Here is a 57,671-nt window from a genome sequence, read left to right as displayed (position 1 = left end):
AAAGCTGGGAGCTGATGATATTGAAGTTTACAGAAATAGGGAAATTGAACTGAAAGAAGTAGCCAAGTACGATAAGATCTTATTGTCGCCAGGACCAGGTATTCCTGATGAAGCTGGCATTCTGAAAGACTTGATTAAAGAGTATGCTGCTACAAAATCCATTTTAGGAGTTTGCTTGGGAGAACAAGCTATTGCAGAGGTATTTGGTGGTAGCATTGAGAATTTGAATAAGGTTTATCATGGGGTAGCAACTTCGGTATTCAGAACTGCATCTGATCAAGGAGTTTTAAAAGGAATTGATCAGGAATTTAAAGCAGCCAGATATCACTCGTGGAATGTGGTTGAAAAGGGTTTGCCTGATTGTCTGGAAATTACTTGTCGTGATTCGGAAGGTGCAATCATGGGAATTCGTCACAAAGAGTACGATGTAGAAGGTGTTCAGTTTCATCCTGAATCGGTTCTAACGCCTGAAGGAATGAAAATGATTGAGAATTGGCTGGCAAAATAAGCTTCAAGTTACAAGCTTCAAGCTCCAAGATCAGGTTTTATAAACTTGAAACTTGTGACTTGAGACTTGAAGCTGGATCAAAAGAGAACAGAGAATAAGATTTAAATCAAAGATAAATAATTGAAAATGCGCAATATACTACAACACCTATTCGAACACAAGAGTCTGAAAAGGGAAGAAGCCAAGGAGGTTCTGATTCAGATTACCAAAGGGGAATTCAATGAATTTCAAATCACCTCTTTTCTAACGGTTTTCATGATGCGTAGCATTACCGTAGAAGAGCTGACCGGTTTTCGTGAGGCATTACTAGAGCTTGGAATTCCTGTTGATTTGTCGGAATACAATGGAGTTGATTTGTGTGGAACAGGTGGCGATGGCAAGAATACCTTTAATATATCAACCTTAGCATCATTTGTTGTGGCAGGAGCAGGCGAAATGGTTACCAAACACGGGAACTACGGCGTTTCTTCATTAAGTGGCTCTTCAAATGTGATGGAAGAATTAGGCTACCAGTTTAAAAGCAAGGAAGAAGATCTGAAAAGAGATTTGGGCAAAGCGGGTATTTGTTTTTTGCATGCGCCAATATTCAATCCTGCCATGAAGAATATTGCTCCAATTCGTCGTAACTTGGGAGTACGAACTTTCTTTAACATGCTGGGACCCTTGGTGAATCCATCTCGACCTAAGCATCAAATTGTAGGAGTGTTCGATTTGGAGTTGGCACGTTTGTACCAGTATCTATTACAACAAACCGATTCAAAATACACCATCATTCATGGTATTGATGGATACGATGAGGTTTCATTAACCGATAAGGTAAAACTGATTGGAAATGGAATGGAAGAGTTGTTGGAGCCAGAAGATTTGGGCTATAGAAAATTAGATCCTACTGAATTGCATGGTGGAGAAAGTGTAGCACAGGCAGCTAAGATATTTACAGATATTCTAAAAGGAGAAGGAACCGATGCGCAGAATGCCGTGGTTACTCGAAATGCAGGATTGGCAATTCACTGTCTGCATCCTGAAATTAGCAGGGGAGATGCAATGGCAAGAGCGACTGAGTCTTTAGAATCTGGAAAGGCATATGAGGTGTTGAAGAAATTAACGAAGTAGAAGATGAGTGCAAAACCAAATATATTAGATCGAATCGTTGAGAAGAAATTGTCTGAAGTTGCTGTTCAAAAGATGAAGCAGCCTATTTACCAGGTGATGAGCGAGGAGAATTTCAAACGCAAATGCTATTCTGCTAAGGAATCAATCACGAAAGCAGGTGCTTCAGGTGTGATTGCTGAATTCAAGCGTCAATCTCCTTCAAAGGGTGTGATCAATGGAAATGCTACTCCTGATGAGGTGGTTGGAAAGTACCAACTAGCTGGTGCATCAATGGTTTCGGTACTGACGGATGAGAGTTTCTTTGGCGCAAAGACCGAAGACTTTGACACTGCAAGAAAAACATTACAGATTCCACTTCTGCGCAAAGAGTTCATTGTTGATCCTTACCAGATTTACCAATCGAAAGCAATGGGAGCAGATGTAATTCTTCTGATTGCAGCCATTCTAACGCCACAGCGTTGTAAGGATTTTGCTTTTCTGGCAAAGGAGTTGGGTATGGAAGTATTGTTGGAACTACACGATGAATCAGAACTTGCTCATGTAAACAAGTTTGTCGATTTGGTAGGAATTAACAACCGAAATCTAAAGACATTTGCTGTTGATACCGATAAATCCATTCAACTGGCCAGCAAGTTACCTGAAGATATGATTCGCGTGGCAGAGAGTGGCTTAAGTAACTCAGATATCGTAAAAGAAATGAGAGATAAAGGATTTCAAGCATTCCTGATGGGCGAATACTTTATGAAACAAGATTCTCCTGGCGACGCCTGCAAGGAGCTAATCAGAGAGATTAGCAATTAATAAAATATCTCCCGAAGGGAGAAAACATGAATAACCACGAGTGAAACTCGTGGGATGAAATAATATCACTTAATCGTCGCAACTGATGAATTTGTTAGTAGAAGAAATTTAAATGCGACGAAATAAGAGAATGTTTTATTAAATGAGTTAATAACAATTGAATCTCTATTGCCAAAATGAAAATCAAAGTTTGTGGATTAAAATATAGCAAGAACATCAAGGAGTTGGTAAAGCTGCCAATCGATTATGCAGGCTTTATCTTCTACCCAAAATCACCAAGATATGTAGGAGATGAGTTCGATCCTGCTATTCCTGCCATCTTTCCTGAAAGCACACGCAAAGTTGGTGTATTTGTGAATGAAGAATTGGATGCCTTATTGGCAAAAGGAAAGAAATACAAGCTGGATGCCATGCAGTTGCATGGTGGTGAATCAGCTGAATACTGCAAAAAGGTAAAAGCGGCAGGTTTTGAGGTGATTAAAGCCTTTCAAATGAATGATAGCTTTCAATTTAATACCTTAAATGAATACGAAAATGCTTGTGATTTCTTCCTGTTCGATACCAAAACTGAAAACTATGGAGGTAGCGGCAGAAAATTCAACTGGAAGGTATTGGAAAACTATAAAGGAACTACACCATTTTTCTTGAGTGGAGGAATCGGAGTTCAAGATGCTGAGCAAATCAAAGAATTACAACACGACAAGCTTTATGCTTTAGATCTGAACTCGGGATTTGAATTACAACCAGCTAGGAAAAATGCAGATCAATTGGAGATCTTCCTAAACAAATTAGAATTGAATACAATGAACAAAGATAAATATGCAGTTAACGAAAGAGGTTACTATGGAGAGTTCGGTGGAGCTTACATTCCTGAATTGCTTCGTAAGAATGTTGATGAACTGCAAGAGAATTACCTTAAGATATTAGCTTCCGAGCAATTCAAGAAAGACTATGCTCGTTTGTTGGATAACTATGTTGGTCGTCCAACACCATTGACCAAAGCAGGAAATCTTTCAAAACGATATGGAACCAATATCTACCTGAAACGTGAAGATTTAACTCACACCGGAGCACATAAAATCAACAATACCATTGGACAGATTCTATTGGCCAAGTACATGGGCAAGAAGAGAATCATTGCCGAGACGGGAGCAGGTCAGCATGGGGTGGCAACTGCTACGGTTTGTGCCTTGTTTGGTTTGGAATGTGTGGTGTATATGGGCGCGCTTGATGTAGAAAGACAAGCACCCAATGTGGCACGTATGAAAATGTTGGGAGCGAAGGTAGTTCCTGCAATCTCTGGAAATCAAACCTTGAAAGATGCTACCAATGAAGCCATTCGTGATTGGATTGCAAACCCGGAATCATTCTACCTGATTGGATCGGTGGTTGGACCACATCCTTATCCTGATTTGGTAACCCGCTTACAATCGATTATTTCGGAAGAAATTCGTGAGCAGTTGGAAAAAGAGACAGGAAATCCAAATCCGAACTATGTAATTGCATGTGTTGGTGGAGGAAGTAATGCTGCCGGAGCATTTTACCATTACCTGAACGAGAAAGATGTGAATCTGTTAGCCGTTGAAGCCTCTGGTTTGGGAGTAGATAGTGGTGAAACTGCCGCAACCATTACCATTGGCGATATCGGCTTTATCCACGGAAGTAAAACCATGCTAATGCAGGATGATGACGGACAAATTACCGAGCCTTACTCAATTTCTGCAGGATTAGATTACCCAGGAGTTGGCCCATTGCATGCACACCTAGCAGTTTCGGGAAGAGCACAATTCTTATCAGCTACCGATGAAGAGGCCCTAAACGCCGCTAAAGTATTGGCAGAATCAGAAGGAATTATTCCTGCACTAGAATCGGCACACGCACTGGCTGCACTGGAGAAAATGCAGTTCAAAAAAGACGATGTGGTTGTGCTTAATCTTTCAGGACGTGGGGATAAGGATATGGAAACATACATGAAACGCTTTGCTTAATTATGAGTTATGAATTATTAATTCTGAATTATAAACAAATACTAAAAGTTATAATGAAGATTAATATTTGAGTTCATTCATAATTCATCATTTATAATTAATAATTAGATATGAATCGAATAGATCAATTATTTCAAAATAAACAAAAGGATATCTTATCCATCTATTTCCCTGCGGGATATCCTAAACTGGAAGATACACTTCCAACATTACAGCTCTTGCAGGATAAAGGTGTTGACCTGGTAGAAATTGGTATCCCTTTTTCCGATCCTTTGGCGGATGGACCAGTAATTCAAACAGCGGCCAAACAGGCCTTAGATAATGGCATGACCTTACAGCTTTTGTTTGATCAATTGCAGGATGCACGAAAAAGCATAACCATGCCTTTAATATTAATGGGCTACTGGAATACCGTTTACAAATTTGGCATTGATGCTTTTCTTGCAGAATGCCAAAAGGTAGGAATTGATGGCGTAATCTTACCCGATTTGCCTTTGGAAGAGTACAAAGCAAAATTCGAGGCAGCAGGGGTGCACAATGTCTTGTTGGTAACACCGCAGACTACCGATAAGAGATTGGGGACAATTGAGAAAGCTGCAAGTGGATTTCTATATATGGTTTCTACAGCTTCTACAACTGGTGGGGCATTGCAAGCCAGCAAAGAGCGTGAGGATTACTTCAAGAAAATAGCAGCCCTTGATATTCCATCTCTTATCGGTTTCGGAATTCACGATAAAGCAAGCTTCCAACATGCAGCAAGCTTTTCAAATGGTGCCATAATCGGAACCGCATTTATCAAAGCATTGGAAAACGGAAACGCAAGCGAGTTTCTGGAATCCTTACAATAAAGCCAAGGTAATCCCTTGACTCTAACTATCAACCATTTTATAAGTTTACCGCACGAGTTTTCTCGTGCGGTATATTATTGAGATAAATTTAATCCAATCCAAGTTGCTGATATACATCAATCAACTCGCTGTGTAGTTTCTCGTTTGTATACTTAAGACCATCACCTCTTCTTGGGTCATCAATTAACTCAACCCAATTCTCACCGAACTTTTTGACTTCCTCATCAGAACAAGCATCAGCATTAAACATATAGAGAGGTTGAGCGTAATTCATTTTAGCCAGGTTAGCAGTTAGTTGCATAGGCTTCAGTAATTCAGGCACACTTGCAAACATGTGAAAACCGTTGTAGTTTTTAGCCTGTCCACCAACGGAGGTAATAATTTGCATATCCTTGCCTTTCAGTTTATCTCCCTTATTTCCATATGCAAATTGATATTGAAGTACATCATCAAACCATTTTTTTAGAAGAGGAGTAACTGACCACCAGTACATGGGAAACTGTATTATAATTCTGTCGTGTTCCAGTAAAAATTGTTGTTCCTTTTCAATATCAATCTGGAAGTCCGGATACTCTAAGTATATATCTCTTGATGTAGTTATTTTTCCACTTTCCTCAAGTTGTTCCTTCCAGATTCTATTGACTCTTGATTCTTTTAAATCAGGATGAAAAACCAAATGTAATATTTTCATTGATAGAAATTTATTAATTAATCAAATCAAAATGTTCCAATGCCTTCTGGGCAATAATTTCTCCATCTGCTTCCTGCACAAAGTGTCCGCCTTCAGTAATTTCAAGAGGCTCAGGACAGTCATTTATTAATTCTTTCATATATGCCATTACCGGTGGACCTAACATAGGATCTTTCATGCCAACAGCCATGAATGTTTCTCCCTTCCATTCTTTATTCCAATAGTCTGCAGCCTTTAAAGATGTTTCAACTCCATCCATATCAGGTTTTTCTGCTACCAAATGTGGGAATTTTCTTACCCCAGCTTTGTAAGTTGCATCTGGGAAAGGAGCTTCATACGCTTCAGCTTCATCATCACGTATTCCGGGTGCGTGTTTTTTGAAAAGCTTCACCAAATCAACATTTTTCTGAGAAGTTATTTCGTGTTTCCATTCAGCAAATACCGGACCTGCAGGTTGTCCATTAATTAATGCCGTATTCATAATCAGAAGTCGCTTGAAGCGTTCCGGCATATCCATAGGCAGTGTTAAACCTAGAAGTCCGCCCCAATCTTGACATACCAATGTAATATTTTTTAAATCCAATCTTTCGATAAGGCGGATTAGAAAATTACGATGAAAGTCAAAGGTGTACGTGTCTTCATCTATAGGCTTGTCAGACTTTCCAAAACCAAACAAATCAGGAGCAATGGCTCGATATCCATTTTTTGTAACCACAGGAATCATCTTCCTGTAAAGGTAACTCCAGCTGGGTTCTCCGTGAAGGAATAAAAAGGTTTCATTGGAATTGCCATTCCCTTCATCTAAATAATGAGCTCTCAAACCTTCATAACTTTCCAGATTTTCAATATAATTGGCTTTGAAATTGTAATCGGGAAGATTGCTAAATCTATCTTCTGGTGTTCTTAATTTTTCAATCATGATTTATCTCTTTTTAGTTCGTAATTTGTAACAGCTTTTAGCTCGCCAATTCTTTTGTCAATTCATTCGCGAGCATATTGGCTTCTTCCTGAAATGCTGTAACATCTTGGTTGGCCTGACCATTTAATCCTGTAGCACGAATCACATGTAATTGTAGGCCATAAATGTCCATGAACATCTGAAAGCGCTCTACCAAATCCTTGTGTACATCTTCTGAATTACCCTGACCAAGAATAACAACTGCATGTTTTCCTTTTGGAATGCGTGAAGTATATGGATTTTCATTCTCGTAGTTCACATCCACGTGCGACCATGTTCTGTCAAGGAAAGATTTGAACTGACCAGTAGTATCTCCGTAGTAAACCGGACTCGAAAACACAATTACATCTGCTTCACGCATCTCATCCAATAACTCTTCCGCATCATCTTTCAATACACACTTGTCTAGTTTTGAATGACAAGCTTCACATCCCTGGCAACCTTTATAGTTCAATCCATTCAGGTAATAAGACTTTACACTTGCTCCATTTTCTTCCGATGTTTCCACAAACGACTTTGCGATTCTTGCACTAGTTCCGTTCTTTCTCGGACTTCCAATAATGTTTAATATTTGCATGTTATTTATGTTGGTGTGCACATTAATGCACGTAAAAAATTAAAAAATATCAATGAAACGATTTCGTCTCTTCCAATCTCAATTGCTTGCCCAGTTCATAAACTTCTTTCAAGGCTATCTTATTATTCTTTACAGGAGAATCATAGTATTCTTTGCTGGAAGTACCAACCATATATTTTTGCTTAAATTGAGCCCCAAAGAAATCAGCGAATCTTTCAATAATAGAAATCGCGCTATTTATTCCAGCCTCTTCAATGGTTTTTCCAGCATAGCTCGTTAATAGAACGATCTGTTTGTTGGGGTGCATGTTATTGAAATCTGATCCATAAAGTCTATCAATAAAAACCTTGGTTTGCCCACTTACATCGTACCAATAAATAGGGGATGCAATTACGAAAACATCAGCTTCTTCAAAGTCTTGATATAAATCGTAAATATCATCTTTAAATACACAGCGCTTACTCTTTCCTGATTTACAAGCCTGACAACCTCTACAATAACCAATGTTTCGATTCTGTAAGAATACCTCTTGTATTTCGGCTTCAGGATGAATTTCTCTAACGCCCTTCAAATAATTCTCTAATAAATGAGCTGTACTGCCTTTTTTGTTGGGACTTCCCTGGATTGCGAAAATCTTCATGTTTTTAATGTTAGCGTGCACATTCATGCACATAAAAGTTTAAAAAATATTTGTTGATTTTGTTTTCTTCCTTATTTATTGTGTTTGTGTGCGCAAATATGCACGCAAGAACCTAAATTTTTTAATCGTTAGATGTACATGTATTCATCAATTTTCTTAATTCAGCCGAAGTATTCTCAAACATCTTTGTGACGTATTCACAATTCAACTGATAATAAATAAACTTCGATCTTTTCTCCTTAATAAGAATGTTTTGTTGATACATTTGATCCAAATGGCGCGAAATAACCGATCTATCCTGTGGAAAGTTCTCCGCTATCTCACCGATATTCAACCACTCGTAGCTCGACAGAAAATTTACCAATTCGAAACGAACAGGATCGAAAAAGGTGATAAAGAATTTCGAATTAATAGTCTGATCAATTCCCTGATATAACTTCTCTGGCATGCTTTATTAATTTGTTTACGTGTGCAAATATATGCACGCATGATTGTATTTCCAAAAAAAGATTTGTTAAAAATATGTGAATGATGAGTGGATCGGGCAGAGAAGCTGTCAATACCTTTAGTAGTTTTAGAATCTGATACTGATTATATTTAAAATGAAAAGCCAAGATATTGTCTTGGCTCTTTCTAAATATTTTCATTTGTACTTAAAGATCGGTTGTGAGTAATAGTCTTTTTTAGGGGATAACAAGAGTCTTAAAAACACGTTTATTCAAATACTTGAACTCCTCTTGTTGTGTAAGAAAGACCTTGTTGACCAGAGGTAGAAATCATTACAGCTTCAAATAGTGGGGGATTTTTATCATTGTTCATGGCCCAGTCAAAAATAAAGTTCGCACCAGAACCTCCCTCAGTATCTTGCTCTTCGATGATAATTTCCAAAGTTTCCAATGGCTTTAAATAAATTGGATTTTTTAGGTATTGCCTGATATTTTCACCAATTGTATTGTAATAATTTGCTTTTAATAGAAAAACTGAATCGCTAACCGATACATTGCGGATGCTTACCGTTGTGGTAAGATCAAATGTTCTGTGTTCGTGATGATGATAGATGTGAGAATAAACCGGCAGGTACGTTTTTCCATGAAAATACTTCTCTATACTGTCGATCTTGATTTCTTTGCTTTCCCAATTTGCTTGCTTAATAGGATATTTATTTGACTTGTCACTACAAGCCATTACAACCAGGAGTAGAATCAGTATTTCAATTGTTTTTCTCATGTTCTCAATTATTTATTGACTGGTAAGTAATTCCAATTTTGAAGATACTGATTTTTTTCAATCGCAATATTCTTACACAAAAGAAGTTTAAAGAAATATATGCTATTGGATTTACCTCCAAATCTCAAAATACTTCAATACCTGTTCTATTTGATTTTCTTTGTTAAGGTAAAAATCGGGAGCAATTCCATGTTTGTCAATTTGGTTTACAGGTAAACCACTAAATTTTGTGGTTGGTGCTTGTATGTAAATTTTATCTTTTATCACCTTGAAGTGTCTACAATTGCTGTAATCTATTGTTCCACCTGTGTTTTCGCCAAATACTTTCACCTTAAAACTTTGTTTTGCACAGAATAAGAATTGTTCACCAGCACTTCCAACTTCTCTATCTACCAATACAGCCACATTTTTGGGGAATTCATTTACACCATTTATTTCGTCGTTACCTTTTACCAAGAACTTCCTGCTTGATATCCAAGGAGCAGGTATCATCTGATCATCATATTCCTCTTTCCATTTTCCAATATCCAATACAGAATTAACAAACTCCCAGTTGGCTTTTGTAGCCAAAAATTCAATATTTCTAATATACATATCGTTTGTTGCGATAATTGGGAGTATACTGGAAAATGAATCATCTCCACCACCACCATTGCCTCTAATGTCAATGATTAAATTCTTTTTACTGGATATAGAGTCGATTGAATGGTTAATTAAACTATCTACTCTGCTTTTGTACATGAAGTGAGGAATTTTAAGATAACATGTATTATCATCCAGCATTTTGAAATTAAACGCTTTGATTTTGTATTGTTTTTTCGCCACATACTTTTCGGCATCAAATTCGTAAAGCTTTAAGTGATTGTCATCGAAAAAAGAAATGTAGGTTTTTAATCTCTTTTTTAAGGTTGATAAACCTCTAATGGAATCTTTCTCTAATTCCGCTTTAAAGTATTCGTAATAATCTTCTTTTTCTGCCGTTTTATCCTTAAAGCCAGCATAGTTCTTTTCAATGGATGCTATTGCCTCTCTATACTTTGAATGATAATCTACTTGAGCGTACAAAGCTTGAAATAAGAATAAAATAAGTAGAGTAAGGGTAGTGTGTTTCATATAAGGATGTTAGTTGTTTCTTTTTGTTATATAATGGTTCTTCAAACATTTAATGAATCCTTCTGATTCTTTTCTAAAAATCCCACTCCTTCTGAATATAGCTCAGGCGAAGACGAAGTAATTCATTGTTTTTGGCACCTTCATGCATCAATTTGTTGATGTGCTTTTTGTAGAAAAAAAAGCTGTATGCAAGCAAGCTAAGACCAATGGCAAAAACAATTCCCATTGATTCCCAATCCTTTTCTGCTTGCGTTACATTCACAACGATTTCTATTGACATGAAAAGCAAAAACATTACCAACCAGCTTAGCAGTTTTCTAAAAACTTCTTGTTGGCTTTTCTTGAACAATAGGCCAGGGGTTTCGCCTTCTTTTAAATCAGCTTGCAATTCTTCAATGCATAGCTGCTTCTCTTCTTGAAGGATTTGTCTGTCGAAACCTCTTTCTTTTAAGAGTTTACCTGCGATTATTTTCTTTTCAAAATTGTAGGCACCATCGTGTCTGAAATAAAAGAACAATTCATCTGTGCTTTCTTGTTCCAGTGATTTTTTTAGTGTTGTGTTCATGTGATTGGCTTTGTATGCTTATAATTTCCTCAAATAGGAGAGTTTAATTTTCGATTACCTTATACTGTTTTGATTCTATCTGTTCGAGTGAATAAATTGGTTCAACGATTTCATTCCCATTTTTATCAACAAAGCCATAAGCATCGACTATAGATTTAACCAATGCTAATCCTTCTTCAATTTCATTAAATCTTCCAATTTTTGAATAATCCGCAGGGATCACTTCCTTACCACTTTTATTAATCATTCCATATTCACCAGTAATTGATTTCACCAATGCTAAATTCCCATTATCTCTGGTGAACTTTTCTATTTTCTTATAAACTGCAGGAATAACTTCTTTTCCTCTTCGGTCTATCATTCCATAAGTACCAGTAATCGATTTGACCAATGCCAATCCTTCTTCAACTTCATTAAATCTCCCGATTTTTGAATAATTCGCAGGGATCACTTCCTTACCACTTTTATTGATCATTCCATATTCACCGGTAATTGATTTCACCAATGCTAAATTCCCATTATCTCTGGTGAATTTTTCTATTTTCTTATAAACCGCAGGAACAACTTCTTTTCCACTTCGGTCTATCATTCCATAAGTACCAGTAATCGATTTTACTTTTGCCCAATCCTCTTGGTATTCCCCATACTCATATATTTTTCTGTAGTCTGCCTGAGAATAAGCTGCAATTGAGCTTAATACCAATAATACAAGATTCAATAATGTTTTCATTACCTATTTTCATTTAAAAATTCCAATTCCTCGCAGGTTTTGCTCGGAACAAATTCAGTCACTTCATAATTTGCCAAATTGTTCTGTTTGAAAGGATCTTTTTCGATAATTGCTTCCAATTCCGATTTCGAAGCAACATTCGATAGAATGATTCCTCCGGTTCTTGGTATTTTTCGTCCCGATGCCAGAAAATTTCCCAACTCGTATTGCTCATTTAAAAACTCAATGTGAGCATTCAAAAATTGGTCAATTTGATCCAGTTTGCTTTTGTATGTTAGATTTACGATGAACATTTTTTCTTTTTTTGTGATTTGATCTCTTTTGTATGTTCTTTTTTCGTTATAAATGATTAGCTAAATGCTTGCGTTAATTTTTACAATCTCAAGTTTTAGTTGTTCTCTCATAAATTTCTCTATGCCATTAAGCAATTCTTCTATTGTGTTACTTCTTAATCCGGCATCAATAAGATCGAATGTTTTTTGATAAGAAAAATCCTTTAAGAAGAGTTTATCATTATCGGAAAATTCGAAATAGTTCCACCAGTCAATTTTTCTTTCGTGAATCATACCCAATTTGCCCAGATCTGTTAGTTTAGAAGAATACGAACTGTCTATTTCTTCTTTTTCAAATCCCCAAAACAAGTATTCATTTTTTTCATGCCACACGTATGCAACTAATCCTGGCAATATGCGAAACCGAACTCCACCGTCTTCATATTTTTTGTTTTCAGAATAATGGGCAATGTAAGTAATTGCTTCTTCATCCATTTGTTCAATAATTTCATAACCTCTGTTTTCTATATTGTTTTCTAATTCTTCCCAAAATTCATATATGGTATGCCACTTTACATGCTTGAAATTATCTATCAAGTATTTGGTTGCATCCATTGTTTCCTTTGATAAGGCAATAGTGTCTTTTATTTTTTTTCTTTCTTCTAATTCAGTTTCGTTATTACACATTTTATTTAAAATTTTTTTGTACTGAAGAATCGATTCTCTAATAAATGGTTTATTTGATACCTCTTTAATACAGATGTCTAACCATTTGATAACTTCATTCTCATAAGAGATGCAATTCCCATTTATATTCTCCAAGCATTCAAATTCACCTAAGCTTTCCCCTGATGGTAGATGTCCATCAAGAGTAAGATAGAAGACATTTATATTCTCTTGCGGAATTCCTTCTGCATCTCGAACATGTTTAAAATACCTTTCTAATTGACCACCTGATGAATTGTTGCTATCGCCTGCATATATTTTATTTTCAATTATTATAGCGTGCCTAGATTTTCGATCAATTACTAAAATATCGATATTGTTGTTTTCCTTCTTGTTCCATTCTTCAGGATAGACTTGTGCGTCAGAAAAATTGCCTGATTTTATCTGGGGAAACAATCTAATGAACTCTTGTAAGAATAGATCTTTTAATTCATGGGATCCAAAAGGATCTAGTAATGCTGCAATAAAACGAGAGTGTAATCTTCTTTCATCATGTTCTTTATGAAGAACAGAAAAGATATTAAACTTTTCTTCTTTTTCTCTAACTACATCAAACCTTTCCTTCAACAGGTCGAGCTTTTGTAACATGTAATTTAATTTATCAATCATATTGAATTTTTTCTTCTTTTAGAGTTTCGTATTCTTCAAATTTTAAGATCTTAGCTTCCTTTCCTTCATCAATATTTTTTTTCATTTTCGCTAATTTCGAAGGACCAACATTCTCACCCGTTATTAAAAAGTTAGTCCTTTTAGTAACGCCTGAGTCGATATCTGCACCTAATAATTTAAGTTCGGTTGCAATTTCCTTTTTTTGGGGTGTCGAGAAACCTGTAATAACGACTTTCTTCATAAAGAAAGGATTTGATTTATTTGTGGCATTTTCAAAATCTGGTTTAAAGATGTCTCCTTTTAATCTTTCTTTCTGATAATAGTTGTGTGTAGATTTTTTTTTCTGCTGGCAACATTCTTTATTGATTGCTTCTATTGGTAGTTTCTTACTTTTAAAAAGCTCATATATTATTCCACAAGCCTTGGCATCCGAGAGTGCCTCATGATGATTTAATTGGATATCGCAAACTTTAGCTACAGTATTAAGCTTTGCTTTTGTTATTGCGTAAGTGCACTGCCAATTAATTCCTAAGTTTTCATTTATTTCATTAAACTCCATAGCCTGTTCTAAACAAGCTTTATCCGTACTAAAAGCGTTATGTGCCACTACAGTACAATCTTTAATTCTTTTTCTTATTTCCGGATATACTTCTATAAAACTTGGGGCATTTTTGGTGCAATCTGGTGTTATACCATGCACCTTTATAGTAAATGGACTATATTCATTGTTTGGAGGTTGAACTAGAGTTGAAAATTCATCAACAATATTGCCATTATGGAATGAAACAATCCCTACAGAACAGATACTGCCTTTAAATGGTACGGCATGCTCAAAATCAATGGCTACAAAATCTATTTTTTTCATGATTATTTCAATTTGTTTATAAGGTTCAAAGTGACTGTATCGTTAATTTCTTTACATCGATTCTCCACAAACCTTAGAAAAGATTCTTCGCTTATAATCTGAAGATTTTTATACTTATAATTTCTAATTTTCTTTTTTTCTGCGGCAGAATAGACATTAAGTACATTATTTAAATTTTCAATAATCGGATGCAGAGGATTACTTTTTATCTCATTCATTAAAGTATTTGAAATTATATAATAGTCAGTTTCAATTGTTAACTCACTGTCATCAGCCCATCCTCCGAAGTTTCCGATTATTTGAAATTCAGAGTACTTATTACCTTTTAATTTTTTACTGAAAAGCACATTTTTATCGTAAAATGGGTTGCTATTGTTAGTATTCTCAAATATTTTATTTTGCTCTTTAAAGTAATCGACATTTACGATGACTTCAGGTTCACTTTTATTCAGCTTTTCCTTTTGGTTGTCACATTGAGTGTTGGTAAAAAGATCCATAAAATTGGTTGTTTAATAATTATGCAGATTTTGACTTTATATTAAGAATTTGCCATGCTGCAGGATTCATTCGGCAGCGTGGGGAATTTCCCATAATTGTTGAATTAGTTATTTTAATTAAAGTGTTTGGTTTTAAATTTATATTTACTACATCCCGAATTTACACATCTTACTTTATCATTCCAAATAAACCATTATTGTATAGTATTTTTAAAGTGAGATTTTTAAATCTTATAAATTATGAAATGTATTTTGTGCATTGTAAAATAATTTGTGAATTGTGGCAAATGTTGCCTGTTATTTGGAATTTGTTTGGTTGGGAAAATCCTATGTTTCCTTTATTTTTTAATGACTAAGAATATTATTGATTTTCTCATAAAATTTAGGGTTTATTGAAGTGGTGTTTTGTAAGTAATTGAAAAAGAAGTTCAGAAAAATTAACCTTTCAAAAATAAATTTTGCATAAAAAATTAAATATTTCAAATTGACTTAAACAGGCATGAGCAGTGGGATAGAAGCTTTAATTGAACATAGAAAATGGATAGGTACAAATAAAAAATCAATAAAAAAGTTTTTTTAGTAATAAAATTATTCATAGCTTCGTTAGTATTATAGTAAAATTGAGAATTGACTCATCTCAGTTGTTTAAATTTATCTTTTTTGGAGAAGGATTTGTGGAGAAGGATAATATTAATCTTTTAAATGTATTATTATGTCTGATCAACAAAATTTACTGGATCACCTGGAAGAAATTAAAGCAGTACCCGAAGAAAATATCAAGTATTGCGACATTCCCTATTGGATTTTTATTGGAGAGGCCGAATCGTTACATTCTCGTGCTACGCAAGATTTACCGATGCTACAGGCCTTTAATTTTGATGCTACCAAGCTCGAACGTTTGTTAAGCCTTACTGGTGCCACGCGAACAGCACAGGCCAATTGGGAATCTAAACAAACATTAAAGCAAGTGGCCATTGAAAACTGGAGAAAAGAGGCTCCAATCATGTATGAGCTTCATAACGAACTGATCGACTTTATGGAATTTGCTTTTCGAAATCGTGAGGACTTGCTAAAGCGTCTGTCGGCCATTAAGGAAGGAGATTCGAAAGCAGATACCATTCAGGATATGGCAAGCCTATCGGTATTGGGCAAAGACAATTTGGAATTGCTAACGGCCGTTAATTTTGAGATTGAAAAATTGGATAAAGCAGCCGAAATTGCCGATAGAATGGGAACCTTATTGGGTGAGGTGAATGGTAAAATGTATTTCAAGGATGAGATTAAGCTGACTCGAGATAGAAGCTATACACTTTTGCGTGAGGTAGTGGATGAGGTTCGAGATTACGGCAAGTTTGTATTCCGAAATAATCACGAAAAGCGCCAGGGCTACATTAGCAAATACAATCGTGAGCGCATGGTAGCTTATCGCAAGGCGAAAGCTGAAGAGGCTAGCTTATAGATCATTTAAGTATGAAATAGTTTTGCAATTTTTTTTATTAATAATTTGCAGTTATAGTTGTAATATGGAGAGTAGTAGTACTCTCCATTTTTGTTTGCATTGGAGGGAAGTGCTTCCGCACGCGAAGAAACTTGTTCCGCACGGCCGGGTACCCCTTCCGCACACTTGGGAAGTGTTTCCGCACGCAAGTTTTCTTGTTCCGCACGCCGAGGTACCCCTTCCGCACGAACAGGAAGTGCTTCCGCACGCAAAGGTAGCCTTTCCGCACGCAGGGGAAAGTCTTCCGTACACTAAAAGAGGTGTTATCGCTTAGTGCGGAAGTATGCAAATTGGGTGCGGAACTACTGGCTTTGCGTGCACAAATGAAATTTCGGTTTTCGGAAGTTATGAATTTAATCACGGAAAGTATATCATATGATGCGGAAAAGCTTTTTTCTGTAGCAGAAGTACTTCGCAGAATTCTGACATCAGTTCATTCCATCTTTTGGGCATGTAAATACTCCATTTCAACTAATAGGTGATTCTAGCTCCAAAAAAACCATTAAATTAGGGTAAACATCAAAAAAAGAAAGAATATGATTTTAGGAGTATCAGAGTGGCTCAGCGGGAAATTAGGCTGGGATGTAACAATTATTAGAGTTGCCTTTGTGGTATCGGTATTGGTTTTTGGATTTGGAATAGGACTGTATTTGATTTTGTGGTTGGTGAAAATGTTCTCGAATTAGTTTAGATAAAATGATCTGCCAATTCTTATACATGGCACCTCAGTAGACACTGTTTATCAGTGTCTTTTTTTTGTGTATGAATTATAAATATGAAGAGAAATTGCGCTATTTGAACAATAGTAAAGCCAAGGCATTGCCTTGGCTCTTTTTAAATTATCTGAAAATTAATATTTTCTATTCATAGACCTTTTAGTTGGAATACATTTTCTACAAAGGCTATCGAGTTCTTTCAAAGCTTATTTTATCGCCTTCCTCAATTTTAAATTTTTCGCAGAACCCACCAATTACCTCAACTACATATTTTGCCTTTTTAATGGATGGGATATTTTGCTCCGATAAAGGCACAGCGCGCTCATGAATTCTTACAATTTCCATATTACTGTTTACGAAAATCAAGTCCAGAGAAATATAGGTTTCTTTCATCCAGAAATCCTGTGTTTTTTCAATATCCATAATAAATAACATTCCTTGTTGATCACTCATGGAATATCGGTACATTAAACCTTGCGCAGTTTCGGCTAAACCTTCTGCAATTTCAATATCTATGATTTTGATTGTTGAGTTGTTCTGCTTACTAATAAAAGATAATTCACCTTCTTTTGTGAAAGGAATTTCCAATTTCTTACTGTCTTTATTAGCAGATCTTTTGGAGAAGTTTGGCTGAATTGCCAAAAATATCAATGCGATACCAATGGCAATAAGAGCTATGATTTGTACGGATGAAATTTTTCTTTTGGATGATTTTCTCTTATTGGATTTTTTGTTTTTGGATTTCATTTTAGTCTCTGATTTTTGCTATTTTTTTTCGGATTTTAAGATAACAAATCAATTTCATCTTTTCATAATGATTTCGGATATTCATAAAAGTGATTTTACTTGGCAAAATATCGATTGGCTTCGGCATATGAAAAATCATGCTCAATCAAACTACTGATATCACCCTTCTCAATAATCTCATTACTGGTTTGAATAAGTTTGGCATAGCTGGCTCGTACTGGTCCCGATCCCAAACTTAAACGTGAAACTCCCAATTTTTGCAATCCTTCCAGATCATGATAAAGAGGATTGGCAATGGTATTCAAGGGACCATCGATATTTGAAAGCAAGTTGATAATGCTATTCTTTTCCAACAAACCAGGGACAAATACACAATCGGCTCCAGCTTTTAAAAAAGCATTGCTTCGTTTTATGGCCATTTCCATGTTCTCTATAGGGCTTCCTACCTTTAACCAAAAGGCGCAAGTTCTGGCATTAATTACGAATGGTAAATCCAATTCCTTTTTCAGTTCAGAAATTGCCTGGATCTTTTCCAACTGCAATTCAATATCGTCTAATTTTCCATCCGGACGACCATCTTCCAGGTTGATTCCAACTGCGCCAGCTTTTAGAATGTTGCCAATGTTTTGCTTCACTTTATACGGATCGTCAGCATATCCTCGCTCCATATCTATCGAAAGAGGTAGGTTTACTCGTTTGATAATTTGTTTTGTAACCAACAATAGATCATCAAGCTCTATGATTTCTCCATCTGCATAGCCAAGCGAATAGGCGATGCCTGCGCTTGTGGTTGCCACAGCTTTGAATCCTTGATTTTCGAATACTTTAGCCGATCCTGCATTCCATGCATTGGGAATTAGCAACATTTTATTGTTGTGATGGTGAGCTTGAAATTCTTTGGCTTTTACTTTTTGTTCCTTTGATATCATTTTCTCTTCTTATATTCTCTGGTTGCAGATTTCTTGTAAAGGACAAGAGTTGCATAAAGGTTTCTTTTGGCAATATGCCTTGGCATGTTCAACAATTAAAGCATGATAAAGGTTGTAGGTTGCTACACTTTTAGGAACAGCATCTTCCATAAGCAATCTAAAATCATCGTATTTGTCTGGAATTGTAATGCCAATGCGATGGAAAATTCTCCTGGTATAGGCATCGATTACGAAAAATGCTTTTTCCAGAGCGTATACCAAAATGCTATCAGCAGTTTCGCCCCCAACACCCTTAATTGCCAAAAGCTCTTCACGTAATTGCTCTCCTGGCATTGCCTTTACTTTTGCAATATCAAAATCATATTGCTTGAACCATTTACATAGCGCCTTCAGTTTTATTGCCTTTTGATTGTGGTATCCACTTGGGCGAATAATTTCTGCCAGATCGTCATTCGAAGAATTTTGTACAAAAGCAGGAGAGAGTTTGCCATTGAAGTTTGCCAAGGCTTTTTCTACATTTTTCCAATTGGTGTTTTGAGTAAGTATGGCTCCAACCATCATTTCAAAATCACTTTCAGCAGGCCACCAATCAAGTTCGCCATAATGTTTTTGAAGAAGTTCAAAGCTTTTGTTAATGCATTCCATCTGAAGCAATTTCTGCTTTAGTTCCAATCCATAGGCATATCCAACTAGTTTTCTGTTTGCCCCAATCACTCTATGGCATGGCACTATTATTGGAATGGGATTCTTGTTATTAGCCATTCCCACAGCTCTTGATGCTTTTGGATTTCCTACTGCAGTTGCAATGTCTTTGTAAGTGCATAAACCGCCATAGGGAATTTTTCTCAGTTCGGACCATACTTTTTTCTGAAAATCAGTGCCAGAAGGATTTAGTTTTAGATCAAAATAAGTTCTCTTCCCTTCGAAGTATTCAAGAAGTTGCTGTTTGGCATCCTTAAACAATGTTTGGTCTTTTTTCCATTCATCACTAAGGCTGATATCTTTGCTATTGTTATCAACAAGCAATTGGCTGATACCATTCTCATTCCCAACAAGAATGACCCTGCCAAAGGATGTTGCCAGTATATCGTATTTCATTTGTGAATTATTGCTATTTGTTTTTTGATTCATGATCCAGAAGCCATTGCTTTCGTTGCAATCCACCACCGTATCCGGTTAGACTGCCATCTTTTCCTATAACCCGGTGGCAAGGAACGATTATAGCTACGCGATTATGTCCATTGGCATTGGCCATGGCTCTGACTGCGGTTTCTTTGCCAATTTTTTTTGCCATTTCCTGGTATGTGCTCGTTGCACCAAAAGGGATGTTTTGAAGTTCTTTCCATGTTAATTGTTGAAAGGGGGGTCCAGGTAAATCAAGCGGGATGTCAAATGATTTTCTGCTGCCTTTGAAATACTCGTTCAACTGTTTTTTACAGGTTTTTATGTGTTCGTTTTCACCTTGAAGAATGATGGCGTTCATTTTCTTCTGCAGATCCCTAAATTCTGTTTCCAGCATTTTACGATCGGTAAATTCTACCAGGCAAATGCCATCATCGCTTGCACAGATGAACATTGGACCTAAAGGAGTAGTGATTCTGGTAATGAGAATAACAGATTTGTTTAAACTTTCTTTGGGTGAATCACCCACCAACACCTTAAAAGTATATCCAAAGCCACTTAATGAGTTGTAGCCTGAATTGAAGGCAGAATCGGTTACTTGCTTGCCCTTTTTTAAATCTTGAAAAGCAGAATTGATTCTTAACATTCGCTGATATGCCTGAAAGGTCATGCCGTGATGTTTCTTGAACCATCGCCTTACTTTTTCGGGTTGCAATCCATTTTCTTTCAATTGGTAGTCGCTTACCTTTTCGAATATGTTTTGATTAACCAATTCAATGGCTTTTTGAATATCCTTGGGTGGTTCGTAAGCATGGTTTGTTGGTTTGCAAATTTTACATGGTCGATATCCATTCTGTAATGCATCCTTCGAAAGCGTAAAGAACTCAATGTTTTCAAACTTTGGAGTTCTGGCTCTACATGTGGGAATGCAGAAAATTCCCGTAGTTTTCACCGCTAAAAAGAATGTACCAATATACTGACTGTTTTTTTTCTGTACAGCTTCGTAGTACTCTTCACGCTTTCGCTGATCATGTATAAGCATAGTCCTCTTGATTTGTTTTGTACAAAGGTATTAGCTTATAGCAACTAGAACAACCGAAAAATTGACAAGTAATTTTTATAGGATTATAAATGATGAATTCACACTAGTTTTTATAGATTGTTTGGTTTTTGTTAGCATATGAATACTATGCTTTTTCAAACATTCCTGCTTTTTCAATAAAACTTTCAGCCTTTTTCTTTTCTGTTTTAGTTGCAATGCTCACGATAATAAATATCAGCGCTGAACCAATCATTCCATAAGCAGCCTGCTGCACTGAGGCAATTTCCCATGCGGTTGGTAATTTTACTCCCAAAGCCACCAATAAATTGTAGCTCGAAAAAAGCAATCCAAAGATAATGGATAGGGTAGCTGCTGCAGAATTTCCTTTTTTCCAGATAAAGGCCAATACCAATGGTACAAAAGCTCCTGTTGCCAGAAAATCGGAACCTATCCAGGTTATTTTTAGAATGGAGCGAATTTCAATGGCAATTAACAATCCGAGCGCCGCAATAATTAAAGTGGCTATTTTCCCTACCCAAACCATTTCGTGGTTTTTGGCTGTTGGCTTGAATCTGTTCTTAAAAACATCCACACTTAAAACCAAAGCTCCTGTATTGATCATGGAATCCATGGTTGACATGATGGCTGAGCACAACCCTACAAAAAGTAATGCAGCCAAACCCATTGGCATATAGTCCTGAATGATGGCTGGTACAATTCCTCCTTCAGGCACCGATTCGTAAATTCCCAAACTCAACATTCCTGTTAATGTTACCATTAAATACAATGGAATAAATACAATGAATGCCAAACCCATCATTTTCTTGGCGTCGGTAGGTTGTTTTGCAGCTGATATTCTTTGCCAGATATTGGCCTGTATCATCCATGAACAGCCAAAAGTAATGATGAATACAAAATTGTTGGATAGATTATGAAAGAAGGAGAAGAATTCAGGTTTGTTTCTGCTTAAGGCAATTTCCTGCACTTTTTCGAATCCACCCGAATGATTGTAAGCAAATATGAAAAGCACAATGGCTGCCATTAATAAGAATACAAATTGAATGATATCGGTTACTACCACACCTTTAAAGCCACCAAAGAAAGAATATAGCACAACAATGCTGGTTCCAATTAATGCGGCAATCTTATAATCTACATCGAAAAAGGATTGGAAAAAGTTTCCAATAACAACCGCCTGTGTGGCTACACCCAATATCATAAAGATTAAGATGAGAATGGAAAGGAGTAGAGCTACTGTTTTGTTGTAACGCATTTCCATGATTTGTGGTTGGGTAATGGTTCCGACTTTACGAATGGCTTTTGAGAACAGGTACATCAGGAATGTGGAAAACAGCACAGGCATGCCATAAATCCAAAAGGAGGAAAGTCCTTGATTGAATCCATGATCGACCAAATCGATAGAAGAACCGCCTCCCCACCAGGATGCGATAAAGGTGATGGCCAATGCCCAAAAAGGCAGTTGACGACCGGCCAAAAAGTAGTCTTCGGTGTTTTTACTGGCTTTCGATCGCAAAACAATGAACATGATTCCCGCGAAATAAGCAATCAAAAGAAGTATTGAAATATTTTGAAGTTGATTCATATTTGACTTTTAAAATTAATAGTGTTGTTTCCCGCAGCACTTCTTAAATTTCAATCCGCTTCCGCATGGGCAAGGACTGTTTCTGCTGATGCTCTGTTTGGCACGAAGCAATTTTCTTTCTGACATATTCTGATTGAAAATCTCCTCCAGCAATTGATACAATTCAGGATGAGCATTGGCCAATAGCTTTGGTCTTTCGAAAAAGTATTCGCTGATTACTGCAAAAAACTCGGCTTTATTGGTTGCTCCATAAGGATTGATGTCTGACTTTTCTTCGTAGATTTCTTCAATTTTCTTACTGATTAAATCTAACCAGGGAATCGAGTATTGCTTTTCCATCAATATGGAAGGAAGACCATCAATCTTGCCGTCCATTTTATCGATAAGGTGCACAAACTCATGTATGGCTGTATTTTTCTTATCCGATTCGTTGGAGAAACCGTGTAACAAAGCAGGTTTCGAAAGAATCATTTTGCCTTCCATATAACCTGTGCCTACCATCCCTAAAATTCTGGCATCTTCAGCTTTCGTTTCAAATTTATCATTAAAACTGTTGGGGTAGAGCAGTACTTCAAACAGATTGGTATATTTCCAATTGGGAAATTCAAAAACGGGAATAATTGCACTTGCAGCTACCAAAACTCTATCGGTATCATCAACCTTAGTATGAATTCCTGTAATTCTACAATTCAATAAGAACTCTTGAACCTTGTATTCAAACCTTGTTTTTTCTTCCGCAGAAAGGCTATTGTAGAAACTGACTTTTTGAATTAGAATTTTTCTCCAATCGCCTGGGAAAGGTTTTTTTGGAGATATCCAGTTTTTATTGGACCATAATTTTTTAAACAAAAGATAGGCCAATATGCCTATAGAGAGGATTGCAATGTACTTCATGAAATATGATATTCTTGATCGTTGATTGAACTTTAAATAAAATAAAAACTAAAGATAGTAAAGTATGTTGAATATGATTCTTGGTATTCAAATAGGGTGAATGATCAGAATTCTTAGACAAATCAACTAAAAGAGCCAACGAATTTGATGATTATTATTGAAATACTGCTAAATTTGTAGCTTGTATAATTTCAAAACGTTTATGGAGTACATCGAATATATTGAAAGAGAGAGTGGTGAAGTGCAAAAAGAAGTAGTGCCCGGTGAGGGTATGCTAAAATGGCTTTATGGATCTTTCTTTGGAAAAGCTTCGTTGCATGTACTTGTAAAGAGAAAAGTAGTTTCGGCTGTTGGTGGTAGATTTATGAATAGCCGCTTATCTAAAGGACAAATTAAGCGTTTTGTTAAAAAAAATGGAATAGATCTTTCCATTTATCATGAATCTGATAGCAAATCCTATAAGCATTTTAACGATTTCTTTTATCGAAAAATTCAGGATAAACAGCGTCCAATTGGCGATGCTATCGTTTCACCTGCTGACGGAAAAATACTAGCATTTCCTTCTCTTAAAGATGTGGATTCCTTTTTTATTAAGGGATCAGAGTTTTCTATTAATAGTTTTTTAGGGAACAAAAAGTTAGCAGAGAAGTATGTTGATGGGACAATGGCTATCATTCGATTGGCTCCGGCCGATTATCATCGTTATCATTTTCCTGCTGAAGGAATAGCATCAAAATCAAAAAAGATTAAAGGAAAGTATTTCTCTGTTTCGCCTCTGGCTCTAAAAAAGAGTTTAGAAATTTTCTGTCAGAATCAAAGAGCTTATAGTATTCTTAAAACAGAGGAGTATGGCGATATTTTGATATCTGAGGTTGGAGCAACTATGGTCGGTAGTATTATACAAACCTATAAGAAAGATACATTTGTAGAGAAGGGGAGTGAGAAAGGTTATTTTGCTTTTGGTGGATCTACAGTTGTTTTGTTCTTTGAGAAGGATAGAGTTGTTTTCGATGAGGATATTGTTGAAAATACTCGACATGGCTACGAAACTTCAATAAAAATGGGCGAAAATATCGCCCAAAAACTATAGTTTTTTTCTAATTCATCGCACTCATAAATATTGAAATAAATACTATTACTATAACAGAAAAGGTCATTTGCATATAGTAATTTGTTACAAACAAACCTGAAAGTATTGCCAATTCATTATCTGTATTGGTTTCAATATCTCCACTAAATGAATTGGTACATGCATTTATTTGTGTGTTGTCATCTCCTTGCATGGCCCATTTTGTGTTCCACATATTATTGTATTTCCAATAGTAATATTTAGATTCTAAGCTGATTTGAGCTTTGGTCATCCATGAATTGTACTGAATTTCACCTACAAGTTTACCAAATTCGTTATAAACCTCAGTTGATTGCTTTAAGAATCCTTTTGTTCGAAAAGTATATTTCTTTCCATTCATTTCGGCCTCGCAGGTTTGTGAAAAGCTACGATTACTTAATGAACCGATTTGTTTACTTCCAAAGTATATTTGGTATGCGGAACTAAAAAGACCTTTTTTCCAGTTTAAAGTTTTCATCTTGTTTGGGTTTTTGGTGCTTAAATTCTAAAATTAGTAAATTATGTGAACTTATTTCCAATTTGAGATCTTGATTATTAATTGAAATTAATTTTACTGGTATGCCTTGTTTACACAGGTTAAGAAGTTGTAAATTATGGGGCGTAAATTGTTATATAATCTTAAAGGCACAAAATATATAATTCATTCCAATAAAAATCTAGGTTAATTTTTTTTACTTTCTCTTATAATTTAAAGGGTTTACCAAAATCAAATTGTTTCGAGAGAGAAAAATATGTAACTTAAGTATTATTCACTAAATACTTGCTGAAATGAGAAAGATATTGCTATTGGTTACGTTTGCTCTGTTATGCAGTATTGGCATGGCACAGCAGGAAAGATTTTTAGTCTTTGATTTTATGAAGGTTGCCGATGATATGGAGAATGATTATTGGGAAACAGAAACCTTCTTTGAAAAAATACATGAACAACGCCTAAAGGATGGAGAGATATTGGGTTGGGATCTTTGGTCGCTTAAGCCTGGAGGAAGTGAACAAGGGTACCAGTATCTAACTGTTACCATTTTCGATGACCCGGTTAAGGCTATGGCAAATGGAGATACTTTTGTTGCAGCCAAGAAGGCATATCCTAATATGTCTGATGAGGAGTTGAGAGCAGAGTTGAAAGAATCGGTGGGTTCTCGAGAATTGAGCAAAAGAATTTTCATGAAAGTAGTGGCAGCTACTGCTGATGATTTTAAAATGGAAGTGGGAACAGTAATGCGAATGAATTTTATGGAGGCCATAGAAGGTAAATTCGATGAGTATGAAAAGGCTGAAATGGAATTGTTTTTGCCGATTCATCAGAAAAGAGTAGATGCAAAAACAATGAGTCATTGGAGCTTAACTCGAGTATTAATGCCATCTGGAAGTAGTGTGCGTATGACGCATATGACTTTCGATATGTTTGATGGATACTTGCATTATTTCGATGCTTATGGTAGAAATGAGGTGTTCAATGTTGACGATGAAACGCAAGTTAAAATTGATGAAGCCATGAAGTTGAGAGATTTGAATTGGTCTTATATTGGAATTATGAAGAAAACTGTGAAATGATTTTCACGGAGATCAATAAACAATGCTCAGTAATTAGTCTGTAATTTGATTCTTACAGATACTAGTGACATAAATAGAAATCTTAAAGCAAAAAGGAGATAAAAGCTATAGCTTTATCTCCTTTTCTTTCATAGTTAGTGGTTAGTCGGGTACTGTGTTCATTATCACATACCAACTCCATTCATTGGGATCGCCTACACCAACGCTTGGTGTATATCGGAAAAGCCCAATGTTTTTTCCTCCTTTTAAATATCTATTTACAATGGCCAAGTCATTAATAGAATTCCAAATATCCTCTAGAGGGTAATCTACTCCTTCTTCAGAGAAAATAATTTGAAACCTCTCGTCGGCAGGTTTTGTTATTTCTTCTTCCAAAAACAGAAAATTATCAGGATGATATATGTATTTAGGAAATGATCTTTCTCCTGATCCTGCCCAAACAATACTTCCTTCAAAGATTAATTCTTCTCTAGGTTCGTAGTATAGTGAAATGCTGCCAAAGTCTCCAGGTGAAACATAGTCAACACTTATTGGAATGTTAGTAGATTCGTTAAATTCTGAGTGAAGAAATATTTCAATTCCTCCCTCAAATTCAAAATCGGTGTAGTTAATCTTTAGCAAAACTACTGAGTTGTCGTGGTTGTGATAAATGTACTCATCATTATCATCTAAACAGCCAGTCAGTAAACCCATTAATAGAATAAATATCCATTTCCTCATCACATCTTTCTTTTAGAGTTATACCAGCCTGATTACAACAAAAATAATACCTAAATTATAGATGTATTTGTCGTTTCCCAGACCATTTATACAATTAAATGATGAAGAGATATGGAATAGGTTGCGTAAAAATGTTTGCTAAACTTGAGTTTCAGCTATCATTTTTTCAATAATATCTTCCAGTTTCTGATCAACTTCTAGTTTTAATTTCTTTCTCAAACGATATCGAGCGGTATTTACACTAGAAGGTGATATCATTAGGATGCCGGACATTTCACGTGTTGTAAGTCCAAGTTTAATAAGGGTAAAGATTTTAATTTCGTTTCTCGATAAGTTTTGATATCTATTTTTTAAAGTAGGAATAAAATTTGGGTTTTTCTTTGAGAACAGTTGAAGATAATTGTCCCAGTCATCTTCCGTTGTCAATTTTACACTTAATAGAGCTTCCAATTCATTTACTTCTTCCTCAGTAGAGAATATTGTTTGATTGCTAGTAAGCTTTTCTTTTAATTCTTCAATGGTTTCTTCTTTGATTCTTATCAGCTCGTTGTTTTTTTCAATTGTTGTTTTATCTATTTGGCTTTGCTGCTTTAACTGTTCTCTTGCCTTTTCTTTAATTTGAATTTCTGTTTTTAATCTTCTTGTTCTCTTTTTCATGTATATCACTAGAAGGCTAATTAAACTAAGACTAAGGATAATGTAGAAAGCTCGAATGAGTAGGATTCGATTGAAAAGCTTCTTGTTTTCTTTGACCAGTGCTTTTTGTTTCTCTTTGGCCTGTAGAACTGTAAATTCGTTATCCTTTTTGTAAAGCATCAATACATCTTCACGATGATGTATTTTTTTGTTGATGCTGTCTGCCTTCTGTAAATATAGGTATGCGCTATCTGTTTGGTTTAGATTTTTGTAAACTTCAGATAATGATTGTGCTATATTTGACCTGTCTTTTAGCATTAGAATGGAATTACGTTTTGTCCATGCTTTAGTCAAGTATGTTTTAGCTTGTAGCAGACTGTCTACCATTAAGTAGTAATCTCCGTAGATTTTATTAATGTAAGTTCTTGAAGTAGTAGATTTTGTAATTGCACAATACTCGTCGGCTTTTTTCAAATTCATAAATACATCTTGTGGATTCTTGTCAAAGTGTAAACTAAGCATTGATTTCATGATAAAATAAGAACATTTACCAATTGGTGCATTATGCTTTTCAGCTTTTCTTTTTAGGATATCTAAATAATATTGTGTAGAATCCTTATCAAATTGACTATATTTAGATAGAGCTATATTAGCATAGTCTGTGATGGCCATGTATTGTAAATTCCTTTCATTGTGCATGCTAATGGCTTTGTGTAAGTACTTATCAGCATCTTTAAAACTGTGCCATTTTATCATTAAACGTCCCAAGTGTTGATAAGCTTTGGCAATTGCATAATTGTCTTCTTTCTCAATAAAAATTCGAATACCATCGAATATCATATCAACTCCCTTTTTTAAGTCGCCATTAGCATCATAATTCAGGCCAAGGTTCTGAAGAATATAGGATACTTTGTTATTATCATTCTGGTTTTTTGCTATTCTTAGAGCATTTTCGTAGTGAGTTATAGCTTTTGAATGTGTTCCAAGATTCGAATATAACGCACCTAAATATGCCTGATCCATATAAATATGATCTTTAATACCTGATTTATTACTTATCTCAGCTGCTTTTAACAAATATGTTTCTGCTTTACGAAAATCGATACCTCTGTTGTATAAAAAGGAAATGTTGGTATAGTAGACTCTCAAGAGGTCTTCCGAAAAAGAAGTATTGGTATTTAATTCTTTGTGGATAAAATCAATTCCTGTTTGTATTTCTGCCGCATACCAATAAGTATAAGTTAACTGTTTTACGATGGCATGATAATATTTGATGGCAAACTCTTTGTTTTCGGATTCAAATAAGCTTATGGAGTATCGGTATGCCTTCTGAAAATCTTTTATGGATTTATTGTATTGTTTTGAACCTTGATAAATCCTGGCTTTTAAATAATAGGCCTGTAGCACTTCTCTTGGCCTTTCCAGTTCCTTTGATAAACTTATTACCTTGTTCACTTTCTCTAGTGAAGAATTATACTGTTTGCTTGAATAAAGTCCACATCCCCAATAAAACAAGGCTTTCAATCTTCCAATATCATCATTCAACAGTAATGCTTGAGAGTGACAAATTTCTGCATAATAAATAATTGTATCACCATTGCTACCATAGGAAAAGTCTTCAGCAATTTTAAGATAGGTATTCAAGTAATCTTTTCCTTCTTGCTTTTTCGAAATATTAAGAAGAGAATCGATTTTATTGTTGCAAAAAGCATTTGGGATAAAAAATAGCCAAACAAATATATAGAGAAAAAGGTGCTTCATAACATGTTATACTGTTAAGGGGAATGTAAAAGTAAAAAAATAGAATTTTTCCTACAAATAGGGGTATATATTCGATGTGATTTGTAAGTAGTTGATTAATAGGTATTGTCTTGTGTCATGTTAAAATGTCTATTGCAATGTCTATTGCTGTTTTTGCCTAAGACTTAAAGATGTTTGCATATTTGCTACCGATAATAATTGTAAAGTAAATATTGTGATGAATGGGATGTTTTTATTCATGAATATCAACAATTATTTGATTTTTGAAAATACATCAACTAAAACAAACATAAACCAATTATAAATTATATGATGAAAAATTTTACTCTAAGAAGATCTTTAACCTCAACTGTTTGTATTTTTATTTTGTCGATTGTTTTGTACGGCTGTGGTGCAAGCGGAATGTTTTCTGAAGGTAAAGGCGAATTTAGACTTGCCAAAGAGGAAATGAATAAGGGGAATAGCCTAAAAGGATTAGACCATGCATTTAATGCAATTATTATTGACTCCGAAGTTAAATCCTTCAAGAAGTTTGTATATACTCATTTTGACAATTCATTAACCAAGACAAAATCTTTTTTGAATAGCTCGGAAAATACAAGTAGTATTTCAGATGCAGAGAAACGTGTTGAGAAATTACAATTGTTGGTGTCTATTTATTCAAAGGTACAGCAGGTTGAATTGCCATTTGTTGATCCGAAAGGAAAGTGGGAGTGGACCACCAGTTTTGTAGATTACTCTGAGCAAGCAAATGCGTCTGTTAAGTATGCATTTGATTTGATCATGGTAAATGGTAAAGCAGATATTGATGCATCGCGAGTGCAGGACGCTTACGAAAAGTTTATCAAAGCATATAATAAGTACTGTGTTAGTGAAATTAGAACGGAAACTGCACAAAAAATTACCAAGTACTTTACCGATTTTGCTGAGGAGAATCAAAAATCAAATGAGATTCCTACTTTGGAGTTGGCACACAAGGCATGGGGCTATGCTTTAAAGTTTTCACCAAGTTTAAGCCTGGCTAGTCAATCAAGAAAGGGTGTTGCCAATAAGATTTCTGAAATCTATTACAAGAATGGTTTGGAATTATTCAACTCAAAAAAAGTAGATGATAACATTCAATCGGTTGATCAGTTTAAGTTGGCTTTAAAGTGGAATGCAAGTCATCCTGATGCTAAAAAATCTTTGCAGGCAGCAACAGAGAAAATTGCGGAATATTACTATGCGTCTGCAATCAAATTGGAAAAATCAAAATCCGAAAAGGATAAGATCATTGCTTTGTATCGAAATGCCCAAAAGTGGATCCCAGATTACAAGGACTCTATGTACCGCATTTACTCCTTGCAAGTTGGAAGTGAATTGGTGAGCTTAAAGAAGAATTTGGCAGAAACCAGGAAGCAATATACAGCACTAACAGGAAGAATCAATACGGTTTCGACAGCGGTAAATAAAAGCTGCGAGGTAATGGATATGCTAACCTATGTATCAGACCAAACCAGAAGTTTAAATACCAAAATGAAAAATGTTGGTAGTACTCTAAAAGCATTCAATCTAATTCCTATTGTAGGAACTGTGAGTGGTGTAACTTCAAAATCATTGTCTATTGCTCAAAAACCAGTCGGCGGTTTGGTTGGCAAGTTTAATACTATAGAAAAACCATTTATAGACCCTACAAAAACAGCGGTTCACAATGTAAAAGTAGCAGTAGATGGTTTGAAAGGCGTTGTTGCAACTACCAAGGATGTATTGAAAAAAAGTGAAGTTACTGTTGCCACCATCGATGATTGTATCAAAACCTTGAAAAAAGAGAATGATTTTAAAAAGGTAGAAGGTGCAATTAAAGAGGTCAATAAAGGATTAAAAGGTGCATCAGACCAAATGAGAAGCTTGAACAGTAGCTTAACTACATTCGAGAAAGGAGCCAAAGCTTTGGCCGTTATGCATAATCCGGCTAAAAAAATCAAGAACGGTTTGGGTAAAATTAAGCCAGTGCTTGATAAGGCAAGTAAAGTGACTCATGAAATGGACAAAGTGTTGAAAAAGGAGTTTGGATTTACAGGACCTATAACTCGTAAAGACTACAAAATGTCTCTTCATAAGGCGCTTACTGCAGGGGGTAAGGTAGCTGAGAAAATTGCGGATTTAGGTATGAAAGCTGCCAAACCAATTATGAATAAGATGAAGATAAAATTCCCTACTGTTCCGGGAGTTGATGAACTGAAAGGAAAGCTTGATGTTGTGAAAAACGAATACAACAGTATTAAAATGAATACTGTGAAGATCAAAGACTCTTACCAAAAGTATTCAGATTTTCAGGGAATCATATCTAAGAATCTAAATAAAATTGTTGAAACTACAGGCTGTCGCATTCATGTTGAAGAGAACCAGGAGGTAGCAGCCAAATAATATGCATAATCTGTGTATTGCTCTCTATGTTTTTTGTGTGCATAATTGGGTAGAAGTGTGATTAGCATAGGGGGCAATTTTTAAGATAGTAATAAATACAAAACTGACCCTTGCAATCAGAAATAATTTGAAAGCAGGTCGAATAAAAACATTAAATACATGAAAAAATTAATTGCAGGATTATTGATTCTATTCTTTGGCATTCAGGTGAATGCTCAAATAAAAACCAATAAGGCAGGTAAAATGATTGGCGAGCCTTATTTCAAGATCAAATGCAAATCGGAAGAAGGATTTGTGAATTACGATATATTGAAACTGGTGTTTACAAGTGGAGATGAAGAATCGGCGTGTGCTTTTAAAATGAGAGAAATTCCTCACGATGACAAAAGTTTACAAAAGCAGACTTACACCTATAAAACTGATAAAGTAAAAGTTAATAAAATAAACTTGCAGAAGAAGATTTTGAGAGGGAGTAGTGGTTTGGTTATCGACAAAGATGGTTACTTAAAGCTTTTTATTGCTGCTGAACCCGATTTAGAAGGAACAAGTTTTATGTATGTTGAAACCTGTGAGGATGGTGAACATGTTCGTTTCTACAACGGCAAATCTGAAGCACAATTTAATGATGCCGGCGCCTTGGATCATTACAAACTTAAGGATATAAAGTATCTAACTCTAGTAGACACACCAGAAGGCAAAAGAATCACTTTCAAGGCTAAGCCGGAAGGAGATAACTCGATGTGGAAGTTGTTTAGAGTACAGTAAATAAATGTGAAAATTCAATAAAACATAGTCATACTAATCCCGATAATTATCGGGACCGTGTGACAACCGAAGAAAAAATTATATACATGAAAAAGATATTTGTAATGTTAACATTGGTAATTGTTACTACTACAATTGCCAATGCCGAAAAAGTTAGAACCTATACCATGAAAATGCCTTCTTTTGTTTTCGAAGGGGTTAAAACGGTATTTATCAAAGATATTCCTGTTGAGGATGGTGAATTGTGGAACAGAGGAACAGGATTGGAAGTGCAAAAATTACTAAGGGAGAACATTCAGAATGCTAGAATTGGAGAGAAGGCAGGACACAAGCTTTGTACACCATGGATGAGTACTCAGTTGTACCAGTTGGTGAATAGTGAGTCGGAGGCTGATTTGGTAATTTCAGGAAGCATTCGTTCCAGCTTAAGAAAAAATGAAGAGGTTGCTCTAAAAGGAAAGTATCAAACAGAAACGCACAAACTGCCTTACTTCGTAAAGAAATATTCGAAAAATAAAGATGCTGAAGCTTCTATCGATCTGCAATTTACCAATAAAGATGGTGTGGCAGTAAAAAGCTATTCTAAAATGAACATGACTTACCATTACTCTAAAGAGTATTTGGGTGCTCCTAAATTGACCAAAGATGGCAAGTATGAAGGTGAAATTCGCGATTACGACATTACAATGAAATGTATTGCTCCTTACCTGAACACCATTATAGCTGAAATTACACCTAGGTTACTTAGCAAAACCTACGATGTAAAAAAAGTAAAAAAGATCAAGGACAAAGAATTGAAAAAAACGAACAAATCGGCAAACAAACTACTTAGAAAAGGAAGCTATGCCGAAGCTGCTGATATTTTTGCTGAGGTAGCAGCCAATGCAAGCGATTCGAGATCAGTTGCCACTGCAAACAAGGATGCAGGTATTTTGTATATGGTGACAGGAAATTTCGAAAAAGCTGAGGAGTTTCTTAAAAAGACAAACGATTCTGCCTTGCTGAACGATTTGAACAAAAGAAAGGAACTTTACAATGAATTGAAAAGAATTGGTATTCTATAAATTATAAATAGTATAAAGATAGTTTTGTGATTAAACAGTGCACTAGAATGGATTGAGCGAAAATCGTAAGTTTATTTATTCACTTTAAGTCTTAATTCATTCGATGTGGATTTATAATTGGTAGTAGAGGAACCCCTTCGCCTTTTGGTGAAGGGGTTTTGTGCTTGTAAGAATCATACTCTTAAAATTTATCAGACTAAAATATTTTGATTAAAACTTATTGTTGATAAAATTGGTTGCATTACAACAAAAAAAATGCTAGATCACGAAGAAGAGGTAAGGCGCAAAGATTATGAATTGCTAAAAGAAATAGCAGGAGATGAAGTGGCAAACAGGTATGCTGGTAAAGAAAATTACAGCATGAGAAGAGCGGCTTTAGCCATTCAGAGATATTCTGTTGTGAATTTTGCAAAGAGAAAGCCTATAGATTTTACGATGATTACTATTATGGCATTGTTGCTGGGCTTTATCTTCATATGGAAATATATTACCTTTTGAATAGAGAAGCAATTCTTTGCTTCTCTATAGCTAGGCTGTACGATTTATTCATCGTATCCACTTAATCAAACTTCTTTTCAAAAGGGTCTATATTAGAAATTTTAATATTGACTTCTTTAACTGCCTCCAGGAGTGGGTCGGGCTGAATGATTTTATTTTTAAAAATGACTAATTTGATATCACGCGTGTTTTGAATGTTTTCGAGAGGATTGGTATTCAGCAATACCAAATCGGCCAATTTGTTTTCATCAATACTTCCCATTTTTTGTTCTTTGTGCATATAAATAGCTGCATTTATGGTAGCAGTTTGAAGTGCTTCTGCATTCGAAAGTCCGGCATTCACAAAATATTCAAGTTCATCATGTAAATTAAAACCAGCACAGCCCTGATCGGAACCAGCTATAATTTTTATTCCTTCTGAATGCATTTGATAAAGCAATTTCTCCTGCAACTTTAATTCCCTTTCAAAAGGTTTTAGTTTTTTCAATGTTTCTGCATCTGGACGATATCTTTTCTGAACCGGAGGAGGAAAAAAATCATATCGGTTATCGGTATATACCCAGTCCAATTCGTTGTATTGAAAACGATGTTTCACACCCAGAGTTGGACATTGAAACATATTGTATTTGCTCAGTTCATGGATTACAGAATCAGCTTTTGCTTGATTGAATGACCAAAGCGCTTTGGTCGTGCAACCCATAATTTGCATTTTCATAATTCCTGATAGTTTTTCCTCTTTAGATACAACATTAAGCAGGCTATCTAATCTTGCATGTAAAAATTTCTCCTGTGTAGAGCAAGACAGGAGTAAACCGTTTAAGTGTTCATTCGATTTTTGTCCCAATTTTGCGGCTTCAATTATTCCTATGCTGTAGGGAACATGTCCTGCAAATTCAAAATTTAATCGATTACATTCATTAACAATTGCCATATATTGATCTCTGGGAACCAAACTAAGTAATTTGATAAATTTACTTTCACTTTTCTTTGCCTCTTGAACAATTTGAATGACCTGCTTGCAATCTTTAACGGGAATATCACTTTCGAACCATGGAGTAGGACCATCTACAATCTGGCTGGAAAATATGATTCTCGGTACATTAGTATTTTTCCCAATGCTATCTCGCCATTCCATGCGATACCCAGTCATTTCTCGGACACCGACAACGCCCTTGGCCAAATACATTTTTAAATATTCTTTATCAGGAAAATAAAAGTGCACATGCATATCCCAGAGCCCAGGAATTAAATATTTACCTTTCCCATTAATAACTTGAGTAGAATCACTTGCTGATAACTGATTTCCAATTGCTATTTTTTTTATGACTTGTTGTTGAATACCAACATCTTTATTTTTTACAATACGGCCTTTTTCAACATCAACGATATTTACATTTTGAATGATGATATCGTAATTTTCACTTTTTAGTGGAAAAATAAATAATACGCATAATAGTAAGCATAAGCTTAATTGTTTCATTTTTAGTTGTTTTTGTTATTAGTTAAAGGTTTGTAAGGACTTGTTCCCAAAAAACAGCAAATAGATCATGTCATGTTGAACAAAGTGAAATGTCTGATTTTCAAATCGTGATATTCTTCTTCCGTAACTTTGTAATTAGAATGACAATACATATTGGACTTTTGGGTAAGCCCTAAGGCTTACATTATGACGAATGAAAACTAGATTCGACTACAGAGAAATTAATTAATATTATTATTTATTTGTAAGACGCTTATAGATAGGTTTGTGTAGGAATGAATAAATGAAATTAAAAGCTTTGTTTATTCTCTTTTGCTTCCGAACTTTGTTTTGTATGGTAGCGAAGGTGTAATATTATCATCAATTTTTGATTCATTAATGGAAAATATTTCAAATAAGCTACTTTAGAGGGGTAGGCTAGCAATAGCAAGAGAATTTTACTGAACTAAGTGATGTTTTTTGTGCAATAGTGGTTGGAAAGCTAGTGTTTTATAAGTTTAGAGTGTAAAAAAGGAATATGGTAAAAGATATACAACAAATAATAGAAAACTTATTAAACTTCTATGATTTTCGAGGCAAAGTGATTGTTTCGGTTGGAGCGGGAGGCGGACAATTTATAGAGTATGCACAAGTAGCAAAACATGTAATAGCAATCGACAATAACGAAAATGCATTAAAACAACTAGAGGAAAATCTGTTAAAGAAAGGATTAAGCGAAAAGTTCACATTAATTCATTCCGATTTTAGTAAACTTAGAGCAAAAGGGGATGTTGTTCTTTTTGAATTCTGTTTGCATGAAATGAATGAGCCTAAAAATATGTTGAAACATGCAAGAAGTATAGGGAAAGATATTGTTATAGCTGATCATGGGCTTAACTCCGAATGGGCATACATTGCCGATGAAACAACAAAAGCACAAAATAGTTGGGGAAAGGTTATGGAAGATTCCATACACAAGTTAGTCACCCATAAAGCGGAGCAGTATTTTGAAGACTATGAACACTTGTATGAAAAAGTGAAAGTACAGGGAGAAAACTCTATTTACAGAATTGAAAAGTTCAAAGGATGTAGAGAGTTTATAATTCCCATGGAATATACATTTGCATTACTTAAAGATGAAAATAATTGATTATCATTTTTTATGAATTAACAAGGATCCAATCAAACACAATCAATAAATTTAAAGCTCCCAATAAACAAACATCCCTATGCAAAGAAACAGACTCTATTACTTCTTACTAATTGTACTGACCATCATTATAGGCTTGGCTTCAAGACATTTTTCCAACTACCTTCCCGAAATCATTAATCTAGGGTTGGGAGATGCCTTATGGGCATTGATGATGTATTGGATGATTGCCTTTGTTTTTCCTGCAGCAAGTATTAGAAACTTGACCGCAATGGCTTTGACTGTCTGTTTCCTGGTTGAATTCAGTCAGTTGATACAAGTTGATTGGCTAAATGCAATACGCAGCTATAGATTTGGCGCGTTGGTTCTTGGCCAAGGCTTTTTATGGTCGGACCTTTTGGCCTATACCATTGGAGTAGCAAGTGGCATGTGCATTGAAATGAATTTGATGAGAAGGAGAGTAATTTCATAGCATCTCATTCTATTTTGTCCTCACGCCAAAACACGATCACAAACAAACCTCTAATTTTTGCGCAACTTCCTCTCCTTGAGGAGAGGATTGAGGTGAGGTGATTTGAAATGGATTATACCTATTTGCCCCAATGAACAAAAAATACCTCATTCTATCTTTCTTCCTGATTAATTGCGACAGGCTCTAAAGGAGTAAAGAATACGTGATGTAAAAAATAGAAATGATTAGTACAAAATAATTTATTGCCTGAAAGGCAAAGATCATACTAGCCCAGGTGAAGGGAGCGAAGTGACTGCCGCCCTGGGTTCATGGATTTTATAATTAATCGTCGCAACTGGTATGTGGTTTTGTGAGGGGTGTTTATTGCGACGGAAATTGATTGTTTGTTTTGTCTTCAAGCCAGACGGGCTATTCTTTTGTCATTACCACAAAAGAATCAAAAAGTCTAGGTGTAAGCACTCGGTGACCCATCACGGCTCAATGATGAAAAGAAATAATAGTTGCGTTCGTGCCTCACTCCACAGAATTTCTTTTTGATCATCATGTTTCGCCTATGGGTACCCCACCTGCGTTGCTCATACCAAACTGACTTGAATGGTTTGTGGGATTAATTTGAAGTGGGATCCAAAATACTTTTGTGGAGGCGACAGGGAGAGGAGTATAGTAGAGTTGTTTTGTCTTATTTTGCCTGAAGGGTAAATATCATTAAATCATTCTATTGTGGTCTTTTTATTCAAGTGAAAGCTATTTTAAATTTAATAAGATAGGGGTGAAAATTTAACATTAATATTTGAATGTGAATTGTTGAAAATTTTCGTCAATTAATGTGATGGTTTTTGTAATCAATTGAAAAATAATGTTTAAGTTTAATTAAACAGAACGGTATATGATGAAAATGTAAATGCTTATTAGGCTTTGTTTTTGCAGATTTTAGCAATGGAATGAAGAGTACAATATACTTATTGGTAAGGAAATGAAAAGAAGTTGAGTGCTGGCATTTAAAGATTGACAGAAAGAAGGGGAAAGGTGATGCTACTCTTTGAAAAATTGTTAATGCCATCATAAAAATGGTAAGTGAAGTTTGGCTAAGTGTAAGTGTTGATACCAAAACTGTAAGTGCAGCATCCAAAAGTGTAAGTGATGAACCCAAAACTGTAAGTGTTGAAGTGGATACTGTAAATGAAGCTTGATAAACTGTAAGTGCAACAAGCAAAAGTGTAAGTGATCAAATAAAAATTAAGGCATAGAGTTTTGAGAATGCTTCTGTTGAAATAAAAAATGCGCATGACAAAGAAGAAAACGCTTCTTCTGAAACAGAAACGCTTCTGAACAAACCAGAATGTAAGTGAAACAATTGGATACGTATGGTACTAAAACCTCTCTCTTGAAACTCGAATAGAGTTAGATACCTAATAAAGCTTAAAAATCATAAACATATTTTGTATGAAATCTAAACAACTGATTTTACACAGGCAGGTGCAAGATTTGTGTGCATTTGATCTGAAGCATCAGACCAAGTTACAGGAGGATACAAATTATAATGATTTGATGGCACCCATAAGGGAATTGAATTCGGAATTGGCGGTGCTGGTTCCAAAGCAGGCCCTTAGCAGTAAAGCCGATACCATTAATAAAAACAATTTGTTTGAAATTATGGTAGGCAATTGTGCCAAAGTGAATGATCTGATTATTAGTTACGGTACGCTTCATGAGTTTGAAATATTCTCGAGTGTGGAAGGATGTTTTGAACACCAATTGCACAATTGCAAGGAAGAAGAGGCCTTAATTCGTGCTGATAGTTTACTCTCTATTGTTGCCAATAATGCTACGCAGGCTACAGCAGCCAAAGTAGATGAGGATTTAAAAAGTGCTTTGGAAAGCAGTATCACCAATTTTTCCAATGTGATAAGTGCGCCAAAAGACTTTAGGGTAGAGCATGCCGATATTACCAAGCAGATTGATGTATTGTTAGACAAATACAATTTGTTGGTAAAAAGAGGATTGATGCTATACATGCGTAGCGTTTATGCTGAAAGTGATCCTGATTTGTTCGATGAGTTTTTGGTGATCATGACCAAGGACAATGCTTCGAGCAGACAAAGAGCTCTACAGGGAATGTTTTCCAATGCCAAAACTGGTGAATCCATACGTAATGTAAGGATTTCCATTGATGGCAAGAAAGCAGTTACCCACCGTGGCAAACAGGGTGGTTTTTATATTCAAACTTTAAGTGCTGGTGAACACGAGTTGCGTTTTAGCAAGAAAGGATACCTGGATGTTGTAATGCAGGTAGTTGTTTTACCAGAACATACCTTACAGTTGGATGTGAAACTGGAAGCTGTTGAAACCAATAAGCCTGTTATGGCTTAATAAACCTATAGTACCATACTTTTCAATTATATGAAGCCCCCAAGTAATTGGGGGCTTTTTTATTACCCAATCATAATTATATAGACTTATTCTATTTTATGTCTGCAAGTTATTTTACTCTCGTAAGATTATTGTTTGCTATTGGTTTTTCATAAATTTGGTAGGCATGATATTTAAGTTGTGTTTATAACACTCATGTAGGCTTATAAACAAACTACTTAGCATTAATTTATATAAACTATGACAATAGAAGATTCTCAAATACCAGAAAATATTCTTAAACGAATTAAGAAAATGGATGAAGATGAACAAATGAGAAGAAAGAAATCAACGAACAGTTGAAACGAAGCACAACAAAATATTACAAACCCTATGAGATGCACACACCATATAAAAATAATTGGTAGCACGCCAGGAAACAAACGGTATAATGAGATACTTTAAAAGAAAATGGAATGAAACCAGAGGCGACCAATTTGATGATTGGGGAACTTCGATGTATTTTCTGGAAACTGAGGATTCGGGATTGCCATCACGACAGATTGAAAAGTATGATAATGGTATCGTCCTGAAATATGGCTCTGACAAAAAAGAAGATGCATATGGTGGCTTAGGTGGCCAAGAATTGGATTTAGCTGAATTCAACGAATATGAAATCTTAAAGGCTGATTTTGAAAAGGAGTGGAAAACCAAAGTAAGGCAATTTCTTATAAGCAAATCTATTGGAGTGTTGTTTCAAGATGAACAGTTTGATGACTGGTGGGAAGCTGAACCAAGGGAGATTCCCTTTTTCGACAATAAGAAAATGAAAATAACATTCATGAACTTGGTCTGGAAAGAAGATTCCAAATTTATAGAAGAGGCAGACCAAGCTTTGGAAAGATTTCTTTTAAAAACTGAGCTTGATAGAAAAGAATTGTCGGAGATATTATTTAAATATTGCATTGACTTTTTAGATCTGGTTGATTACGAGGATGAAGATGGTCAACTCAGACAAATTCTGGATAAAAATGACATTTGGAACTATGTTTATCCCCAAGAGATTTTTGTGGAGCGCAGACATCGTAGAGATGAAAATATTTATATAAACCTGGCATGTGAATGCGAATGGGAAAAGGAGCATGGATTGCAACTTGTATTCAGACAAGGCAGGAGATTGACTAGAGTAAGTGAACAGGACGGACACTTAACGGAATCAGATGCTTACGATTTATCTGATAAAGAAGATAAGTTACTTCATGCTTATAAAAAGGAACTTAATGAGAAACCTTGGTGGAAAAGGAGAGAGTAAAACTTGCAGGTGCACAATCCCATAGTCTTCCATATCTAAAACAGAGAAACAGATGAATTACGATAAAAAAAGATATAAGATTTATACTTGGAAAAACTGGATGATACTCCATTGGATTTTAAATCCAGGCTTAGCTATAAACGATTTGGTCTTAGGTCAGAAAGTTCCTAAAGTTAGTTTAGAAGATAAAACGATTGACAAACCAAGAATTGAAAGAACATTTGTTCCTTGTCCTCATTGTCAGGCAATGCATGATGGTAGAACGTGGTCGACACAAAACGGAACTGCATTTAAAAATTGGTTCGGACTTTATTGTAATGAGTGTGGAAATATAATCCCTTGTTTGCCAAATGGGCTTAGTTTTATCATACTTGCCATCACCTTCCCGATCTGGGGTTGGTTTAAAGAAAGAATCAAAGCAAAATGGTTAGAAAAGCAACCTGCCAGATTTGATAATATTAATGTAGATCATATTCCCAATCCATTCGACAAAAAGACTTGGGTAACAACTGGATTAACTTGGGGTGTTTTTATGTTTCTGATGATGTCAATAGTCTTTCCATATTTTAAAGATCAAGAAATTACCTTACAATCAGTATTAATAGGAATCATAATATGGAGTATTGGAGGATTAGGCTTTGGATATACAATGAAACGATATACAAATAAGAAAATTAAAAAGAGTGATGAAAATACAGCTGCCAATGTGTAAACTATTTACACCTGCTGGTGCGCGATTTTATCGCGTTCCATATCTAAAGAAAAACCATACGAGAGGATTGATTTCGTCGAACTTCGTTTTGTGCGGTAGTAAGGTTCATGCGGTGCTTGATAAGGCGGTGGTTTAAAACTGCTCTCTAATTTTAATCAAACCATTGTGCCTCTTGAAACAAACTAAACATGAAATATAAACAGATAACATTAATCATTGGGATATTGATTTTTATTGGTTCATGCAATATTGGAACAGATAAGAAATCGAATAAACAGTCAGGTAATTTACAAGAGGATGTGATTATTGACAATCCGAAACTTGCTTTTCAAAATAATGAATTTATAAGCTGTTATAGTTTTGTAACTGGCAATACAAAAGATTTAATAGAAGGATTTGATCCTTGCATTTCTCCGGATGGAAAATGGATTGTTTACACACAATCATCAAACTCAAGTAAAAATTTTTCTAGGATTATTAAAATAATAAATACTGAAAATTCGACAATAAAGAATTTAGAAATAAACAACAAAAATCATTATGGAGCAATATGGTCACCATCTGGTGAATATTTGGCTTTTAGTATAATGACAAATGATTGGCAAATAGGACTGATAAAACCAAACGGTTCTGATTTTAAAATTATCTCAGCTGATTCAGATATTGGATTACATGCTCCGACATGGAGTCAAGATGGAAAATATATTTATGCACATAATTTGGCTGCATTATACAAGTTTGATAAGAATGGAAAACTGATTGATAAGTATAATTTAACTCAACTCTTTGGTGAAAAATTCTTTTTTTCAAGTTCAACAAGATTCTGTTTTACATCAGATAATACGAAATTGGTTTTTGAAGGAGGTATTGATGAATTTATTGAAGGATTAAATGAACCTTCAAGTGCTATATTTTGCTATGACTTTAATACAAAACTGACCAAACGGATTACTAAGGTTGGACTATATACAACGGATTTGTGGATAGATAAACAAGACAAAATATATTTTTCTGGATTTGAAAATATAAATGAGCCAAGAAAAATTTATAAAACAAGCTTAAACGACACGACGTTGATTGAGTTAATTAATGGAATGAGACCGAGTATTGCCCCAGCTTGCGCGAGCTTTTAGCTCGTGCTATGCGTAGCAGAATTCTTTTCTGCCCAATGGCAGAGGTCTGAACTACAAGCTCGAACCAGCAGAGACTAAAAATATAATGCATTGAATGAATAATAGAGGAATAAACGCAATTGCTTGTGTTTATATACAAGTTGCAACTTGTGATAAGAAAAGAAATTAATGAAATATAATATTGATAGAATACAAAAGGACTTTCGAGCAAGTAAGAAGCAGAAGTTCTTATTTTTCTGGGGACACCAAAAATTAAAAAATGGTGAAATCGGACAGACTTGTTTAAGTCAATGGTGGTCCTCTGAATTTGAAATAAATGGAATTAAATATTTTTCTGCAGAACACTATATGATGGCAGAAAAGGCAAGACTATTCAATGATCAAAAAAACTTAGAAAGAATAATAAATTCAAAATCACCTGGACAAGCAAAACAATTTGGACGTGAAGTTATTGGATTTAAAGAAGAAGTTTGGATACAAAATAGATTTGAAATTGTTAAAGAAGGAAACCTTGCGAAATTCGACCAAAATGAAAGCTTGAAAGAGTTTCTATTATCAACAAAGAAAAGAATATTGGTTGAAGCAAGTCCAGTGGATACAATTTGGGGAATTGGACTTGCAAAAGATAATGAACACATTGAAAATCCATTAAAATGGAAAGGACTAAATTTATTAGGTTTTGCACTAATGGAAGTTCGAGAACAATTATTAAAATAATAACAAGCAAAATCAAGCCTGATGAAAAAATTACTAATAATACTATCAATCATTACCCTAAGTTTTTCTGGTTATAGTCAGGAAAGAGAATTTTACTTTAAAAATGTAAGAGGAGAAGTCACTTGGCAAAAAGTATTTGAAAGTGAACTTCAAAAGAGTGCCATTAAAGAGTATTTTCAAAACTCAGGTCTTTTTAAAGAAATTGAATTTACTGAGAATGGTTTAACGGGCGAATTACGACTATTCGAACCAGACCATAGAGGTGCAGGCTATTCTGTATTCAAAGCTTCTGATTTAATTTATGAATATTATCATTCTGCTTTTGTTTCAATACAGTTTAAAGAATCACGATATCGCGTTACCATTAATAAAATTACTTTGACTAAGAAAAATGATAATTCATCAGGAAGTCAAGGAAGTATAGAGCTTTTGAATGGGCATGCAATTACTAATAAAGGTCTCTTTGGAAGATTATTTATTAAAAATTCAGTACCCATTTACGATTATACTTTCCTGAAAATGTTTGAGCCTAAAAACATTGGTAGTGATGATGATTGGTAGAATTGAATTTCCTGCTAGCGAAAGCTTGTAGCTCGTGTATTCAAAGCCAATAAGAAAAATAAACTTAATTACTTGCGTTATTTAATATATTAACATAAATACATTATAAAATGATATTTTTTAGATATTTAACAATCACCTTACTTCTCAACTTTATTTTTATTGAAGCTTATTGCCAGTCGAATTTGTCAACTCATTCACCGATTACTATCGAATCTACGGTCCTGGACACAATAAAATTAGAAAAAAAGTATGTTACCATTGATGTGCTATGGTTAAATGATACGATACGGGTGAGTGTTTCAAGGCAAGGTGAAAAAACAGATACTTTATTTTATAAACAACCTAAAAAACAAAGTTATTTTGCTTCGAAAGGTTATTTCTTTACAAGTGAAGCAAACATACAAAATTGCTTTTCATATGCATTGGAGAAGTATTTTGAAAATAGTGAAACCTATAGTCAAAACATTTTTAGAGAAACAACAAATGTTGATGGAGTGTCATTAGAGAAAATCTTGAAAAATTATTTTAAAAGGATTTCTGAATTTTCGACCAACCTAAGGAAAAACCTAAGAAAACCTGTTCCGAATGATGTTTTACTTGCTTTTGTTGACAATATGGGGGAGGTTATTCACGCCGTATATTACCGCGATGAAATTTTTTACACAAAAAATGGTAAAGCGTTTCAACCTGATACATTTAAGTCCTTAAATAAATTCTTACAGAAAAACTATGGGGATACAAAACAAATTATTGTTTATAAAATTGATGATGACAGAGTAAAGGGTGTTTGTACTACCTCCTCTAGCGAGAGCTTGTAGCCCCCAGCTGGTATGCGATTCTATTGCGTTGCATATTTAAAGCATAAACACACGAGAGGATTGACTTCATCGAACTTCGTTTCGTGCGGTAGCAAAGCGTTTTACAATGATAAATTACATATAATATTGACAATTTATAAATGAAGAAAAATTTACTAAGTCTATTATTCTTTCTTTCAATTACATTTTCCTATGCTCAAGAAAAGAATAAACCTGGAACGGAAAAAGTTTTGAGAGTGAACTTTCTAAATCCTGGTGTTGAAATGGAATGGCCAACAGGGAATTATTCTACACTTTCTGCTGAACTTGGAATCGGATATGGTGGTGGATATCCCGATCTGACTTATGGAGGAAATGGATTTATTTATGTCATTAGTCCTTTCTTAGATGTTCAGCAAAAATGGTTTTTCAATCTGAACAAACGAAAAAGAAAGAATAGAGTAACTGATAATAACTCTGGAAACTTTTTTTCTTTAAGATTTATAACCCGTGGAAGTTCAATTGCTGAGAATGTTTATCGCACTTCTGATACCGATTTCGCAATTGGCCCTACTTGGGGAATTCAAAGGAAATTTGGGAAAAACTTTCATTTGCTTTTTGATATTGGACCTCAATACTATTTCGATACTCATGGAAATGGAAATATTTGGCCAATAATGTTGCAAATAAATTTAGGATTCGATTTAAAAAAGAAATAAAAATTTTAAGCTCCGTTGGTGGAGCTCTTGCTTTGCAAAAGCCATTAGATAGGCTGAGAAAATTAAAATTTAAACGGATGAAAAAGATAGCTGTTTTAGTAATTGCTTTGATTGTTTCGGGAGTAAGTTTTGCACAGGAAAATCCTTTTCTCAAATCTTTCTCGTGGAATCATTCTGCTGAGAAAATAGAATTTGTTTACAAAAAGCTTGAAGGACATGAGATCAAAGCAAATGCCTTTTTACCAGAAACAAAAGGACTGCATCCGGTTCTGATCTATTTTCATGGAGGTGGGTTTATTTTCGGAAACCGAGACAGAGGCTTGCACAAAGAGCTAAGAGACAAATTGCTTGCTGCGGGTTATGTGGTAATATCTGCAGATTACCGTTTGGCTCCTGAAACAAAACTCGATCAAATCATGAGCGATGTCTTGGACATGCTGGAATGGGTAAGAAAAAACGGATTGGAACAGTTTAATATCAATACCAATCAGATTGCCGTAGCAGGGGGATCGGCAGGAGGCTACTTGGCACTCACAAGCGGATTTAAAAAGGAAACTGCTCCCAATGCCATCATCGATATATCTGCACCAACCGGATTTGCTTCGGAAGATATTCAAATGGGAGATCTATCTGTTTTAAAGCAAGCAGGTCCGTATGATATTGTGAAAGATTCAATCGTTTCGTATGGCGACTACGATACAAGAATGCAATTGTGCAGATTCTTGATCAAAAATAAATTAGGCATCTACCTGACTTTTGGTTTTGACCCAAACAAAGAACCTGAAAAACTGAAGAAATATACTTTAGTCGATAACATAAAAGCTGATTATCCTCCCACTCTAATTCTTCATGCAAAAAACGACCGCGCCGTTGAATTCAAACAGGTAGAGGATTTTTACAAGTTCATGAAAGAAACGAATGTCAAAACTGAATTGTATTTGGTTGAAAATAGCAACGAGTTGCTAAGGCAAAATCCTCAAGCCATCAATAAAATCATAGAATTCTTAAACCTGGAATTGCGATGAGAGAAAAAGGTGCTGGTGTGGGATTGTAGCTCTTGTTTGGGGTAAGTAATAAGAAAAATATATCTAATTGACTTTGCTTGTATAGCTTACATGCAATTGTAAAAATAAAGAATGGATGAAGAAATTTCATGCTTTAGATGAGTATACGGATGATGATTTAATAATTATTGTATATGTTGAAAAAGATGATTGGCAAAAAGATGCCATTGCTTATGCGAAAAATCTTCTTGCTGAAAGAGGGATATCTGAAGATTATTCAAAAGAAAGAATAAAAGAGCTTAAAGTTGAAAGCGAAGCTTTGTGGCAAAAAGAACTAGAAGATAGAAAAACAGAAAGGTATAGTATAATACGCCTGGTTTTTATGGCTTTATTTTGGCCAAGAGAAGTATTCTGGAACCGGTATCCTAAAAGAGCAGGATATTATCGGAAAAGCAAACAAAGACGCATAGCAATTGGAGTAGGGCTTGTATGTTCATCTATATTGGTTTTGTACAGCAATGTTACTGCAGATGAAAGATATCAGGAAAGGATAGATGAGATCAATAAAATGGCAGAAATTGATAGTATTGCGACTTCTCAAATCGACTGGTCGGGTAGATATGTTTTTATTGATTCTTCTTATCTGTCAAGTAACAAAATCGTCTGGAATCTTGAATTAAAAAAAGAACATCAAAGCCATTTAGGAACACTTACTTTTAATGATGGTAGCAAAAAACAGGTAATATCCTGTATTGGTTTGCTTAAGGATGAATTAATTGAGTTTTATCCTGATACGACCTACTCGCTAGATCGTGGAGGTGAAATTTCATACTATGATAGGCTATTCACATTGGGACGAGATAGAAAGGAAATTTATACCAAATGGGGGAAGTTAAACCCATTTATTAGTGAAACAAGAGCGATTAATCAATATTTCGGTAAAAATCCTGTTAGCGAAAGTTTGTAGCTCGTGTTTTGCAATTGCAAAAAGAAGAATCATCTATGCGTATGTGTTGAAATACAAATTGGTCACCATTACTTAGAAATAGAAAAATTACAATTATGATATTACAGACATTATTTTTTCCTAACAAACCCTTTTTATTCAAGAAAAAGATTAATGATGAGCTTTTTGGTTTAATGTGGTTCAATAAGAGTAAGGATCCTAAATTTAATCATTACCAAGCACATTTTATTTTTAAACCATCAAACCATGAAATTGACATTTTTTTTGATGCTGACAAGGAAGGAATTAATCCTAGGCAAAAAATGTTCTTTTACGAAATTGAAAAAAAATACAGTGAATTATTAAGGCAAATCGTTCAGCCGGTTACTGAAAAATTAGAAAAACGAAAGCTAAGAGAAATAAAGATCAATGACTTTAGTAAAGAGTTTACTCTATTTGCAATTTCAATTTCTAGAGTTTCTGAATTTAATCAAGAATGGTCTTTGTCATATTATAGTGGTAAACATTCAATGACTGGGTTCACAATTAATTTTAAAAACTGGGACATCATAAGTATAGATTAAATAATAATAAGACCTAACAATAGCTGATGCGCAATACTATCGCTATCCAAATTCAAAATAGAATCAAACAAATAGATTCCTGTGATAGAGGGGGTAAATTTGAAAACTCAAGAGATAATTAAAATGCTAAAAAGAGTAATTTGTATAATTGGTTTCTTTTCTGTTTTTACTCAATCCGTAAGGTGCCAATTGATTTCCGAAAGATTGTTAATATCACAAAAAGACAGGCAAAATAAGGAATATGTAGTTGGTAAGATTGCGAATACTACACCTTTGAATAAATCACTTACAGATTATTTTCAGATTGTAGATACACTTGATTTTATACAAAACAGTGAAGATATAGTGGAAGTGAGAGGCTGTGATTTTCATTTTAAGGTAACAATAAGCAGAGATTCAATGGTGTATAGTTATGGTGACAAAAAATTACTTCAATTAGAAAGTCACATTTCGCCATATCAATTATGGGAATATGACATTACAAATTTAAACAGTGTAGAATTAGATTCTGTATCAAAAGAACTGCGAGAGAAGCCTTACCACAAACCAGTATTAAGTACTTCATTTAACCAAAGCTGTATTTCGTATGCATTAGAGGGGATTTTTCGTTCGCATGGTATCAATCCTGAACCATTCTTTTTTAGGCGTTCTAATCCTAAAGATCATAGTGACTTAGAAATAATTCTTAAGAATCTATTTGTAAAAGTTGAGACAATACATAACATAAATAGGAATACTTTAAAAGGGTCAAAACATTTGAAGGAAGAACAGGTATTTCTTCTTTTTAAAAATGCTCAAGCTGAACCCATGCATGCTTGCTTTAATCTATATGGAAAAACCTGGACTAAAAATGGACTAAAGCCCTACACGTCTCATCCATCTCCACAATTTGTAATAGATACATATACATACAGTGGAGATAAGAAGAAACATTCTGTGTGTGAGATTGAAATTTATAAACTTAAACCTGGGATTTTTGAATAACCCTTTGTTTGAGAGAGCTTGTAGCTCGTATTTTGTGAAAACAAAGGAAGAATGAACTCACTTTTTGTCTTACATAGTAAACTAATATAAATGCCTTATAATATGATGTTTTTTAGATATTTAATAATCACCTTACTTCTAAACTTTATTTTTATTGAAGTTTATTGTCAGGCGAATTTGCCAACTCATTCACCAATTGCAATTGAATCTACCACTTTGGACACAATAAAATTAGAAAAGAAGTATATGACCATTGACGTACTTTGGTTAAATGATACGATACGAGTGAGTATTTCAAGGCAAGGTGAAAAAACAGATACTTCATCTTATAAACAACCCAAAAACAAAGGTTATTTTGCTTCGAAAGGTTATTTCTTTACCAATGAAGCAAACATACAAAATTGCTTTTCATATGCATTGGAGAAGTATTTTGAAAACAGTGAAGACTATAGTCAAAACATTTTTAGAGAAACAACAAATATTGATGGTGTTTCATTAGAGAAAATCTTGAATAATTATTTTAAAAGGATTTCAGAATTTTCAACCAATCCAAGGAAAAACCTAAGAAAACCTATTTCGAATGATGTTTTGCTTGCTTTTGTTGACAATACGGGGGAGATTATTCATGCAGTATATTACCGCGATGAAATATTTTATACAAAAAATGGCAAATTGTTTCAACCTGATACATTTAAGTACTTAAATAAGTTCTTACAGAAAAACTATGGGGATACAAAACAAATTATTGTTTATAAAATTGACGATGAAAGAGTAAAGGAGGCTTGTGCGATCTCCGCTAGCGGGAGTTTGTAACTCGTGCACTACGAAAGCAATAGGAAGTATAATTATAATTCAGAATATGAAATATTTAATAGCAGCAGTATTATTACTCATTTCGATGAATTCATTTTCTCAAAAGACATATTACACCACCGATGGGAAAAATAGGATTACAGAAGCTGAAGCGAATAAAATCCTTTCTGAGCAAGTTGAGAAAATTAGTAAAGTAATGGGAAAACAAGTATATGGAAATTTAACGATTACCAATACTGAAACGAAAAAAGACTCCATCATTTCAAGAATAACATTTACAATTAATTACAATAAGCCTGAAAAATCGAAGAATTCAGGACAGTTATCTGCATATAAAAACAAGGAGTTTATAAAGTTTGACTTGAATACTTTGGCAAATGAGAAATTTAATTCGGAGCAATTAAAAGGCAAACCAACCATTATAAATTTTTGGTTTACAGGATGTGCACCTTGTGTGGACGAAATGCCAGTTCTAAATAAAATCAAAGAAAAGTACATGGATGACTTTAACTTTATTGCTATCACCTATGAGAAAAAAGAAGACGTAACGTCTTTTTTGAAAAAGCACCCTTTTAAATTTCAGCATTTGGTTGATGCGAAAGATTTTATAGATCAATTAGGTATAAAAACATACCCAATGAATTTGTTTTTGGATAAAAACGGAGTTTTAAAATATATTAAAGGAGGAATTCCATATGAAAGGATGGAAGGAGAAGAATTGAAAATGGGAGAAGGAAATGAATTTATTAAGATTATAGAAAAACTAAGATGACTCTCCGCAGGTGTGCGATCCTATAGTGTTGCAAATCTAAAACAAAACCGTAGGAGAGGACTCGTGCGGTAACAAGAGGGGATATTATATCAAATACTAGGAAGATAGATGTTTGTTGTTGAAAATTACGAATGTCTAAATCAATAACGATTTTTAAATCAAAATATGAATAAACTGGCTTACCTTATTTTAGTTACTCTTATTATTGGATGCTCTTCGTCCATTGCTGACGATTATAGGAAAACTTTGGATTCCTTAGAAAAGCAACATCAAACAGAACTTAATAAAGGAGAAAGAATGATGCATTTAGAAAAGGAATATGAACTTGTAATGGATAGCATGTTAAATATAGTGTATAAAGACTTAATGCTTAAGTTAAATGAAACTGAAAAGAAGAACCTTAGGACAGAACAACGTGAATGGATAAAAAAGAGAGATGTCGAGTTTAAAAAACTATGGAAATCAATTGATGAAATGATAACAGAGATTGGTTTTGCCCCACAAGATGAAAGAATGTTTGTTTACTCTCAAAAAGCAAATTTTGTAAGGAATAGAGTATTGGAATTGGTTGATAAAATAGAAGAAAGGTAATACCAGCTAGCAAAAGTTTGTAACTCGTGTTTTGAAAAAGTAAATGTAGAGCCAAACCAAGAAGAAGAAAATTAACTTTCAAAAAAAATGAAAAAAATAAAAACTTTAATTGTAATTCTTTCAGTATTATTTCCCTTTTCAGGAATTGGGCAAGATAATGCTATTGTGGTAGTTGATGGTTTCTTTATTAAAAATAGTAAAACCGAGACCATAGATTATCTTGGAAAAGACTACATAAAAGATACCATAACAATAGCTGCAGATTCGGCAGTTAAAATAATTGATACTTATGGCTCAAATGGATTATTTATAATAAATACTCATGACCCTAAAGGTGATAAATCTTTAAAATTAAGAGAGAACCTGTATTTTAATAATCCACCTTCTGTAATGATTAATAACTACAATAAAAGCTTACAAGATTTAAAGAGCCTAAAGCCTGAAGAAATTGATTCTATTAGAATTATACCGCCTTTAACAAGAGCCATACATGGAGGACTTAGGTCTGTTGGCGGACTAATTATTGTTGAGACAGTTGATAATCCAAATAAAATCACAATCGACAGATTAAGTAACTCACAGTTATCATCCGACACAAGTTTTATATACTTAGCTATGGATGTGAAGCTTCCAACATTTGAGATTGAGTTAGATCTTTCGGATAGAGCAGAAAAAGAGCTGCAAGAATTGCAGGAGACGATAATTGTGCAAGCCTATTTTAGAGGTATTCCAATAGATAAAGAAAATGAAGAGTATATTGAATGGGGACATGTTGATGTTGGAGGATGCCGAATTGAACTGGAATCAAAACGAATTGCCTGCTTCTCTGATATTAAAATACCCAAGTATATAGTTGATAAACTGGAAGATTTAAATGTTGAGGTTTTAATTAATGTATTTAGCGGTCGCAGATCTTCGCAGTTTAATATTTTAGATGTAAATATTTTACAAGAACCAATTAATGATATTAAAGGGAAGAAATTTACTTTAAGGGGCAAATTGATTGGAGAATAAACGATCTGTCTGTGTATACAATAAGTGACCTATAATTTGAGAAACGGGTAACCCATAGAATTAAACCAAACCTAATGAAAGAAGATGCCATGAAAAGAATAATGCTAATTGTATTATGTGTGTGCATGTTTGCGTGTTATGCATGCGAACAGAAACAAATTACGAACCTGAAAATAATGTCTTATAATATCAGGCACGGAGAAGGAATGGACAATGTTTTGGATTTATCGCGTGCAGCAAGAGTAATAAAAGAACAAGCTCCTGATTTGTGTGGCTTGCAAGAGGTTGATAATTCTTGCTTGCGTTCCAATAAACTTGAACAAACAGATTACCTGGCTAAAAAAACAAATATGATCGGAACCTTTGGTAAGTTCATGGACTTTGATGGTGGTGAATATGGTATGGCCACTCTGTCTGCAAAACCTATCATTTCAACTAAAAGATTACAATTGCCTGATGGAATAGCAGAACCTCGCTCTGCGATAATTCATGAAGTGCAAATCGCTAAAGCTTGTACAATTGTATTTGTAAATGTTCATTTCGACTGGATGGAAAGTGACGAGGGAGTATCTTCTCGTTTAAATCAAGCAAAAGTGTTGATGCAATATTTGGATACAATTAACAAAGCAGTAATAATAACAGGTGATTTCAATTGTTCACCTGCTTCTCCTACAATGAAATATTTTAATGAGCAGGGTTTTGAGTTCATAAACAAAGGAGACGATAATTTAAGCTTCCAAGGAGAAACAAAAGTTGAATTGGACCATGTTATTTTTCGAAATACAAATGATATAAAAATTAAGGCGATAAGTATTGATTTATTGAAGGAACCAATTGTATCTGATCATCGTCCTTTAGTTGCAGAATTAGAGGTGATTTATTAAAAATCCCCAACTAATGTAATCATGTAACTCGTGTTTTATAGAAGCATGCAGATATTGATGCATAAGCAATTCATCGCCGATATAGAAAAAAAGTTCCAGGAAGAATTCTTCCTGGAACCTTTTTTGTAGAATTATCTTTAGCAGGTATAAGAATACCAGACTTGTTAAACCCTAATGTTTCCTTTTACTCACTTATAGCTTGAATGTGCGAGGGATAATCTTTTAGATTTCGATACACAAACCAAATGATAGATGATATGATTAGAAGCATCATGCCAAAAAATGGGGCGATAAAAGAAACTTTTAATCCTCCCGCTAGCATATGTGGGCCTATACTGTTACCACCCATGCTTTGGATAACATCAAAAGCTTGAATAAGACCAACCATTTGCGCGCTTATCCCGATTAAAAATGCGAGACTCCCAAAAAACAAAATACTATCGTTTGTCTTTTTTAGTTTTTGAGGATTTTTACTGCCGCGATACAAAATGATAAAACGAACTGCTAGGCTAATTACGATGATCCACATCAGGTAAACAAGAGACATGAAAGTGGGACCACCTTCATAAAAGAATCTAATTATCATGATTTTAAATTTAAATATTAATAATAGAACAATTGTAATTATTCATGATAAGCTTTAAAATATTATTATGGGAACAGCATAAATGACATTCTTAACAACAAATTTAAAACAATAAATAGTATTTGTGTTATTCAGGGGGTGTTTCGTGCTGTTGGCATAAAATAAGGATTATATCTATTAATGAAACCAATTTCCTTTTATATTTGTTAGCTATGGCTATCAATAAAAACATAAAATCAAGAAACAATTTTTTTTCAATCTGGGAAATCATTTATTGGTTCATAGCAGCGTTATTTATGTTTTTTGTTTTCAGTAATAGACATTACGATATTCATATACGTACGAACCTATCTATCTTGCTTTTAATAATAAGTTTTGCGAGTGCTAGGGTATGTAATAAAATTTTAATTCCTAAGTTTTTATTTAAAGGTAAAAGAGGCTTATTTATATATTTACTCATTTTCCTGATTATTATAAGCTTATGGTTGATTAGTTTTGCTCTGTTTATTATTACTTTGTACAGCAATATTGCTCTTCCCAATACAATTTTGCCATCTTTCGAAGATGTTATAATTCTACTAACAGGTACCTATTTGATTTCACTCTTATCATCTGTTTTTTATTTTACGAAAGAATCTTATCGATCCAAAGAAGAGAAATCAATTATTGAGAAGGAAAAAAACATGTTGGAGTTAAAGTTCAAAGAAGTGCACCTACAACTTCTTAAGGAACAAATTCATCCTCATTTTATCTTCAATATGATGAATAACCTCTATGCCCTGGTAAATGAAAGCCCTACTGTTTCGAGAGAAGTGATTGTACGATTATCTGACTTATTGGAATATATGCTTTATGAATGCAATGCAGAAAAGGTAGAATTAAGCAAAGAAGTGGCATTCATCAACAATTATATTGAGCTTGAAAAAATAAGACATGACGATAGTTTTAATGTTACGACCGATTTTCCTAAGAATGTATCTGGGATAAAAATTGCCCCTTTAATTCTATTTCCTTTCGTTGAAAATGCTTTCAAGCATGGATTAAAACAAACCAACAAGGATTTTATTTCGATGAAATTAGAAATCACTTCACCTAGAATACAATTCAGCATCAATAATTACAAACATGATACTGTGCTTGCTGAACACAAAACTAAAAAGAATAAGGGTTTAGGTCTTAAAAATGTGCAAGAAAGGCTTGAACTATTGTATCAGAATAGATATGATTTACAAATATCAAGGGATAAGAACCTGTTTGAAGTTAAACTAAAAATTGTACGATAATGCCCGGTAAAAATAATTATACTTGTCTGATTATTGACGATGAACCTTTGGCAATAAAGGTGATACAGGAACATCTTGAAAATTTTAGAGATCAGATTGAGTGTGTTGGTATGTACACAAAGCCTATTGATGCAATACCACTTTTAAACAAAGGAGATATTGATTTATTGTTTCTAGATATTAATATGCCATCTATTTCTGGTATTGAATTTTTAAAAGCCATTCCCAATCAACCTTATGTGATCTTCACCACTGCTTATAGGGAATTTGCGGTTGATGCTTTTGATCTCAACGCTCTTGATTACCTTGTAAAGCCTATTTCTACCGGAAGGTTTTTAAAAGCAATCAACAAGTTTCTTTCAATGGAACAAAAACAACAAACAATGCGAAAAGATATCATTCATATTAAGGCAGATAAAAAGAATTATAATATTCCCGTAGAAAGTATACTATATATTGAAGGAGTAGATAACTACATCAAGATTAAAACGACAACGAATAGTCTTATTTGTTACGAATCATTATCGAGAATGGAAAAGGAATTACCTGCAGAGATATTTATTCGAATTCACCGTTCTTTTATTATTAATATCAACCAAATTGACCATTACACCTCGTCTTACATTAAGCTGGATGACCGAAAGTTTACCATTGGCAGAAATTATAAAGAACAGGTGTTAAGTTATCTGGAAAAACAATAAGCTCTATTCTTAATAATTTGATAAAACAAAATGTACAAATAAATGTCTAATGCTATTGGTTAGCACATAACTTAAAAATTGTGCTATTGCCAATTCATTTGTAATAAAAAAAAGTGTTCCATGAAGAAATCTTCGAGGAACACTTTTTTTGTTGAACAAGCAGTACAGGAAAAAGAATAATTCATTCTCTTAAAATTTATAACTGTAAAATGTTTTGATTGAAAATGATAGTTTATAAATTTAAGGAGGTAATGTTTATTAAGTACAGTGTTATGCTTATGTATAAGTTGTGTACAGTTAAGATTGATAATATCTGCAATAAAATATAAGGAAATGGATTACAACAAAGAAAAGTACAAGATTTGGAATTGGAAAAGTCCTGTAATATTGCATTGGATTATAAATCCAGGACTGGTTGTAAACGAGTTGATTTTTGGGCAGACCATCCCAAAAGTAATGTTAATCGAAAGGGAAGGAGACAAACCATTTTATCAACGTTCTTTGGTTCCCTGTCCTCATTGTGGAGAATTACATTCAGGACTAAAATGGTCATCACAAAACAAAACAGCATTTAAAAATTGGTTTGGCTTCTATTGCGACAATTGTTCCAATATCATACCTGTTCAAAGAAACTTGACCTCATTAATGGTATTGACTTTGACTTTTCCAATTTGGGGATGGTTCAGAAAAACATTAAAGCAGAAGTGGTTAAGCAAACAGCCAGATAGATATAAAAACATAAATCTCGAAATATCCAATAAGAAAAATTCAACTAAAAATTGGTTGAAAGAAGGAGTTTACTTTGGCTTATTCATGATTGTTGCAATGCAAATTATTTTTCCTTTGATTGAAGGAGAAGAGATTACACAAAGAAGCCTTTTAATAGGAATACCCACTTGGATGATTTGCGGATTGGCCTGGGGGTTAACAATGAAGTGGTGGATGAATAAGAAAGGAAAAAGAATAAAGGCTAATAGCTAATGGAGTTCAATAAACACTGAATGATTAAACTTTTCAATAACAATACAAACAGGCTGTATGGATTGGACCATTTAAGGGCAATGGCAATTATTCTGGTAATGATTTTTCATTATGGGAGAGGAATTCCTGATTGGTTGGAACCAATTAAACGAATTGGTTGGACTGGAGTTGATCTGTTTTTCGTTTTGAGTGGCTATCTGATCGGCTTTCAGCTTTTAAAGGAGTTTAAGGGCAATTCAAAAATTAATTTGAAGCGTTTTTACATGAAACGTTTGTTTAGGATTGTTCCAGCATATTTAGCCATACTGATATTGTATTATTCATTGGGTAGTTTAAGAGAAGGTTCGGGATTACCACCATTGTGGAAATTTCTTACTTTCACTCAAAATTATGGACTTGACAGCCAAACACAGAAATCATTTTCTCATGCATGGTCTTTGTGTGTAGAGGAACAGTTTTATTTGCTGATGCCTATCAGCATAATTCTGTTTTTCCAAGCTCGTTTACAAAAACTAGCTCCATATCTTATGCTTGCTTTAATAGGTGTAGGTATTTTATTGAGAATTCACAATTGGAATGAGTTTGTGCAGCCTTTTCTTGAAAATGGTAGTAGGAGACTGATGGTGCAAGGACTTCTCGAAAAAGTATATTACCCAAGTCACAACAGAATGGATGGATTGATTGTTGGTGTTTTGATTGCTTCTATTTATAATTTTAAACCAGGCTGGCAAACCTTCTTAAGTAAATATGGAAACATTAGTCTTTTACTGGGACTGATTTTATTTCTGCTTGCATATCAAGTTTGTGAAAGTATCCTTTCGTTCAAAGCAATGGTTTATGGCTTACCATTAATATCATTAGCCTATGGATTTATTGTGATTGGAGCCATTAGTCCTACAAGTATTCTTTACAAGTTAAAATCTCGATTCACCTTTGTCATTGCAACATTATCTTATGCCATTTACCTAAGCCATAAGCAGGTTTATCACTTGGTGAAAATCTTATTGGCAGATATAGATAATGGATTTATTCAGCAAAATGTATTTTGGATTTGCCTGATCCTTGCTGTAATAGGCGGATTGATATTGCATCTGTTCATAGAGAAACCATTTATGAAACTAAGGAATCAAATATTAAATGTTTCGAACAATAAATTGGAGAAAACTCGAGGTCGATTAAGTTTAAAGCATATAAAAGTATTTGGAGGAAGAAAGGTTGAGTCCTGACAATGAGAAAATGAACTATTAAAAAAGCAATTCCTTATAAATAATAGAAAATACAGATGGATAATTTTGAGCACAATAGAGAGAGTTGGAATGAATTGACAGCTTTGCA

The 57,671-nt window shown here is 34.4% G+C and carries 62 protein-coding genes (2 of these 62 only partly in view); 38 read left to right on the top strand and 24 right to left on the bottom strand.

Annotation, left to right across the window (positions count from 1 at the left end):
• The 5 genes from DF185_RS07015 to trpA form a co-directional block, all read left to right on the top strand.
• On the top strand, positions 1-508 hold the 3' portion of the coding sequence (locus tag DF185_RS07015; protein WP_110360025.1) for an anthranilate synthase component II. 62 nt of this gene lie to the left of the window's left edge; only the last 508 of its 570 coding nucleotides appear in the window; its start codon lies off the left edge, out of view; the stop codon is at positions 506-508.
• A gap of 126 nt (positions 509-634) precedes the next feature.
• Positions 635-1,621, top strand: a complete 987-nt coding sequence (gene trpD / locus DF185_RS07010; RefSeq protein ID WP_110360024.1) for an anthranilate phosphoribosyltransferase — start codon at positions 635-637, stop codon at positions 1,619-1,621.
• A 3-nt stretch (positions 1,622-1,624) separates the two neighbouring features.
• Positions 1,625-2,422 (top strand): indole-3-glycerol phosphate synthase TrpC, encoded by a 798-nt coding sequence (gene trpC / locus DF185_RS07005; protein WP_110360023.1) that lies wholly within the window; start codon positions 1,625-1,627, stop codon positions 2,420-2,422.
• A 176-nt stretch (positions 2,423-2,598) separates the two neighbouring features.
• On the top strand, positions 2,599-4,410 hold the full coding sequence (gene trpB, locus DF185_RS07000) for a tryptophan synthase subunit beta (protein ID WP_110360022.1): 1,812 nt from the start codon (positions 2,599-2,601) through the stop codon (positions 4,408-4,410).
• Positions 4,411-4,520: 110 nt separating this feature from the next.
• Complete coding sequence (trpA, locus tag DF185_RS06995; RefSeq protein ID WP_110360021.1) at positions 4,521-5,258, top strand: tryptophan synthase subunit alpha; 738 nt, start codon at positions 4,521-4,523, stop codon at positions 5,256-5,258.
• Positions 5,259-5,346: 88 nt separating this feature from the next.
• On the opposite strand, the gene DF185_RS06990 is transcribed toward trpA, so the two are convergent.
• The 13 genes from DF185_RS06990 to DF185_RS06930 form a co-directional block, all read right to left on the bottom strand.
• Positions 5,347-5,949: an NAD(P)H-dependent oxidoreductase gene (locus tag DF185_RS06990; RefSeq protein ID WP_110360020.1), complete on the bottom strand. Its 603-nt coding sequence runs from the start codon at positions 5,947-5,949 to the stop codon at positions 5,347-5,349.
• 13 nt (positions 5,950-5,962) lie between these two features.
• On the bottom strand, positions 5,963-6,868 hold the full coding sequence (locus tag DF185_RS06985) for a haloalkane dehalogenase (RefSeq protein WP_110360019.1): 906 nt from the start codon (positions 6,866-6,868) through the stop codon (positions 5,963-5,965).
• A 37-nt stretch (positions 6,869-6,905) separates the two neighbouring features.
• Positions 6,906-7,484: a flavodoxin family protein gene (locus DF185_RS06980; RefSeq protein ID WP_110360018.1), complete on the bottom strand. Its 579-nt coding sequence runs from the start codon at positions 7,482-7,484 to the stop codon at positions 6,906-6,908.
• Positions 7,485-7,533: 49 nt separating this feature from the next.
• On the bottom strand, positions 7,534-8,124 hold the full coding sequence (locus tag DF185_RS06975) for a flavodoxin family protein (RefSeq protein ID WP_165835969.1): 591 nt from the start codon (positions 8,122-8,124) through the stop codon (positions 7,534-7,536).
• A gap of 121 nt (positions 8,125-8,245) precedes the next feature.
• Complete coding sequence (locus DF185_RS06970) at positions 8,246-8,572, bottom strand: ArsR/SmtB family transcription factor (RefSeq protein ID WP_110360016.1); 327 nt, start codon at positions 8,570-8,572, stop codon at positions 8,246-8,248.
• Between the two features lie 266 nt (positions 8,573-8,838).
• Entirely contained in the window at positions 8,839-9,351 is a 513-nt protein-coding gene (locus tag DF185_RS06965) for a DUF3124 domain-containing protein (RefSeq protein WP_110360015.1), read from the bottom strand.
• 111 nt (positions 9,352-9,462) lie between these two features.
• Entirely contained in the window at positions 9,463-10,464 is a 1,002-nt protein-coding gene (locus DF185_RS06960) for a S41 family peptidase (protein ID WP_110360014.1), read from the bottom strand.
• A gap of 73 nt (positions 10,465-10,537) precedes the next feature.
• Complete coding sequence (locus tag DF185_RS06955; protein WP_110360013.1) at positions 10,538-11,029, bottom strand: hypothetical protein; 492 nt, start codon at positions 11,027-11,029, stop codon at positions 10,538-10,540.
• 43 nt (positions 11,030-11,072) lie between these two features.
• Positions 11,073-11,759, bottom strand: coding sequence for a WG repeat-containing protein (locus DF185_RS06950; RefSeq protein ID WP_110360012.1), 687 nt, complete (start codon positions 11,757-11,759; stop codon positions 11,073-11,075).
• Positions 11,759-12,052 carry a YciI family protein gene (locus tag DF185_RS06945; RefSeq protein ID WP_110360011.1) on the bottom strand — a complete coding sequence of 98 codons (294 nt, stop codon included), beginning with the start codon at positions 12,050-12,052 and terminating at the stop codon, positions 11,759-11,761. The genes DF185_RS06950 and DF185_RS06945 overlap by 1 nt, the downstream gene beginning before the upstream one ends.
• A 60-nt stretch (positions 12,053-12,112) precedes the next feature.
• On the bottom strand, positions 12,113-13,366 hold the full coding sequence (locus tag DF185_RS06940) for a PDDEXK-like family protein (RefSeq protein WP_110360010.1): 1,254 nt from the start codon (positions 13,364-13,366) through the stop codon (positions 12,113-12,115).
• Positions 13,359-14,231 (bottom strand): exonuclease domain-containing protein, encoded by an 873-nt coding sequence (locus tag DF185_RS06935; protein ID WP_110360009.1) that lies wholly within the window; start codon positions 14,229-14,231, stop codon positions 13,359-13,361. The genes DF185_RS06940 and DF185_RS06935 overlap by 8 nt, the downstream gene beginning before the upstream one ends.
• A gap of 2 nt (positions 14,232-14,233) precedes the next feature.
• Positions 14,234-14,728, bottom strand: coding sequence for a hypothetical protein (locus DF185_RS06930; protein ID WP_110360008.1), 495 nt, complete (start codon positions 14,726-14,728; stop codon positions 14,234-14,236).
• 712 nt (positions 14,729-15,440) lie between these two features.
• Here DF185_RS06930 and DF185_RS06920 point away from each other — a divergent pair.
• Positions 15,441-16,187: a hypothetical protein gene (locus tag DF185_RS06920; RefSeq protein WP_110360006.1), complete on the top strand. Its 747-nt coding sequence runs from the start codon at positions 15,441-15,443 to the stop codon at positions 16,185-16,187.
• 575 nt (positions 16,188-16,762) lie between these two features.
• Complete coding sequence (locus DF185_RS06910) at positions 16,763-16,912, top strand: PspC domain-containing protein (RefSeq protein ID WP_110360004.1); 150 nt, start codon at positions 16,763-16,765, stop codon at positions 16,910-16,912.
• 216 nt (positions 16,913-17,128) lie between these two features.
• Here DF185_RS06910 and DF185_RS06905 read toward each other — a convergent pair whose 3' ends face one another.
• The 6 genes from DF185_RS06905 to DF185_RS06880 all read right to left on the bottom strand — a co-directional run bounded on the left by DF185_RS06905 (position 17,129) and on the right by DF185_RS06880 (position 23,279).
• Positions 17,129-17,689 (bottom strand): DUF192 domain-containing protein, encoded by a 561-nt coding sequence (locus DF185_RS06905; RefSeq protein WP_110360003.1) that lies wholly within the window; start codon positions 17,687-17,689, stop codon positions 17,129-17,131.
• Between the two features lie 95 nt (positions 17,690-17,784).
• On the bottom strand, positions 17,785-18,618 hold the full coding sequence (locus DF185_RS06900) for an isocitrate lyase/PEP mutase family protein (protein WP_110360002.1): 834 nt from the start codon (positions 18,616-18,618) through the stop codon (positions 17,785-17,787).
• A 9-nt stretch (positions 18,619-18,627) separates the two neighbouring features.
• Positions 18,628-19,716, bottom strand: a complete 1,089-nt coding sequence (locus tag DF185_RS06895; RefSeq protein ID WP_110360143.1) for a methylated-DNA--[protein]-cysteine S-methyltransferase — start codon at positions 19,714-19,716, stop codon at positions 18,628-18,630.
• A 13-nt stretch (positions 19,717-19,729) separates the two neighbouring features.
• Positions 19,730-20,782 carry a bifunctional transcriptional activator/DNA repair enzyme AdaA gene (locus DF185_RS06890; protein WP_110360001.1) on the bottom strand — a complete coding sequence of 351 codons (1,053 nt, stop codon included), beginning with the start codon at positions 20,780-20,782 and terminating at the stop codon, positions 19,730-19,732.
• A 145-nt stretch (positions 20,783-20,927) separates the two neighbouring features.
• A complete protein-coding gene (locus DF185_RS06885) occupies positions 20,928-22,385 on the bottom strand; it encodes a sodium:solute symporter family protein (RefSeq protein ID WP_110360000.1) in 1,458 nt (485 codons plus the stop codon).
• A gap of 15 nt (positions 22,386-22,400) precedes the next feature.
• On the bottom strand, positions 22,401-23,279 hold the full coding sequence (locus tag DF185_RS06880) for a zinc-dependent peptidase (RefSeq protein WP_110359999.1): 879 nt from the start codon (positions 23,277-23,279) through the stop codon (positions 22,401-22,403).
• Positions 23,280-23,481: 202 nt separating this feature from the next.
• On the opposite strand from DF185_RS06880, the gene DF185_RS06875 reads away from it, so the two are divergent.
• Complete coding sequence (locus DF185_RS06875; RefSeq protein ID WP_110359998.1) at positions 23,482-24,369, top strand: phosphatidylserine decarboxylase; 888 nt, start codon at positions 23,482-23,484, stop codon at positions 24,367-24,369.
• A gap of 7 nt (positions 24,370-24,376) precedes the next feature.
• Here DF185_RS06875 and DF185_RS06870 read toward each other — a convergent pair whose 3' ends face one another.
• Complete coding sequence (locus tag DF185_RS06870) at positions 24,377-24,865, bottom strand: hypothetical protein (RefSeq protein WP_110359997.1); 489 nt, start codon at positions 24,863-24,865, stop codon at positions 24,377-24,379.
• Positions 24,866-25,176: 311 nt separating this feature from the next.
• Between DF185_RS06870 and DF185_RS06865 the strand changes: the two genes are divergently transcribed.
• The gene (locus DF185_RS06865; protein ID WP_133249986.1) at positions 25,177-25,959 is read left to right on the top strand and encodes a hypothetical protein; all 783 of its coding nucleotides are present in this window, start codon (positions 25,177-25,179) and stop codon (positions 25,957-25,959) included.
• A gap of 141 nt (positions 25,960-26,100) precedes the next feature.
• On the opposite strand, the gene DF185_RS06860 is transcribed toward DF185_RS06865, so the two are convergent.
• A complete protein-coding gene (locus DF185_RS06860; protein WP_133249985.1) occupies positions 26,101-26,679 on the bottom strand; it encodes a hypothetical protein in 579 nt (192 codons plus the stop codon).
• Between the two features lie 138 nt (positions 26,680-26,817).
• Positions 26,818-29,076, bottom strand: a complete 2,259-nt coding sequence (locus DF185_RS06855) for a LuxR C-terminal-related transcriptional regulator (RefSeq protein WP_110359994.1) — start codon at positions 29,074-29,076, stop codon at positions 26,818-26,820.
• Positions 29,077-29,385: 309 nt separating this feature from the next.
• Here DF185_RS06855 and DF185_RS06850 point away from each other — a divergent pair, with 309 nt between their 5' ends.
• From DF185_RS06850 to DF185_RS06835, 4 genes are all read left to right on the top strand, one after another.
• The gene (locus DF185_RS06850; protein ID WP_133249984.1) at positions 29,386-31,482 is read left to right on the top strand and encodes a hypothetical protein; all 2,097 of its coding nucleotides are present in this window, start codon (positions 29,386-29,388) and stop codon (positions 31,480-31,482) included.
• A 159-nt stretch (positions 31,483-31,641) separates the two neighbouring features.
• Complete coding sequence (locus DF185_RS06845) at positions 31,642-32,247, top strand: hypothetical protein (protein ID WP_110359992.1); 606 nt, start codon at positions 31,642-31,644, stop codon at positions 32,245-32,247.
• A gap of 86 nt (positions 32,248-32,333) precedes the next feature.
• Positions 32,334-33,311 carry a tetratricopeptide repeat protein gene (locus DF185_RS06840; RefSeq protein ID WP_110359991.1) on the top strand — a complete coding sequence of 326 codons (978 nt, stop codon included), beginning with the start codon at positions 32,334-32,336 and terminating at the stop codon, positions 33,309-33,311.
• Between the two features lie 255 nt (positions 33,312-33,566).
• A complete protein-coding gene (locus DF185_RS06835; RefSeq protein ID WP_110359990.1) occupies positions 33,567-33,809 on the top strand; it encodes a hypothetical protein in 243 nt (80 codons plus the stop codon).
• Positions 33,810-33,870: 61 nt separating this feature from the next.
• On the opposite strand, the gene DF185_RS06830 is transcribed toward DF185_RS06835, so the two are convergent.
• Complete coding sequence (locus DF185_RS06830) at positions 33,871-35,289, bottom strand: amidohydrolase family protein (RefSeq protein WP_110359989.1); 1,419 nt, start codon at positions 35,287-35,289, stop codon at positions 33,871-33,873.
• A 517-nt stretch (positions 35,290-35,806) separates the two neighbouring features.
• On the opposite strand from DF185_RS06830, the gene DF185_RS06825 reads away from it, so the two are divergent.
• From DF185_RS06825 to DF185_RS06735, 20 genes are all read left to right on the top strand, one after another.
• Entirely contained in the window at positions 35,807-36,418 is a 612-nt protein-coding gene (locus tag DF185_RS06825) for a class I SAM-dependent methyltransferase (protein WP_110359988.1), read from the top strand.
• Positions 36,419-36,497: 79 nt separating this feature from the next.
• The gene (locus tag DF185_RS06820) at positions 36,498-36,890 is read left to right on the top strand and encodes a ribosomal maturation YjgA family protein (protein ID WP_207784597.1); all 393 of its coding nucleotides are present in this window, start codon (positions 36,498-36,500) and stop codon (positions 36,888-36,890) included.
• Between the two features lie 1,067 nt (positions 36,891-37,957).
• Complete coding sequence (locus DF185_RS24050) at positions 37,958-38,080, top strand: hypothetical protein (RefSeq protein WP_262509978.1); 123 nt, start codon at positions 37,958-37,960, stop codon at positions 38,078-38,080.
• Between the two features lie 253 nt (positions 38,081-38,333).
• Entirely contained in the window at positions 38,334-39,260 is a 927-nt protein-coding gene (locus DF185_RS06815) for a PEGA domain-containing protein (RefSeq protein WP_110359986.1), read from the top strand.
• 430 nt (positions 39,261-39,690) lie between these two features.
• The gene (locus DF185_RS06810) at positions 39,691-40,551 is read left to right on the top strand and encodes a DUF6985 domain-containing protein (protein WP_207784596.1); all 861 of its coding nucleotides are present in this window, start codon (positions 39,691-39,693) and stop codon (positions 40,549-40,551) included.
• 52 nt (positions 40,552-40,603) lie between these two features.
• The gene (locus DF185_RS06805; RefSeq protein ID WP_110359985.1) at positions 40,604-41,263 is read left to right on the top strand and encodes a hypothetical protein; all 660 of its coding nucleotides are present in this window, start codon (positions 40,604-40,606) and stop codon (positions 41,261-41,263) included.
• 188 nt (positions 41,264-41,451) lie between these two features.
• Positions 41,452-42,396: a TolB family protein gene (locus DF185_RS06800; protein ID WP_110359984.1), complete on the top strand. Its 945-nt coding sequence runs from the start codon at positions 41,452-41,454 to the stop codon at positions 42,394-42,396.
• Positions 42,397-42,564: 168 nt separating this feature from the next.
• Positions 42,565-43,113 carry a riboflavin biosynthesis intermediates N-glycosidase gene (gene ybiA, locus DF185_RS06795; protein ID WP_110359983.1) on the top strand — a complete coding sequence of 183 codons (549 nt, stop codon included), beginning with the start codon at positions 42,565-42,567 and terminating at the stop codon, positions 43,111-43,113.
• 21 nt (positions 43,114-43,134) lie between these two features.
• Complete coding sequence (locus tag DF185_RS06790) at positions 43,135-43,674, top strand: hypothetical protein (RefSeq protein WP_110359982.1); 540 nt, start codon at positions 43,135-43,137, stop codon at positions 43,672-43,674.
• 110 nt (positions 43,675-43,784) lie between these two features.
• Positions 43,785-44,495: a hypothetical protein gene (locus DF185_RS06785; RefSeq protein WP_133249983.1), complete on the top strand. Its 711-nt coding sequence runs from the start codon at positions 43,785-43,787 to the stop codon at positions 44,493-44,495.
• Between the two features lie 140 nt (positions 44,496-44,635).
• Entirely contained in the window at positions 44,636-45,193 is a 558-nt protein-coding gene (locus DF185_RS06780; protein ID WP_110359980.1) for a hypothetical protein, read from the top strand.
• 77 nt (positions 45,194-45,270) lie between these two features.
• Positions 45,271-46,218 carry an alpha/beta hydrolase gene (locus DF185_RS06775; protein WP_133249982.1) on the top strand — a complete coding sequence of 316 codons (948 nt, stop codon included), beginning with the start codon at positions 45,271-45,273 and terminating at the stop codon, positions 46,216-46,218.
• Between the two features lie 115 nt (positions 46,219-46,333).
• Entirely contained in the window at positions 46,334-47,164 is an 831-nt protein-coding gene (locus DF185_RS06770) for a DUF5991 domain-containing protein (protein WP_110359978.1), read from the top strand.
• A 95-nt stretch (positions 47,165-47,259) separates the two neighbouring features.
• Positions 47,260-47,727: a hypothetical protein gene (locus DF185_RS06765; protein WP_110359977.1), complete on the top strand. Its 468-nt coding sequence runs from the start codon at positions 47,260-47,262 to the stop codon at positions 47,725-47,727.
• An 81-nt stretch (positions 47,728-47,808) separates the two neighbouring features.
• Entirely contained in the window at positions 47,809-48,711 is a 903-nt protein-coding gene (locus DF185_RS06760; protein ID WP_133249981.1) for a hypothetical protein, read from the top strand.
• 102 nt (positions 48,712-48,813) lie between these two features.
• A complete protein-coding gene (locus tag DF185_RS06755; protein ID WP_110359975.1) occupies positions 48,814-49,524 on the top strand; it encodes a hypothetical protein in 711 nt (236 codons plus the stop codon).
• A gap of 46 nt (positions 49,525-49,570) precedes the next feature.
• Positions 49,571-50,296, top strand: coding sequence for a TlpA family protein disulfide reductase (locus tag DF185_RS06750; protein ID WP_110359974.1), 726 nt, complete (start codon positions 49,571-49,573; stop codon positions 50,294-50,296).
• 165 nt (positions 50,297-50,461) lie between these two features.
• Positions 50,462-50,887 carry a lysozyme inhibitor LprI family protein gene (locus DF185_RS06745; protein WP_110359973.1) on the top strand — a complete coding sequence of 142 codons (426 nt, stop codon included), beginning with the start codon at positions 50,462-50,464 and terminating at the stop codon, positions 50,885-50,887.
• A gap of 87 nt (positions 50,888-50,974) precedes the next feature.
• Positions 50,975-51,901 (top strand): hypothetical protein, encoded by a 927-nt coding sequence (locus DF185_RS06740; protein ID WP_110359972.1) that lies wholly within the window; start codon positions 50,975-50,977, stop codon positions 51,899-51,901.
• 74 nt (positions 51,902-51,975) lie between these two features.
• A complete protein-coding gene (locus DF185_RS06735; RefSeq protein ID WP_110359971.1) occupies positions 51,976-52,785 on the top strand; it encodes an endonuclease/exonuclease/phosphatase family protein in 810 nt (269 codons plus the stop codon).
• 184 nt (positions 52,786-52,969) lie between these two features.
• Here the strand turns inward: DF185_RS06735 and DF185_RS06730 are convergent, their stop codons facing one another.
• Complete coding sequence (locus DF185_RS06730; RefSeq protein WP_110359970.1) at positions 52,970-53,371, bottom strand: MotA/TolQ/ExbB proton channel family protein; 402 nt, start codon at positions 53,369-53,371, stop codon at positions 52,970-52,972.
• Positions 53,372-53,856: 485 nt separating this feature from the next.
• Here DF185_RS06730 and DF185_RS06725 point away from each other — a divergent pair, with 485 nt between their 5' ends.
• The 5 genes from DF185_RS06725 to DF185_RS06705 all read left to right on the top strand — a co-directional run.
• Positions 53,857-54,654 (top strand): sensor histidine kinase, encoded by a 798-nt coding sequence (locus DF185_RS06725; protein ID WP_165835968.1) that lies wholly within the window; start codon positions 53,857-53,859, stop codon positions 54,652-54,654.
• The gene (locus DF185_RS06720; protein ID WP_110359968.1) at positions 54,654-55,355 is read left to right on the top strand and encodes a LytR/AlgR family response regulator transcription factor; all 702 of its coding nucleotides are present in this window, start codon (positions 54,654-54,656) and stop codon (positions 55,353-55,355) included. Before DF185_RS06725 ends, DF185_RS06720 begins: the two co-directional genes overlap by 1 nt.
• 333 nt (positions 55,356-55,688) lie before the next feature.
• Positions 55,689-56,336 carry a hypothetical protein gene (locus DF185_RS06715; protein ID WP_110359967.1) on the top strand — a complete coding sequence of 216 codons (648 nt, stop codon included), beginning with the start codon at positions 55,689-55,691 and terminating at the stop codon, positions 56,334-56,336.
• 20 nt (positions 56,337-56,356) lie between these two features.
• Positions 56,357-57,562: an acyltransferase family protein gene (locus DF185_RS06710; RefSeq protein WP_110359966.1), complete on the top strand. Its 1,206-nt coding sequence runs from the start codon at positions 56,357-56,359 to the stop codon at positions 57,560-57,562.
• A gap of 56 nt (positions 57,563-57,618) precedes the next feature.
• Positions 57,619-57,671, top strand: partial view of a class I SAM-dependent methyltransferase gene (locus DF185_RS06705; protein ID WP_110359965.1) — the beginning only. It continues 739 nt past the right edge of the window; the window shows 53 of its 792 coding nt (coding positions 1-53); its start codon is at positions 57,619-57,621; the stop codon falls past the right edge of the window.

The organism is Marinifilum breve (genome assembly GCF_003202155.1).
GTDB classification, from domain to species: domain Bacteria; phylum Bacteroidota; class Bacteroidia; order Bacteroidales; family Marinifilaceae; genus Marinifilum; species Marinifilum breve.
The sequence above is the reverse complement of the archived record's forward strand: the minus strand, read 5'-3'. Positions and strand labels throughout refer to the sequence as shown.

Bases quoted from the DNA above. Each gene is read 5' to 3' on its own strand.
- DF185_RS06800 (WP_110359984.1), top strand. From the start codon at position 41,452: ATGAAATATAAACAGATAACATTAATCATTGGGATATTGATTTTTATT.
- DF185_RS06860 (WP_133249985.1), bottom strand. From the start codon at position 26,679: ATGAGGAAATGGATATTTATTCTATTAATGGGTTTACTGACTGGCTGT.
- DF185_RS06850 (WP_133249984.1), top strand. From the start codon at position 29,386: ATGATGAAAAATTTTACTCTAAGAAGATCTTTAACCTCAACTGTTTGT.
- DF185_RS06750 (WP_110359974.1), top strand. From the start codon at position 49,571: ATGAAATATTTAATAGCAGCAGTATTATTACTCATTTCGATGAATTCA.
- DF185_RS06735 (WP_110359971.1), top strand. From the start codon at position 51,976: ATGAAAGAAGATGCCATGAAAAGAATAATGCTAATTGTATTATGTGTG.
- trpC (WP_110360023.1), top strand. From the start codon at position 1,625: ATGAGTGCAAAACCAAATATATTAGATCGAATCGTTGAGAAGAAATTG.
- DF185_RS06975 (WP_165835969.1), bottom strand. From the start codon at position 8,124: ATGAAGATTTTCGCAATCCAGGGAAGTCCCAACAAAAAAGGCAGTACA.
- DF185_RS06965 (WP_110360015.1), bottom strand. From the start codon at position 9,351: ATGAGAAAAACAATTGAAATACTGATTCTACTCCTGGTTGTAATGGCT.
- DF185_RS06980 (WP_110360018.1), bottom strand. From the start codon at position 7,484: ATGCAAATATTAAACATTATTGGAAGTCCGAGAAAGAACGGAACTAGT.
- DF185_RS06745 (WP_110359973.1), top strand. From the start codon at position 50,462: ATGAATAAACTGGCTTACCTTATTTTAGTTACTCTTATTATTGGATGC.
- DF185_RS06905 (WP_110360003.1), bottom strand. From the start codon at position 17,689: ATGAAATCCAAAAACAAAAAATCCAATAAGAGAAAATCATCCAAAAGA.
- DF185_RS06830 (WP_110359989.1), bottom strand. From the start codon at position 35,289: ATGAAACAATTAAGCTTATGCTTACTATTATGCGTATTATTTATTTTT.
- DF185_RS06715 (WP_110359967.1), top strand. From the start codon at position 55,689: ATGGATTACAACAAAGAAAAGTACAAGATTTGGAATTGGAAAAGTCCT.
- DF185_RS06935 (WP_110360009.1), bottom strand. From the start codon at position 14,231: ATGAAAAAAATAGATTTTGTAGCCATTGATTTTGAGCATGCCGTACCA.
- trpB (WP_110360022.1), top strand. From the start codon at position 2,599: ATGAAAATCAAAGTTTGTGGATTAAAATATAGCAAGAACATCAAGGAG.
- DF185_RS06985 (WP_110360019.1), bottom strand. From the start codon at position 6,868: ATGATTGAAAAATTAAGAACACCAGAAGATAGATTTAGCAATCTTCCC.
- DF185_RS06785 (WP_133249983.1), top strand. From the start codon at position 43,785: ATGATATTTTTTAGATATTTAACAATCACCTTACTTCTCAACTTTATT.
- DF185_RS06805 (WP_110359985.1), top strand. From the start codon at position 40,604: ATGAATTACGATAAAAAAAGATATAAGATTTATACTTGGAAAAACTGG.
- DF185_RS06875 (WP_110359998.1), top strand. From the start codon at position 23,482: ATGGAGTACATCGAATATATTGAAAGAGAGAGTGGTGAAGTGCAAAAA.
- DF185_RS06810 (WP_207784596.1), top strand. From the start codon at position 39,691: ATGAGATACTTTAAAAGAAAATGGAATGAAACCAGAGGCGACCAATTT.
- DF185_RS06765 (WP_110359977.1), top strand. From the start codon at position 47,260: ATGATATTACAGACATTATTTTTTCCTAACAAACCCTTTTTATTCAAG.
- DF185_RS06940 (WP_110360010.1), bottom strand. From the start codon at position 13,366: ATGATTGATAAATTAAATTACATGTTACAAAAGCTCGACCTGTTGAAG.
- DF185_RS06900 (WP_110360002.1), bottom strand. From the start codon at position 18,618: ATGATATCAAAGGAACAAAAAGTAAAAGCCAAAGAATTTCAAGCTCAC.
- DF185_RS06775 (WP_133249982.1), top strand. From the start codon at position 45,271: ATGAAAAAGATAGCTGTTTTAGTAATTGCTTTGATTGTTTCGGGAGTA.
- DF185_RS06720 (WP_110359968.1), top strand. From the start codon at position 54,654: ATGCCCGGTAAAAATAATTATACTTGTCTGATTATTGACGATGAACCT.
- DF185_RS06840 (WP_110359991.1), top strand. From the start codon at position 32,334: ATGAAAAAGATATTTGTAATGTTAACATTGGTAATTGTTACTACTACA.
- DF185_RS06820 (WP_207784597.1), top strand. From the start codon at position 36,498: ATGCAAAGAAACAGACTCTATTACTTCTTACTAATTGTACTGACCATC.
- DF185_RS06815 (WP_110359986.1), top strand. From the start codon at position 38,334: ATGAAATCTAAACAACTGATTTTACACAGGCAGGTGCAAGATTTGTGT.
- DF185_RS06920 (WP_110360006.1), top strand. From the start codon at position 15,441: ATGTCTGATCAACAAAATTTACTGGATCACCTGGAAGAAATTAAAGCA.
- DF185_RS06755 (WP_110359975.1), top strand. From the start codon at position 48,814: ATGATGTTTTTTAGATATTTAATAATCACCTTACTTCTAAACTTTATT.
- DF185_RS06955 (WP_110360013.1), bottom strand. From the start codon at position 11,029: ATGAACACAACACTAAAAAAATCACTGGAACAAGAAAGCACAGATGAA.
- DF185_RS06930 (WP_110360008.1), bottom strand. From the start codon at position 14,728: ATGGATCTTTTTACCAACACTCAATGTGACAACCAAAAGGAAAAGCTG.
- DF185_RS06855 (WP_110359994.1), bottom strand. From the start codon at position 29,076: ATGAAGCACCTTTTTCTCTATATATTTGTTTGGCTATTTTTTATCCCA.
- DF185_RS06870 (WP_110359997.1), bottom strand. From the start codon at position 24,865: ATGAAAACTTTAAACTGGAAAAAAGGTCTTTTTAGTTCCGCATACCAA.
- DF185_RS06790 (WP_110359982.1), top strand. From the start codon at position 43,135: ATGAAAAAATTACTAATAATACTATCAATCATTACCCTAAGTTTTTCT.
- trpA (WP_110360021.1), top strand. From the start codon at position 4,521: ATGAATCGAATAGATCAATTATTTCAAAATAAACAAAAGGATATCTTA.
- DF185_RS06710 (WP_110359966.1), top strand. From the start codon at position 56,357: ATGATTAAACTTTTCAATAACAATACAAACAGGCTGTATGGATTGGAC.
- DF185_RS24050 (WP_262509978.1), top strand. From the start codon at position 37,958: ATGGTAAGTGAAGTTTGGCTAAGTGTAAGTGTTGATACCAAAACTGTA.
- DF185_RS06865 (WP_133249986.1), top strand. From the start codon at position 25,177: ATGAGAAAGATATTGCTATTGGTTACGTTTGCTCTGTTATGCAGTATT.
- DF185_RS06780 (WP_110359980.1), top strand. From the start codon at position 44,636: ATGAAGAAAAATTTACTAAGTCTATTATTCTTTCTTTCAATTACATTT.
- DF185_RS06950 (WP_110360012.1), bottom strand. From the start codon at position 11,759: ATGAAAACATTATTGAATCTTGTATTATTGGTATTAAGCTCAATTGCA.
- DF185_RS06835 (WP_110359990.1), top strand. From the start codon at position 33,567: ATGCTAGATCACGAAGAAGAGGTAAGGCGCAAAGATTATGAATTGCTA.
- DF185_RS06885 (WP_110360000.1), bottom strand. From the start codon at position 22,385: ATGAATCAACTTCAAAATATTTCAATACTTCTTTTGATTGCTTATTTC.
- DF185_RS06770 (WP_110359978.1), top strand. From the start codon at position 46,334: ATGAAGAAATTTCATGCTTTAGATGAGTATACGGATGATGATTTAATA.
- DF185_RS06945 (WP_110360011.1), bottom strand. From the start codon at position 12,052: ATGTTCATCGTAAATCTAACATACAAAAGCAAACTGGATCAAATTGAC.
- DF185_RS06895 (WP_110360143.1), bottom strand. From the start codon at position 19,716: ATGAAATACGATATACTGGCAACATCCTTTGGCAGGGTCATTCTTGTT.
- DF185_RS06880 (WP_110359999.1), bottom strand. From the start codon at position 23,279: ATGAAGTACATTGCAATCCTCTCTATAGGCATATTGGCCTATCTTTTG.
- DF185_RS06730 (WP_110359970.1), bottom strand. From the start codon at position 53,371: ATGATAATTAGATTCTTTTATGAAGGTGGTCCCACTTTCATGTCTCTT.
- DF185_RS06960 (WP_110360014.1), bottom strand. From the start codon at position 10,464: ATGAAACACACTACCCTTACTCTACTTATTTTATTCTTATTTCAAGCT.
- DF185_RS06740 (WP_110359972.1), top strand. From the start codon at position 50,975: ATGAAAAAAATAAAAACTTTAATTGTAATTCTTTCAGTATTATTTCCC.
- DF185_RS06990 (WP_110360020.1), bottom strand. From the start codon at position 5,949: ATGAAAATATTACATTTGGTTTTTCATCCTGATTTAAAAGAATCAAGA.
- ybiA (WP_110359983.1), top strand. From the start codon at position 42,565: ATGAAATATAATATTGATAGAATACAAAAGGACTTTCGAGCAAGTAAG.
- trpD (WP_110360024.1), top strand. From the start codon at position 635: ATGCGCAATATACTACAACACCTATTCGAACACAAGAGTCTGAAAAGG.
- DF185_RS06890 (WP_110360001.1), bottom strand. From the start codon at position 20,782: ATGCTTATACATGATCAGCGAAAGCGTGAAGAGTACTACGAAGCTGTA.
- DF185_RS06825 (WP_110359988.1), top strand. From the start codon at position 35,807: ATGGTAAAAGATATACAACAAATAATAGAAAACTTATTAAACTTCTAT.
- DF185_RS06970 (WP_110360016.1), bottom strand. From the start codon at position 8,572: ATGCCAGAGAAGTTATATCAGGGAATTGATCAGACTATTAATTCGAAA.
- DF185_RS06910 (WP_110360004.1), top strand. From the start codon at position 16,763: ATGATTTTAGGAGTATCAGAGTGGCTCAGCGGGAAATTAGGCTGGGAT.
- DF185_RS06845 (WP_110359992.1), top strand. From the start codon at position 31,642: ATGAAAAAATTAATTGCAGGATTATTGATTCTATTCTTTGGCATTCAG.